This window comes from Ruegeria sp. AB9 (assembly GCF_056542585.1).
Map to the genome: position 1 here is coordinate 1 of NZ_JBQGAA010000007.1, position 56,914 is coordinate 56,914.

General features: G+C 56.6%; 54 protein-coding genes and 1 tRNA gene (1 of these 55 cut by a window edge). 27 read left to right on the top strand and 28 right to left on the bottom strand.

Translation table 11 applies throughout. The features are described 5' to 3' along the window. Positions 1-6 precede the first annotated feature (6 nt). The 3 genes from ACR0K5_RS14920 to ACR0K5_RS14930 all read left to right on the top strand — a co-directional run bounded on the left by ACR0K5_RS14920 (position 7) and on the right by ACR0K5_RS14930 (position 2,218). Positions 7-83: transfer RNA gene (locus tag ACR0K5_RS14920), tRNA-Met, on the top strand. Positions 84-425: 342 nt separating this feature from the next. Next, on the top strand, positions 426-1,115 hold the full coding sequence (locus tag ACR0K5_RS14925) for a hypothetical protein (protein ID WP_480630450.1): 690 nt from the start codon (positions 426-428) through the stop codon (positions 1,113-1,115). Continuing rightward, positions 1,112-2,218: a sensor histidine kinase gene (locus ACR0K5_RS14930; RefSeq protein ID WP_480630451.1), complete on the top strand. Its 1,107-nt coding sequence runs from the start codon at positions 1,112-1,114 to the stop codon at positions 2,216-2,218. Before ACR0K5_RS14925 ends, ACR0K5_RS14930 begins: the two co-directional genes overlap by 4 nt. Positions 2,219-2,338: 120 nt before the next feature. Here ACR0K5_RS14930 and ACR0K5_RS14935 read toward each other — a convergent pair whose 3' ends face one another. The 7 genes from ACR0K5_RS14935 to ACR0K5_RS14965 all read right to left on the bottom strand — a co-directional run bounded on the left by ACR0K5_RS14935 (position 2,339) and on the right by ACR0K5_RS14965 (position 9,763). Beyond that, on the bottom strand, positions 2,339-2,527 hold the full coding sequence (locus tag ACR0K5_RS14935) for a hypothetical protein (RefSeq protein WP_480630452.1): 189 nt from the start codon (positions 2,525-2,527) through the stop codon (positions 2,339-2,341). A gap of 74 nt (positions 2,528-2,601) precedes the next feature. Continuing rightward, entirely contained in the window at positions 2,602-3,492 is an 891-nt protein-coding gene (locus ACR0K5_RS14940; protein ID WP_480630453.1) for a tyrosine-type recombinase/integrase, read from the bottom strand. Positions 3,493-3,999: 507 nt separating this feature from the next. Beyond that, complete coding sequence (locus ACR0K5_RS14945; RefSeq protein WP_480630454.1) at positions 4,000-5,016, bottom strand: Ldh family oxidoreductase; 1,017 nt, start codon at positions 5,014-5,016, stop codon at positions 4,000-4,002. An 11-nt stretch (positions 5,017-5,027) separates the two neighbouring features. Then, on the bottom strand, positions 5,028-5,657 hold the full coding sequence (locus tag ACR0K5_RS14950) for a DUF3726 domain-containing protein (RefSeq protein ID WP_480630455.1): 630 nt from the start codon (positions 5,655-5,657) through the stop codon (positions 5,028-5,030). Next, the gene (locus tag ACR0K5_RS14955) at positions 5,654-7,342 is read right to left on the bottom strand and encodes a hypothetical protein (RefSeq protein ID WP_480630456.1); all 1,689 of its coding nucleotides are present in this window, start codon (positions 7,340-7,342) and stop codon (positions 5,654-5,656) included. Before ACR0K5_RS14955 ends, ACR0K5_RS14950 begins: the two co-directional genes overlap by 4 nt. Positions 7,343-7,346: 4 nt before the next feature. Continuing rightward, complete coding sequence (locus ACR0K5_RS14960; RefSeq protein WP_480630457.1) at positions 7,347-8,321, bottom strand: membrane dipeptidase; 975 nt, start codon at positions 8,319-8,321, stop codon at positions 7,347-7,349. After that, entirely contained in the window at positions 8,321-9,763 is a 1,443-nt protein-coding gene (locus tag ACR0K5_RS14965) for an aldehyde dehydrogenase family protein (RefSeq protein ID WP_480630458.1), read from the bottom strand. Before ACR0K5_RS14965 ends, ACR0K5_RS14960 begins: the two co-directional genes overlap by 1 nt. A gap of 109 nt (positions 9,764-9,872) precedes the next feature. On the opposite strand from ACR0K5_RS14965, the gene ACR0K5_RS14970 reads away from it, so the two are divergent. The 3 genes from ACR0K5_RS14970 (at position 9,873) to ACR0K5_RS14980 (ending at position 15,328) form a co-directional block, all read left to right on the top strand. Beyond that, positions 9,873-10,760, top strand: a complete 888-nt coding sequence (locus ACR0K5_RS14970; RefSeq protein WP_480630459.1) for a LysR family transcriptional regulator — start codon at positions 9,873-9,875, stop codon at positions 10,758-10,760. A gap of 108 nt (positions 10,761-10,868) precedes the next feature. Further along, on the top strand, positions 10,869-14,144 hold the full coding sequence (locus ACR0K5_RS14975; protein WP_480630460.1) for an adenylate/guanylate cyclase domain-containing protein: 3,276 nt from the start codon (positions 10,869-10,871) through the stop codon (positions 14,142-14,144). A 20-nt stretch (positions 14,145-14,164) separates the two neighbouring features. Next, on the top strand, positions 14,165-15,328 hold the full coding sequence (locus tag ACR0K5_RS14980) for a hypothetical protein (RefSeq protein WP_480630461.1): 1,164 nt from the start codon (positions 14,165-14,167) through the stop codon (positions 15,326-15,328). Here ACR0K5_RS14980 and ACR0K5_RS14985 read toward each other — a convergent pair. Together ACR0K5_RS14985 and ACR0K5_RS14990 are read right to left on the bottom strand one after the other, a co-directional pair. Continuing rightward, positions 15,325-18,924 carry a flavoprotein gene (locus ACR0K5_RS14985; RefSeq protein WP_480630462.1) on the bottom strand — a complete coding sequence of 1,200 codons (3,600 nt, stop codon included), beginning with the start codon at positions 18,922-18,924 and terminating at the stop codon, positions 15,325-15,327. The genes ACR0K5_RS14980 and ACR0K5_RS14985 overlap by 4 nt on opposite strands. Before the next feature lie 331 nt (positions 18,925-19,255). Then, positions 19,256-20,833, bottom strand: a complete 1,578-nt coding sequence (locus ACR0K5_RS14990; protein WP_480630463.1) for a DUF5928 domain-containing protein — start codon at positions 20,831-20,833, stop codon at positions 19,256-19,258. A gap of 143 nt (positions 20,834-20,976) precedes the next feature. Here ACR0K5_RS14990 and ACR0K5_RS14995 point away from each other — a divergent pair, with 143 nt between their 5' ends. Further along, positions 20,977-21,795: a sulfotransferase family protein gene (locus ACR0K5_RS14995; protein WP_480630464.1), complete on the top strand. Its 819-nt coding sequence runs from the start codon at positions 20,977-20,979 to the stop codon at positions 21,793-21,795. Positions 21,796-21,919: 124 nt separating this feature from the next. On the opposite strand, the gene ilvD is transcribed toward ACR0K5_RS14995, so the two are convergent. Continuing rightward, positions 21,920-23,752: a dihydroxy-acid dehydratase gene (gene ilvD / locus ACR0K5_RS15000; RefSeq protein ID WP_480630465.1), complete on the bottom strand. Its 1,833-nt coding sequence runs from the start codon at positions 23,750-23,752 to the stop codon at positions 21,920-21,922. A 107-nt stretch (positions 23,753-23,859) separates the two neighbouring features. Here ilvD and ACR0K5_RS15005 point away from each other — a divergent pair, with 107 nt between their 5' ends. The 4 genes from ACR0K5_RS15005 (at position 23,860) to ACR0K5_RS15020 (ending at position 26,821) form a co-directional block, all read left to right on the top strand. Further along, positions 23,860-24,423 (top strand): helix-turn-helix domain-containing protein, encoded by a 564-nt coding sequence (locus ACR0K5_RS15005; RefSeq protein ID WP_480630636.1) that lies wholly within the window; start codon positions 23,860-23,862, stop codon positions 24,421-24,423. Further along, positions 24,420-24,689, top strand: coding sequence for a CBU_0592 family membrane protein (locus ACR0K5_RS15010; protein ID WP_480630466.1), 270 nt, complete (start codon positions 24,420-24,422; stop codon positions 24,687-24,689). Before ACR0K5_RS15005 ends, ACR0K5_RS15010 begins: the two co-directional genes overlap by 4 nt. Before the next feature lie 93 nt (positions 24,690-24,782). Continuing rightward, complete coding sequence (gene sseA, locus ACR0K5_RS15015) at positions 24,783-25,637, top strand: 3-mercaptopyruvate sulfurtransferase (RefSeq protein WP_480630467.1); 855 nt, start codon at positions 24,783-24,785, stop codon at positions 25,635-25,637. Further along, a complete protein-coding gene (locus ACR0K5_RS15020; protein ID WP_480630468.1) occupies positions 25,637-26,821 on the top strand; it encodes an amino acid aminotransferase in 1,185 nt (394 codons plus the stop codon). Before sseA ends, ACR0K5_RS15020 begins: the two co-directional genes overlap by 1 nt. Before the next feature lie 113 nt (positions 26,822-26,934). Here the strand turns inward: ACR0K5_RS15020 and ACR0K5_RS15025 are convergent, their stop codons facing one another. Both ACR0K5_RS15025 and ACR0K5_RS15030 read right to left on the bottom strand, forming a co-directional pair. After that, positions 26,935-28,263 carry an ammonium transporter gene (locus ACR0K5_RS15025; RefSeq protein WP_480630469.1) on the bottom strand — a complete coding sequence of 443 codons (1,329 nt, stop codon included), beginning with the start codon at positions 28,261-28,263 and terminating at the stop codon, positions 26,935-26,937. Positions 28,264-28,296: 33 nt separating this feature from the next. Next, entirely contained in the window at positions 28,297-28,635 is a 339-nt protein-coding gene (locus ACR0K5_RS15030) for a P-II family nitrogen regulator (protein WP_117871083.1), read from the bottom strand. Positions 28,636-28,893: 258 nt separating this feature from the next. Here ACR0K5_RS15030 and ACR0K5_RS15035 point away from each other — a divergent pair, with 258 nt between their 5' ends. Next, a complete protein-coding gene (locus ACR0K5_RS15035; protein WP_480630470.1) occupies positions 28,894-31,068 on the top strand; it encodes a transglycosylase domain-containing protein in 2,175 nt (724 codons plus the stop codon). 74 nt (positions 31,069-31,142) lie between these two features. Here the strand turns inward: ACR0K5_RS15035 and leuB are convergent, their stop codons facing one another. Further along, positions 31,143-32,246, bottom strand: a complete 1,104-nt coding sequence (gene leuB / locus ACR0K5_RS15040; RefSeq protein ID WP_480630471.1) for a 3-isopropylmalate dehydrogenase — start codon at positions 32,244-32,246, stop codon at positions 31,143-31,145. Between the two features lie 91 nt (positions 32,247-32,337). On the opposite strand from leuB, the gene ACR0K5_RS15045 reads away from it, so the two are divergent. After that, positions 32,338-32,865: a redoxin domain-containing protein gene (locus tag ACR0K5_RS15045; protein ID WP_480630472.1), complete on the top strand. Its 528-nt coding sequence runs from the start codon at positions 32,338-32,340 to the stop codon at positions 32,863-32,865. A gap of 3 nt (positions 32,866-32,868) precedes the next feature. Here the strand turns inward: ACR0K5_RS15045 and ACR0K5_RS15050 are convergent, their stop codons facing one another. Then, positions 32,869-33,762: a LysR family transcriptional regulator gene (locus ACR0K5_RS15050; RefSeq protein WP_480630473.1), complete on the bottom strand. Its 894-nt coding sequence runs from the start codon at positions 33,760-33,762 to the stop codon at positions 32,869-32,871. 84 nt (positions 33,763-33,846) lie between these two features. Here ACR0K5_RS15050 and ACR0K5_RS15055 point away from each other — a divergent pair, with 84 nt between their 5' ends. Beyond that, on the top strand, positions 33,847-34,755 hold the full coding sequence (locus tag ACR0K5_RS15055) for a Rossmann-fold NAD(P)-binding domain-containing protein (RefSeq protein ID WP_480630474.1): 909 nt from the start codon (positions 33,847-33,849) through the stop codon (positions 34,753-34,755). Here the strand turns inward: ACR0K5_RS15055 and ACR0K5_RS15060 are convergent. Continuing rightward, entirely contained in the window at positions 34,747-35,775 is a 1,029-nt protein-coding gene (locus tag ACR0K5_RS15060; RefSeq protein WP_480630475.1) for an endonuclease/exonuclease/phosphatase family protein, read from the bottom strand. The genes ACR0K5_RS15055 and ACR0K5_RS15060 overlap by 9 nt on opposite strands. After that, positions 35,772-36,602, bottom strand: coding sequence for a hypothetical protein (locus ACR0K5_RS15065; protein WP_480630476.1), 831 nt, complete (start codon positions 36,600-36,602; stop codon positions 35,772-35,774). Before ACR0K5_RS15065 ends, ACR0K5_RS15060 begins: the two co-directional genes overlap by 4 nt. A 105-nt stretch (positions 36,603-36,707) precedes the next feature. On the opposite strand from ACR0K5_RS15065, the gene ACR0K5_RS15070 reads away from it, so the two are divergent. After that, the gene (locus tag ACR0K5_RS15070) at positions 36,708-36,905 is read left to right on the top strand and encodes a hypothetical protein (RefSeq protein ID WP_480630477.1); all 198 of its coding nucleotides are present in this window, start codon (positions 36,708-36,710) and stop codon (positions 36,903-36,905) included. A gap of 30 nt (positions 36,906-36,935) precedes the next feature. Here ACR0K5_RS15070 and leuD read toward each other — a convergent pair whose 3' ends face one another. The 4 genes from leuD to ACR0K5_RS15090 are packed head-to-tail and all read right to left on the bottom strand — an operon-like array spanning position 36,936 to position 39,718. Continuing rightward, positions 36,936-37,541 carry a 3-isopropylmalate dehydratase small subunit gene (gene leuD / locus ACR0K5_RS15075; protein ID WP_480630478.1) on the bottom strand — a complete coding sequence of 202 codons (606 nt, stop codon included), beginning with the start codon at positions 37,539-37,541 and terminating at the stop codon, positions 36,936-36,938. Between the two features lie 42 nt (positions 37,542-37,583). After that, on the bottom strand, positions 37,584-38,126 hold the full coding sequence (locus tag ACR0K5_RS15080; protein WP_480630479.1) for an HdeD family acid-resistance protein: 543 nt from the start codon (positions 38,124-38,126) through the stop codon (positions 37,584-37,586). Positions 38,127-38,163: 37 nt separating this feature from the next. Then, a complete protein-coding gene (gene leuC, locus ACR0K5_RS15085) occupies positions 38,164-39,567 on the bottom strand; it encodes a 3-isopropylmalate dehydratase large subunit (protein ID WP_480630480.1) in 1,404 nt (467 codons plus the stop codon). 43 nt (positions 39,568-39,610) lie between these two features. After that, positions 39,611-39,718, bottom strand: coding sequence for a hypothetical protein (locus tag ACR0K5_RS15090; RefSeq protein ID WP_010438763.1), 108 nt, complete (start codon positions 39,716-39,718; stop codon positions 39,611-39,613). Positions 39,719-39,821: 103 nt separating this feature from the next. Between ACR0K5_RS15090 and ACR0K5_RS15095 the strand changes: the two genes are divergently transcribed. The 4 genes from ACR0K5_RS15095 to ACR0K5_RS15110 all read left to right on the top strand — a co-directional run bounded on the left by ACR0K5_RS15095 (position 39,822) and on the right by ACR0K5_RS15110 (position 42,700). Further along, on the top strand, positions 39,822-41,174 hold the full coding sequence (locus ACR0K5_RS15095; protein ID WP_480630481.1) for a mechanosensitive ion channel family protein: 1,353 nt from the start codon (positions 39,822-39,824) through the stop codon (positions 41,172-41,174). Positions 41,175-41,335: 161 nt separating this feature from the next. Continuing rightward, the gene (gene rsfS, locus ACR0K5_RS15100) at positions 41,336-41,698 is read left to right on the top strand and encodes a ribosome silencing factor (protein ID WP_170345726.1); all 363 of its coding nucleotides are present in this window, start codon (positions 41,336-41,338) and stop codon (positions 41,696-41,698) included. 44 nt (positions 41,699-41,742) lie between these two features. Continuing rightward, entirely contained in the window at positions 41,743-42,213 is a 471-nt protein-coding gene (gene rlmH / locus ACR0K5_RS15105; RefSeq protein WP_480630482.1) for a 23S rRNA (pseudouridine(1915)-N(3))-methyltransferase RlmH, read from the top strand. A 1-nt stretch (position 42,214) separates the two neighbouring features. Then, entirely contained in the window at positions 42,215-42,700 is a 486-nt protein-coding gene (locus ACR0K5_RS15110) for a flavodoxin family protein (RefSeq protein WP_480630637.1), read from the top strand. A 3-nt stretch (positions 42,701-42,703) separates the two neighbouring features. On the opposite strand, the gene ACR0K5_RS15115 is transcribed toward ACR0K5_RS15110, so the two are convergent. Continuing rightward, positions 42,704-43,081: a hypothetical protein gene (locus ACR0K5_RS15115; RefSeq protein ID WP_480630483.1), complete on the bottom strand. Its 378-nt coding sequence runs from the start codon at positions 43,079-43,081 to the stop codon at positions 42,704-42,706. Positions 43,082-43,086: 5 nt separating this feature from the next. Beyond that, the gene (locus ACR0K5_RS15120; protein WP_480630638.1) at positions 43,087-43,797 is read right to left on the bottom strand and encodes a DUF599 domain-containing protein; all 711 of its coding nucleotides are present in this window, start codon (positions 43,795-43,797) and stop codon (positions 43,087-43,089) included. Positions 43,798-43,878: 81 nt separating this feature from the next. On the opposite strand from ACR0K5_RS15120, the gene ACR0K5_RS15125 reads away from it, so the two are divergent. The 7 genes from ACR0K5_RS15125 to ACR0K5_RS15155 all read left to right on the top strand — a co-directional run bounded on the left by ACR0K5_RS15125 (position 43,879) and on the right by ACR0K5_RS15155 (position 50,560). Next, positions 43,879-45,327, top strand: coding sequence for an FAD-linked oxidase C-terminal domain-containing protein (locus ACR0K5_RS15125; RefSeq protein ID WP_480630484.1), 1,449 nt, complete (start codon positions 43,879-43,881; stop codon positions 45,325-45,327). A gap of 24 nt (positions 45,328-45,351) precedes the next feature. Continuing rightward, a complete protein-coding gene (glcE, locus tag ACR0K5_RS15130) occupies positions 45,352-46,452 on the top strand; it encodes a glycolate oxidase subunit GlcE (protein WP_480630485.1) in 1,101 nt (366 codons plus the stop codon). Between the two features lie 4 nt (positions 46,453-46,456). After that, a complete protein-coding gene (glcF, locus tag ACR0K5_RS15135) occupies positions 46,457-47,770 on the top strand; it encodes a glycolate oxidase subunit GlcF (RefSeq protein WP_480630486.1) in 1,314 nt (437 codons plus the stop codon). A gap of 119 nt (positions 47,771-47,889) precedes the next feature. Beyond that, entirely contained in the window at positions 47,890-48,681 is a 792-nt protein-coding gene (locus tag ACR0K5_RS15140) for a trypsin-like serine peptidase (protein ID WP_480630487.1), read from the top strand. Next, entirely contained in the window at positions 48,678-49,493 is an 816-nt protein-coding gene (locus tag ACR0K5_RS15145; protein ID WP_480630488.1) for a trypsin-like serine peptidase, read from the top strand. The genes ACR0K5_RS15140 and ACR0K5_RS15145 overlap by 4 nt, the downstream gene beginning before the upstream one ends. A 123-nt stretch (positions 49,494-49,616) precedes the next feature. Then, a complete protein-coding gene (locus tag ACR0K5_RS15150) occupies positions 49,617-50,084 on the top strand; it encodes an Hsp20 family protein (protein ID WP_480630489.1) in 468 nt (155 codons plus the stop codon). Between the two features lie 251 nt (positions 50,085-50,335). Further along, the gene (locus ACR0K5_RS15155) at positions 50,336-50,560 is read left to right on the top strand and encodes a hypothetical protein (protein ID WP_480630490.1); all 225 of its coding nucleotides are present in this window, start codon (positions 50,336-50,338) and stop codon (positions 50,558-50,560) included. 29 nt (positions 50,561-50,589) lie between these two features. Here the strand turns inward: ACR0K5_RS15155 and ACR0K5_RS15160 are convergent, their stop codons facing one another. From ACR0K5_RS15160 to ACR0K5_RS15180, 5 genes are read right to left on the bottom strand one after another with little or no spacing between them, the layout of a single operon-like run. Then, a complete protein-coding gene (locus ACR0K5_RS15160) occupies positions 50,590-51,132 on the bottom strand; it encodes a DUF3833 family protein (protein WP_480630491.1) in 543 nt (180 codons plus the stop codon). Further along, positions 51,129-51,746 (bottom strand): DUF3833 domain-containing protein, encoded by a 618-nt coding sequence (locus ACR0K5_RS15165; RefSeq protein ID WP_480630492.1) that lies wholly within the window; start codon positions 51,744-51,746, stop codon positions 51,129-51,131. The genes ACR0K5_RS15160 and ACR0K5_RS15165 overlap by 4 nt, the downstream gene beginning before the upstream one ends. Then, entirely contained in the window at positions 51,743-52,966 is a 1,224-nt protein-coding gene (locus ACR0K5_RS15170) for an MFS transporter (protein ID WP_480630639.1), read from the bottom strand. Before ACR0K5_RS15170 ends, ACR0K5_RS15165 begins: the two co-directional genes overlap by 4 nt. Continuing rightward, a complete protein-coding gene (locus ACR0K5_RS15175) occupies positions 52,966-53,442 on the bottom strand; it encodes a hypothetical protein (protein ID WP_480630493.1) in 477 nt (158 codons plus the stop codon). The genes ACR0K5_RS15170 and ACR0K5_RS15175 overlap by 1 nt, the downstream gene beginning before the upstream one ends. 22 nt (positions 53,443-53,464) lie before the next feature. After that, entirely contained in the window at positions 53,465-54,796 is a 1,332-nt protein-coding gene (locus ACR0K5_RS15180; RefSeq protein ID WP_480630494.1) for an NAD(P)/FAD-dependent oxidoreductase, read from the bottom strand. 193 nt (positions 54,797-54,989) lie between these two features. On the opposite strand from ACR0K5_RS15180, the gene ACR0K5_RS15185 reads away from it, so the two are divergent. Continuing rightward, a complete protein-coding gene (locus tag ACR0K5_RS15185) occupies positions 54,990-55,715 on the top strand; it encodes an SDR family NAD(P)-dependent oxidoreductase (protein ID WP_480630495.1) in 726 nt (241 codons plus the stop codon). A gap of 3 nt (positions 55,716-55,718) precedes the next feature. Here the strand turns inward: ACR0K5_RS15185 and ACR0K5_RS15190 are convergent, their stop codons facing one another. Then, positions 55,719-56,914: the 3' portion of a DUF6504 family protein gene (locus ACR0K5_RS15190; protein WP_480630496.1), read on the bottom strand. 457 nt of this gene lie beyond the right edge of the window; only the last 1,196 of its 1,653 coding nucleotides appear in the window; its start codon lies beyond the right edge, outside the window; the stop codon is at positions 55,719-55,721.

Genomic DNA, 56,914 nt, shown 5'->3' on the forward strand with positions numbered 1-56,914 from the left:
AAGTGTCGCGGGGTGGAGCAGTCCGGTAGCTCGTCAGGCTCATAACCTGAAGGTCAGAGGTTCAAATCCTCTCCCCGCAACCAAAAATACCACACAAAAACAACACGTTACGCGCCGACCCGCGGCGGTGTTGCTATTTACGACACCCCCACCGGAAGCACTCTGGAAACAAGCGGAGCGAATTCACCCTGTGGTGAACGCGCAACAGAGGCTGCTCGAGTAAATCCAGTAAAAGGTAGCTATGAGCCTTCTTTGAACATTGCGGTTTGCTTAGAAGTTGTTTTCGCTTCAGGTGTTTCTCAGCTTTGCGCGACATTTTCAGATTGTTCATCAGGCTCAAGAACTGGTCATTTTGGCGTCCATGTGCCATTTTCGCCCCAACTCACAAACGTTAGTTTCGGACGACTACTATGTTACAACGATGGATGCCCAAGACGCTGAATTCATACTCTTCCGTTCTTGAGTTGAGGGACTACTCAAAGAACCAAAAAACGTCTTTGACAAAGAAGGCCATCAGATCGTCTGTGAAAATTGCGATTATTGATGATGAAAAGTTCAAGGCGCACGGAAACTTGACTACTTACGGGTACGAAATCCGAGAAATTCCAGACATACGCAACTTGGATGAAATCCATGAATTTGATGTTGTTCTCTGTGACTTGATGGGTGTTGGCAATAACTTCGACCATTCAATCGGCGGGGCTAGCATTATTCGGGAGATTAAGGAGAACTACCCTACAAAATACGTAATCGCTTATACAGGTGCACGCGCCAACTCAGCGGAGGCAAATGCTGCGAAAGAATATGCCGATGACTTCCTGAAAAAAGATGCCGAAATCACTAAGTGGGTGGAGAGGCTAGATGACGCAATCGATATTGCGTCCAATCCATACGAAAGGTGGTTGCTGACAAGGCAGGGTCTGATTGATGAAGAAGTGGATATTCGGCGAATAATTGAACTTGAGGACGCTTATGTAGCGTCGATAAAAAGTAGAGACACTAGCTTTGCCAATCTTAATAGTGTTCTTGAAAATGTGGACCTGAGCGGTAACGCTAAGGGTATTGTGCAAAGTTTGATTGCGTCTGGGATTTGGGCGCTAGTATTTGCCGCATGATGCTGGCGTTTCCTTCAATAATTGTGACTCCTCTTGGAGATCACAAAGTCCTTGATGGCGCATTGTTTTCGCTGCCACCTGAGCTTTGCGACAACTTTCGTATTCAAAAATACCTAGAAATAGACGAGCTAGGTTGGTCGCGCTCTGAGTTTGGGTACATGGCCTTGGTCAAAACTGACAGTTTCGGGAACCGGATAATTCTACCGGGGCTGTACCTAGAAGATGCGCCGCGGCCTCACAAAAAGATACACGGCTATTCGCCTCAGTTTTCGAAGAAACAAGTAGAGCAATACCTTGAACGTCACATCTCTTGGCAAGAGGATGTTAGGGAAGAAACGGAGGGTGAACTGACTGCTTTAGTTCATGACCTAAGGCATCTCTCGACGTCAATCTACCATAGCGCGCTGGAGGCGGATCAAGCAGCGAGATCCAAAAACTTGTCTGGCACTGCTGAGAAAATAAAGACGATCGTTGCTTCTCAAACAATGCTGAGAGTTAGGATTGATTACTTGGACTATTCAAACTCGGTAGATCGGTTCGACGAGATTGAACAAATCCCAGTATATAGTCGGGTCGACAAGGTTATCAGATGCTTCAAATCTGATGCCAGACATAAAGCCATAGACATATTCCTAGAGGGTGGGTCATACAGACTAGCTGAAGGGCCTAATATTCTTGATATTGTTCCTTATACGTTAATTGAGAACGCCATAAAGTATGCGCCAAAAGGCACAAATATTACTGTAAACGTTACTGACAGCGATACTGAAACGGAAGTTAGAGTTATTTCGCTGGGGCCAGAACTTCTCGAAGGTGAAATTGATGCCATCTTCAACAGAGGGTTTCGGGGAGCCAATGCGAGAAGGATTCGCTCGACTGGTACCGGCTTAGGACTACAGGTTGCGCGCAAGGTCATTGAAACCTTCCAAGGTGAATTGTCAGTCAGCCAAAGTGGTGCGATTGACGTTCGAGATGGTGTCTCATACGTGAAAACAACATTTCGTTTCCATTTGCCGACCTCGGGTGAAGACACCACACGAAAGAAAATGGTTGAGGCAAGGCGAAAACGAGCTACCAAGCGCTCTAGGATTGCGACAAATTAACGTGGATTTGTCAAACTAGATGAGAGTTTTCGGTCAAGCCGTGCATTGCCGGTGCGATTCTAGCTAACATTTAGTTGACGGTCCAAATAACGTAGTTTGCGAAATATTTACCATAATCATTCAATTTAAGCGGTACCTTTTACTTGAATTATCAAGTCTTTCTTCGAGCGGCTTGGTGTGCTCTTCCACCAACCGAACCAGCACATCAGAATGGTTTTCAATAAAACTGGAGAAACCTTCTGATGACACGCCGGATATTGCAGCGCGTGTTACGAACAACCCGGCTAGCTGCGTATCCAATTCGCGCATCTTTACTTCGCGATTAGCGTGAACTACATCGCTTGGCAGGACACCCGCGCAGTTCTGAAGAAGGTCACTGCCAACTACGGCTTCAAACTGCCGCCAAAGCTCGTGCGTGGGCCAGCGGGCGCGGTTTCCGTCTGCGGTGGGCATACAGTAGCGAATGCGCCCCGACACGGTGCCAAATTCAAGGACGCAAGCTCCATTCCGTCGTCTGTGATGAAGGACCATTGCAGGGTTTGGACTTCACCAAGACGGCATCCGGTCAGGATCAGCAACCGAAAGGCGGCAACGACAAAAGGCGATTCTGATCCATCCCGCTCCGCGTCTGCCAAAACCTGCCCGAGACGTTGCAACTCATCTTGGCTCAGAAACCGTTCCCGCTTTTCTTCGCGGTATTTCGGGACATGGCGACAGGGGTTTGAACCGTCAGGCCGCAAGCCCCATATTTCCGCCAGATTGAACATCTTGGACAGAACGCCCAATGTCCGGTTCGCCTGATAGGGCTTGTCCCGAAACTTATGGTGCAGTTCGGCAATGTCTTTCCGCTCCACATCCACCACTTTGAAGTTGCCAATGGCCGGAACGATAAACAGGTCAATTGCCCTGCGGTATTCTCCTTGGGTGGACGGCTTACAGTGTTCCTTTACATGGGTGTCAAAGAACCGCTCGCACAAGGCCGCGACTGTGGGTGCCCGCCGATGCTGGGCAATCTCTTCGGCAGGGTTCTCACCCTTTGCCACTTGGCCCATGACTTCCTTTGCCAGTTTCCGTGCCTCGTCAACTGTGATCTTGCCATGTCGGCCGATGGAAACGCGCCGGGTTCTTCCGCCTTTGCGGTACTGTGCCTGATAGGTCTTGGCACCGGAGGGCATGACGCGGACACCAAACCCGGCAATCTGGCTGTCCCAGACAAAGTAGTCTTTCTCCTCAACCGATAAGGCTTCTACGGCTCGTTTGGTCAGTTTGGGCATCCCTCATCCTTTCTCTACCGTCGCCCCGTGGAAGCATTGTGGAAGCAACTGGAAGCGGTTCATGGCGTAAGAGGTAGGAACGGAGCGTGCCAGTCGTCAATATTAAAACAACGATTCCAATAAGATAGGGTAAGTCAGCGTTTTCCGGCGTAGTTGGTGCAGGTGAGCGTAAGCTATCTCATAACCTGAAGGTCAGAGGTTCAAATCCTCTCCCCGCAACCAAACTCCAACAGATTGTTCGATCTACAAACAGTTCACTGGACCGTTTGCTTAACAATCTCACCTCGCCAGGATCACAATACGAAGATCAGAGGTTCAAATTCTAATCAGGAAATCAGCGTCGCTTTCCAGCAGTCCGGGCAGACTGCTGGTCACACAATAGATTAATCCATCAACGGTGCGGTTTCGATGCGATAGACACTGCTACTGAGCGCGATCCGAATCTGAATGACAGGAGAGACAGATTTGAGAGTGCCGACTGGCGGTTACTTAATCATCTCTTAAATTTCAGACTGAATTCAGAATTCCTTCGATCTTCGACAAAGTCAAAGAACTGACGGCAACACCTTCTTCGCTTGACGAAAGGCGGCTCGTGCGGCGGCCGTCGCCAGGCAGATGCGCTCCTTCTTGCGATCTGATCGATTCAATCAGATCCGTCATGGCATTTGAAAACAGACCGTCAGATGACACTGTAGGGTCTATAGCGATAAAAAACTGCCCTGTCTTCGGGGGCCCGCCTGCGGTTCCTGAAAACGGTGATGCGTTCAACCCAAGTGTAGAACCTGTCAGGGCGGCGGCCATGACTTCGGTCAGCAAAGCGACACCGACGCCTTTGTACCCTCCTGATGGGGCCATGCTGCCTTTTAAACCTATGTTAGGATCTGTTGTTGGGTTCCCGTCAGCATCCAGCGCCCAGCCGACAGGAATGGATTTGCCTTCCCTTGCGTGTTTCATCACTTCGCTTTTGGCGATGGTGCTGGCGCTCTGGTCGATCAGCAGGGCTGGTTGCCCATCCGTACCCGGTGCCGCGATGGAGAAGGGATTGGTACCCACGACAGGTTTCGATCCGCCCGAAGGTGCAATCGATGCCGGGGCGTTGGTGAAACCCAGTCCGACCAACCCTGCTTGCGCCAAACGAAAGGTGTGATAGCCAAGAACACCGCAATTGTAGCTGTTGGTAATCGCCAATGCAGCGATGCCCTGTTCTCGTGCTGCGGGGATCAATGCTTCAAATCCCAGATCAATGGCCGAATGCGCAAACCCGGTTTTGGCGTCTACGCGGGTGAGACCCGGACGCGGGGTTTCAAGCGTTGGTTTTGCCTGACCATCGACCTTACCGCATTGTACATGTTCACAATAGATAGGGATGTAAGCCAGACCGTGGCTTGCAACACCGTCTGCCTCCGTCGCAGCTGTGGCCACGGCCAGAGGGCGCGCGTTTTCTTCACTTGTACCAGCAGCAACCAGCGCGTTGAATGAAAGGTCTTCGATTTCAGCAAGCGAGAGTGTTTTGGTCTCAGTCATCGGATGGTCCTTCAATCGTTGTCTGACAAGCCTGAACCAGCGCCAAGCAGTCGGGATTCTTCAGTTGCAGGGGCATAGGTGCGATGGGCCACGGTATTAAGAAACTGCCACGCCTCGACATTTGGAGCAGCCCGACTGTGCATGGACCGGGCGGTTTGAATGGAGCCGCTTACGGTTATCCCGACGCGGTCAGCCCGGTCTACCTTGCAGTCTTCACAGCTTAGATGAATGCCATCGGTTATCGCGGAAAACCCGTCGAGAGTGATTTCCACAGTTGTATTTCGCTTTTTTGCCATGGCGGCGACAAAAGGCAGCAACAGAAGCGGCGCGGCAACATTGGAAATCGAAACAGTACCTTGCGACAGGGCGGTCGGAGAGTCCGATAACGCCGCTCCGGTCATCAGGGGGCATAGGTCCTGTTCACCCACCAGTATACCGTTCTGGACTGTTGGAACGTGACGTACCAAATCAGGTGCAAATTCACGTTGAAGCAATTGGGCCAAGATCGCGGGCCCGTCGAACCCCCGGGCGCACAACCAGCGCGTTGCTTTTGCAGCCTCTTCCGCCACGCCCCAGGCATATCCAGCCCCACGGGTTGCGCGTTTGGCGGTCGCTTCTACTTCGTTCAATGAAAAGGTCATTGCTCAACCTCCGGATAAACCCAAAGATCCGCGTTCCCGGTGTTCAGCTCATCCGGATAGGGCGCGCCGGCATACATACAGATGCGGACCCAGCGATCCGATCGTGGGTCGAAATGTGTCGCGCCGAAGAAGGATAGTTTTGCCCGCAGCATGTCGATAGGCATCACATTGGCACTGATCGTGTTGTCATGGATTTCACCATAAGGCGCTACGCGGCTGATTTGTGCACGGCGCACGGTGTGGCGATGCTCGGGGTGGCGCAAAAGGAAATCTGCCACCAAGGCGTCATCCGCCCATTCCTGCAGAGTCTTAAATGCCACAGCCGCATCACGCGCAGGCGCAAGTGGTTGTTCATAGTCGGCAATTGGTTCCTCAAACCGTTCACCCAGGCGCGGTTCCAGTTTCTCTTCGGAAACATACCAAGCCCGCCCGCAGTTTTCGGCCGCGCCCCAATCCAGATCCAACGCCCAGTCAAAGCTTTGCCGGATCAGGGTACGAACATCCGAGATCGGCATTTCTCCATCTATCAACTGTGCTGTCGCGTTTGCGTCGGACATGCAGCAGGCAAGCCCGTCTACCATCTCGCCATAAGGCTCCAGGATCAGCGAGGCCAGTAGTTCCTGCCCTTCTTCCGAGAGCGCGGTTTCAGACCACCGGATCAGACGATCCCAGGGGTGATCCTGCATCAGGTCGTCCCTGGCCAGGTGTTCTTCGATCTTTTTCAGGTCCGCGTTCAGCGCTGCAAGCTTCTCAACCTGCAAAGGGTGTTCAGACCGCCACCAAGCGGTTGACAGTTTGCTGCGCGCAAATACATCGCGGAAGGCATGTGTTTCCTCCAGCGAAGCCGCCTCAACGGACCGGACGCGAGAGATAGCCTCTTCCCGTGCCATGATCCAATTGTTGAAAAGAACCGGATGGTTAACGATGAACGGAGCCATCCCTAGCCCGGTGGAGTTTCCGATGCCCAGCCAGCGCGCGATTTGAGGATCGAGATCCGCTGTCTGATCTCCTCCTTTGGACCGCGCCATGTACTGCACCAGATCGCGCACAAATACCCGGGTCAGATAAACCGATAGCATCTCGATCTGAAACGGACCGCTGACTTCTGCCCGATCCGCTGTTTTCTCACGGTCCGCAGCGCCGAATTTGCCGGAGCCATAGACAGCCGTGGTCCGCATCAGATAGCCAACCTGATAGATTTGTTCCAGGTCCGGTTGCTGGCCCGCAGCGAGACGATCCACCACATGAGCCCAAAGCCGCACCGAGCGATTGGCGCGCGACAGGGATAGTTCAGATTCACTGACACGCCCGGCCTCTTGCAGCGGTACATTCTGCGACAGGCGGTCGATGTCTTCAGACGTCGGGATGCCATCGAACAGTGCGAAGGTGGCGTCCCATGCCTCGGCGATAACCCGGTCTGACCGTTGGTCGGCAGGCAGGTCATGGGCAAAGGCGACCAGAGAATAGGCGCGATCAGGTCCGTGCGCGGTATAGACCGCATAGCCGACGCCGTTGTCATCAACGTCAAACGCGGGGCGGGAAAAGCTCCAGTTTTCTTCGGCCATGCGGCGGGTCAGCTGCCGCATAAAGCTGAGTCGACATTGGTGCAGCGATCCCAACCGTGACAGCCGCATGACCGTAGCAGGGTCACGTCTGGCGATCTCTGTCTGCGCGTGTGGTTCCATTTGGTTACCTTTGTGGGACGAAGTTCTCGGCAAAGAACCGATACCAGTTCCTGCCCATGATCCCGGCCACTTCGTCATCGTTCAGGCCGGTCGCGCGTAACCCTTGTTCGATATTGCCAAAGTCTCGATTGTCCTGAAACCAACCCGGCATTGGTGGGAACCCCGGAGCCGAGGCCGACCCTTCGCCATAGTCGATTTCTTTTGTCCAGCGTCCAACGCGCATCCATTCCACGACGCTGTCGGGCTGATCCTGACACAAGTCGGTACCGATCCCCAGATGTTCGGCCCCGTATTTGTCCGCAGTGCGGGCGATCATTTCGCAGAAGCTCTCCAACGTGCAATCGGACTTGTCTTTCAGGTGGTGAGGGTAGACCGAAAAGCCCAGCATCCCACCTTTTTCCGTCACTGCACGGATGACTTCATCACGCTTGTTGCGCAGGGCCGGAGACCATTCATGCGGATTGGCATGTGAAATTACGATGGGCCGGTCCGAGAATTCAGCCGCCTCGATGGTGGAACGATCTGCCGAATGGCTCATATCCACGACAAGGCCCACGCGGTTCATCTCTTTGATCACCTGCTTGCCCATACGGGTGATGCCAGTGTCTTCGGCCTCGTAACAACCGGTCGCCAGCAGGGATTGGTTGTTATAGGTCAGTTGCATGAACCGCGCGCCCAGGTCGTGCAGGATTTCGACCAGCCCGATGTCGTCTTCAATGGGCGAGGGGTTTTGAAATCCGAAAAACACGGCAGTCCGGCCCGTTTCACGGGCTGTGTCGATATCGCTGGCCCACCGGCCTTTCATGATCAGATTCGGGTATTGCTCGAACCAGCGGTTCCATTTCTCGAAGTTCAGAACCGTTTCGCGGAAGTTCTCATGATAGGAGATGGTGACGTGGATCGCGTCCACGCCGCCTTCGCGCAGTTGGCGAAAGATTTTTTCCGACCAGTTTGCATATTGCAGGCCGTCGATCCGCATCAGACAGGGCCTGCGCTGATATAGGCGGTTTTGACGGTTGTATAAAACTCGGCCGCAGCCTTGCCCTGTTCACGTGGCCCGTACGAGCTGTCGCCGCGTCCTCCGAAGGGCACGTGATAGTCTGTTCCGGCGGTAGGCAAGTTAACGGTGACAACGCCGGTGCGTGCATTGCGACGGAAATGAGTGGCACGAGCCAGCGACTTGGTCACGATGCCAGAGGTCAGGCCGAAATTGGTGTCGTTGACGACGCTCAGTGCTTCGTCATAGCTGCCGACCTTAATAACGGATGTCAGCGGAGCAAACATCTCTTCGCGGTTGATGCGCATATCGTTGTTGGTGTTCAGGAACACGCCCGGTGACATGTAAAAGCCGTCATGCGGCATTTCGAGACGCTGACCGCCACAGGCCAGTTCAGCCCCTTCGGACTTTCCAAGATCGACATAAGCGAGGTTTTCATTCAATTGCTGTTGACTGACGACGGGACCCATCTGAACCCCTTCCTCCAAAGCGTGGCCGACTTTCATTGCCTGTGCACCGGCTACTAATTTCTCGACAAAGGCGTCATGAATGCCCGCGTGAACAACCAGCCGCGACGAAGCGGTGCATTTCTGGCCGGTGCCACCAAAGGCCCCGCCCAAAGCCAGAGCCACCGCCAGATCCAGATCGGCATCGTCCATGACAGCCAGCGCGTTTTTGGACCCCATTTCCATCTGCACCTTAGTCAGGTTCTGGATCGCCGCAGCGGCGATGCCTTTGCCCACGGGCACCGATCCGGTGAAGGAAATCGCATTGACCTTGGGGCTTTCAACCAGACGCTGGCCGATCGAACGGCCCGAGCCCATCGCCAGGCTGAACAGACCCTTCGGGATGTCCTGCCGCTCGATGATTTCGGTCAGGGCTACGGCCGAAGCAGGGGTGATGTTGGCGGGTTTCCACACAACCGCGTTGCCATAGCAAAGAGCCGGAGCAATCTTCCAAGAGGCCGTCGCGGTGGGGAAGTTCCACGGGCTGATGATCGCAACGACGCCAACAGCCTCGCGGCGCACATCCACTTCGATATCGGGGCGCACGGAATCTGCATTCTCACCAATCTGGCGCAGACATTCTGCGGCGTAATAGGTGAAAAACTGACCAGCACGATAGACCTCGCCCTTGCCTTCGGCCAGCGGTTTACCTTCTTCACGGGCTAGAAGCGTACCCAGCTCCTCAGCGCGGGCCATCAATTCGTTACCGATGGCATTTAGAACGGCCTGTTTACGCTCCAGCCCGTAAGCGACCCATTCGGTCTGAGCAATGCGCGCCTGGTCCAGTGTTGCCTCAAGCTGATCGGTGCTGGCCTGAGCAAACATGCCGACCAGATCGCTCAGGTCCGAAGGGTTACGGTTTTCAATTTCGCTTTCGCCCGCCAGCCATTCGCCAGCAATCAGGTTCAGTTTGGTCACGTCAGGCCCCAAATTCGCAAATTTCGATTTGGGTAAAGATTGGGGTTGAAGCTAACATCAGTCAAACTAAAATAACTTTAAAAAACTTCAGGAAAATTGAAGTATGGCCATGAAAGTAGAAATGCTGCGGTGCTTTTGTACCGTGGCCCAGACCGGAAACCTTGCCGAGGCAGCCAGCCGTCTCGGCCGGACACAATCTGCCGTCTCAATGACGCTGAAACAGTTCGAAGAGCATCTCGGCAAGAAACTGTTTGAAGGGGAACGGAAAAACCACCTGTCACCGTTGGGTCAGCAAGTTCTGGACCTTGCGCTTAAACAGGTGCGGGACTTTGATCAGGCCGTTCAGAACATAGAATTGGCGGCACAGGCCGAACATGGGTTGATCCGTATCGTTTCCGTGCCATCCGTGGGAGCGTTGGTCTTTCCCAACCTGCTAGACCATATGACATCACGCTTTCCCGGGCTGAAGATCGAGCTGCGCGATGGAGATTCGCAGCAGGTTCTTGATGCCGTTGCCGGGGATAAGTCCGATATCGGCATTGCGTCAGGCTATTATCCACTAAACGGAGTCAGTGCAGAGCCGCTGTTACAGGATCGCTTCGGGTTGGTTGCGGCGTCCAATCACCCGCTGATGACACGGCCAGAGCCGCCAAACATTTCGGATCTGGTGGCCGAGCCTTTCGTGAGAAACGCCCTGTGTGAATTTATCGAATCCGCGCCATTCAGAGGGATTCTGGATAGGGCCGAGGTCACCATTCACAACACGCATTCCCTGATCACGACGGTCAGAGCAGGCCAATGGATCACGGTCTTGCCGCAGACCGTCGCGCAATTCATCCCGGACGCAGTCGCCTTTCGCCCAATTTCGGATTTGCCGGACAGGCGCGAGGTATATCTTTACGTGCGGGAAAGAGCTCGATTCCGGGAAATCACTGAGGCCTGCCGTTCGTTTGTTCTGTCGAGTGGATTTGGAAATGCAGGCTTGGTGAACGAGTAAGAACCGGATTAACCCTGCTCAAAATCACAAATTAATTTGGTTTTTGCAGACTCCGGCCCGCTCGCATGCTAGGTTCTCATCTGAAGTGGGGGACTTCAGAGGGGCGATATGTCTCAAGACCTGAGGGGCTGGTTGAGCGCAAATGGATTAAACGAGTATGCGCAGGCCTTCATAGACAACAAGATCGATTTTTCCATTCTGCCTGATTTGACGGCCGAGGATCTGATCGAAATCGGTGTAACCGCTGTCGGCGATCGCAGGCGGGTGTTGCGTGCCATCGAACAACTCGACTCCACCCAGACAGCTGCAGAACCTGAACCTGCGGCACCGCTTGAACCCGCACGGCGGCAGGTCACAGTGATGTTTGCTGACCTGACCGGATTTACAAAAATTTCCAGCGAGCTGGATGCAGAAGATCTGCACGCGCTGCTCAATCAGTTCTTCAGCAAGGTGGATAATGTCGTCGAAAAATACGGCGGTCGCATCGACAAACATATTGGTGACGCGGTCATGGCCGTTTTCGGAGCGCCAATCTCACATACCAACGACACGGAAAGGGCGGCGCGGGCTGCGACTGAGATTCACGCCGTTCTTCCGACTTTATCGCCGCCGCTTTCCTGCCATATCGGTATCTCTTCGGGGCAGGTCATCGCCAGTTCGACCGGCAGCCAGTCGCATACGGAATATACGGTGACAGGGGATGGGGTGAATTTAGCGTCCCGGTTGACCGATATCTCAGGGGGCGGCGAGACTCTGGTCTCACATGACATTCAACGCGCGCTGGGCCCGTTGTTCGTGGGCGAATCCATCGGGGTCAAGGCGATCAAGGGGTTGAACGAGCCGGTTGAGGTCTGGCGTCTGGACCGGCTGGCTAGGAACATTCGGACGAGACGGCACAAATTCATCGGGCGCGAGCGCGAGATGTCGATTTTCTCGGCTACATTCGACCGATGCCAACGCCATGGAAAAGGTGAAGTGCATATCGTTCTGGGCGAACCCGGAATTGGTAAAACCCATCTGTCCGAGCAGGTGGCGGAGCTGGCCTCAAGTTTGTCCTACACAATCCACAATGGCGTTGTGATGGATTTTGGTGCGCGCGAAGGCCATTCAGCCATTCAGACCGTCGCCCGCAGCATTCTGGGGCTTGAAGCATCCGATGGGGCGGAAACAGGGGCGGCTGTCGCAAAAGACGCGATCGACAGGGGATGGGTCAGCCCGTCAAATGCCGCGCACCTCAACGCTTTGCTCGAGCTTGAACAAGACCCGGGTTTGGCCGAGGTATATGCCGTGATGGACAACAAGACTCGTCTGCGGGGGCGGCGTCAGGTTCTGGAGGAACTGCTCTCGGCCCGCAGTCAGCAAGCACCCCTGCTCATTCAGATCGAAGACATCCACTGGGCGACACCCGACATCCTGACCGCGTGTTCGCATATTGCCGCAGCGACGCGGAATATTCCTTGTGTGCTGATGATGACCAGCCGGGCGGAGGGCGATCCGATCGACAGAGACTGGCAGATGGCAACAGATGGAGCTCTGGTGTCAAAGCTGGAACTGGCGCCCATGGGTGAGGAGCACGTCAGACAACTGGTCGACGAGTTCCGGGCCATTGATCCGGATTTGCTGGAAACCTGTGTCCAACGTGCAGGTGGCAACCCCTTGTTTCTGGAGCAGCTGCTGCGCAACACGGATGTGCTCAAGCAGGAAAGTGTGCCTGGTAGCATTCAGGGTATCGTTCAGTCGCGTCTGGACGCGCTGGATCGCAGCAGCCGAACTGCCATTCAGGCCGCGTCGGTTCTGGGCCAGAGATTCTCGCCCGAGGTTCTGAATTTCATTCTGGGTGAAGGGCATCTGGATACAACCAACCTGATCCGTTCGGCGCTGATCCGAGAGGCCGGACCCGATCTCATGTTTGCCCACGCACTGATCCGGGACGGGTCCTATGCAACTCTGGTCAAGTCCGAACGTGCCCGTCTGCACCGACAGGCGGCTCAGTGGTTCGAAGATCGAGATGCAACTTTACGCGCCCAGCATCTGGATCGGGCCGGAGCGAATAACGCCGCGCATGCCTATCTGGACGCAGCCGACAAATTGATCCGGGCGTTTCGGTTCGATGATGCAAGCCCATTGATCGAGCGTGCTCTGGAACTGCCGTCACCGGCAGGTGTCCGATTTGACCTGCTGTGCGCCCGAGGCGAGACGCACCGGTTGCAGGGATTGTCAAACGAGGCATTGCAGGAATTTCAAGAAGCAGCCAGTTTGGCCGAAACCGATGAACAAACGGCCCGGGCCCATATCGGGCTGGCGCAGGCAGCGCGACAAGCAAGCCTGTATCAGGACGCGCTGGACGCGCTCGACACCGCTGAGGCAGCGGCAGAACGCTGCGGGTCTGAGAAAGATGTGGCTCAGATTAACTACGTGCGCGGCAACGTTTACTTCCCGCTGGGTCGGGACAAAGAAGCGCTGAAGGCCAATGAACGTGCCCTCTTACTTGCTCGCAAGCTCGAGTCCGCTCGCCTGGAAGTCGGCGCGTTAAGTGGATTTGGCGACGCCAATTTCATGAATGCCACCATGAAGACGGCGACTGGATTCTACACCCAAGCCGTTGAACGTGCGCGTGAAAAAGGGCTGGTTCGGGACCTGGCGGCCAATCTGCACAATCTCAGTGTCGCGCGCAGTTACACCGGGGATGTCGGGCAGGGCAAAGCGGACGCCAGCGAGGCGATTGAAATCTCGCAGAAGTACTTTGCCTTCGTTCCGGAATGCGTTGCGCAAACATGCCTGGGTGTGGCCGAAACCTTTCTGGGCAGTCTCGACCGTGCGCTAGAAGCTTTCAGTGTCTCTGCGGAAATCGCCGAGCGCGTGGGGGCAAAACGCCTTGAAGCGCAGGCGTTGGAACATCTCGCCCGCACGCAGGTTTATGCCGGTCAGGTGGAACGTGCGCGGGAAACCGGCCTGCGGGCGGTTGACATTGCGCTTGAGCACGGGCGGAACTTTGTCGGGCCCAAGGCTCTGTCAGCTCTGGCGATGACTGAAACGGATCCGGATGAGCAAACGCGCCTGTTGAAATTGGGTTCCGAGATCATCGCCGAAGGCTGTGTCGGCCACAGCCATTTGCATTTTTATCCCGATGCCAGCGCCGTCATGCTGGCGCGTGGTGATTGGGATGCCGCGATAGGCTATGCGGATGGGCTTGCCGCGTTCACCGAGAACGAACCTTTGCCGATGGTGGACCTTTCTATTCGTCAAACACGACTATTGGCCGAAAGCGGGAAGCAGAACACCCCACTGTCACAACACAGCGAATTTGCCGATCTGAAAGAGCAGTTTGCCGAGATGGGCATCACGCAGTCCTTGTTGGGCCGTGCGGATTTTCTGGCAAAATAGGTGGCAAAACAGGAGGCTGAATGAGCGTCGAAAGAAAGGTGTGGTTTATCTCTGGCTTGCTGACCCTCGGTCTGGCCGCTCTGTTACTCAAGCTTTGGATTGAACTGAACCATTTCGAGGGCGACCCGACGCAGCTGCCCGATCAGGCTTCGGTCGATGCATATCTGGGCAAGGTGGACGTAGCGCCGGACTACCGTGTGAGTACGGGGATCTTCCTAAAGTCTTTCAGCTTTCTTGGCGCCAGCGATGTCCAGGTCACTGGTTATATCTGGCAGCACTATAACACGGGTGAGCATGACGCGATCATTCCAGCCGAGGGTGAGGTCGGTTTCCTTCTGCCCGAAGCGGTCGATACCGCAAACGGCCTTATTGCCGAGGCCTATCGATTGCCGCAACCTGACGGTGTGCTGATTGGTTGGTATTTCGAACAAACCTTGCGGCAGAGCTTCGATTACACCAGTTACCCCTTCGACCACAAAACGGTTTGGGTGCGGATATGGCCCGCCTCTTTTGAGGTCAATGTCGCGCTGGTCCCAGACTTTGAGGCGTATCCGGCGACTGGACCGGATGACATCTTTGGGATCGACAACCAGATCGTGATGGGCACATGGGAGCGTGAGAACACCTATTTCGATTACAAGCTTTCAAATCTGGATACGACGCTGGGTATTCGGCAGAACGCGTACCAGACAAACGCGCCCGAGCTGCATTACAATTTCGTCATCAAACGCAATTTCGCAAACGCGTTCATCGTACACATGATCCCATTGCTTGTTGTGGTGATGCTGCTGTTCGGCGCGGTCATGACCGTTACGCGTCGCGAGGGTCTGGTGGAACGGCATGACTTCAGCACGTCCAGTGTGATCGGCACTTGTTCGGTACTGTTCTTCGTGATCCTGCTGGCCCATGTGCAATTGCGCGAAGGGTTTGCAGGCTCGCCCGTGATCTACATGGAGTCGTTCTTTTTCCTGATGTACTTTATGCTGCTGGCGGTTTCGGTCAACACCTACCTTTTCGCCTCCGAGGCGGTGCCGTCGTTACGTATCATCCACTATCGGGACAACCTTATCCCAAAAGCCAGTTTCTGGCCGTTTGTGCTGCTGTGCATGGTGGCGATCACGGCCTATAACCTCTGCATCAAGGATAGTTCCGAGCCGCCACCGATCAGCACACAAGAAGGCTAAGCCACGGGTTCGAAATCCGGTTTGGGTTCGCCCTGCGCCATATCCAGTGTGTAGTCGCTTACCACTTCGGATGTCCCGTCGCGCCAGTTCTTCAGGTACTTTGCGGGATCAGCGATTACATAGGCATAGGCGGGCTTCATCACGCCTTCGATGACAACGTTGATCTTCTTCCGCAGATAGACATTGTCGGGTGAACCGGGGCCGTGATACCCTTCCAGCTTGTCCAGTTCGCGGAGGCCGGATTGTGTCACCCGATAGACCTCGCCACTCACCTGTTTGCCCATTCCCTGCTGGTCCACAAGTGTGGCCATACGGTGCAAATACCCACAGTTCGGGTTGTCGCAGAACGGTTCTTTCGGGACAATCAGGGGCATCGGTTGCCGGGTGCGTGCTGTTCCTACCAAGTCGCTGAGAACTGCGCTATGCGCATCATGATTGGGAAACCCCTGCTTCAGTGACCCGTAGGTGAAATACAGGTAAGAGGGTTCGTTGACGGCGACAAAGCTCTCGTCGCGCCCTTGGTCGGCGTCTGCCATCTTCAGGTTGTGATCATGTGCCCAGGTATCCAGCATGGTTCGGATCTCGGGTTCGATCTTCATGCCCTGAACAAACTCGATACAGGAGGTCGCATCCATGTCTTCTGCCCCCAGAAGGATTTCCACCATTTTGGGGGCTTTGTTCATCACCGCCACATGCAGTGCCGTGAACCCGTGGTCGTTGACAATATTGACGTCGATATCCCGGTCGATCAGATCCTGAGCGGCTTCATAATCCGGCTTGCCCAGATCATGGCCGCTTTCGTTCAGTTCACCTTCACCACCGGCTGCGTAGTGCAGCAATGAGTCGCCGTGAGCTTCGTCCACGATATTGACGCCCACGACTCCCTCGTCGATGGCGCGGAACACCCGTTTCCATTCGTTGATGTCATCGGCGGCAGCGGCCTCGCGCGCCCATTTGCAGACGCGGTACTTCTGGTCGTCCAGTTCTTCGAACGCGTCTTCCAGAGCCTCCATGATCTGGTCGGGTTTGGCCATCATTCCGATGCCCATCCGGCCATTGGACAGGCGTCCTTCCAGGGGACCGATGAAATCGGCACCAAGCGTCTTGAGTTTTGCTACATTGTTCTGGGTCGTGATGTTGTTCCACATATTCGTGTTGCAGGCGGGGCAGAGGATCACCGGTTTCTTTTGGTACTGCCACGCCACAAAGACCGAGGTCAGAAGGTTGTCGGCGATACCATTGGCTACCTTTCCCATCGTGTTGCAGGTGATGGGGGCCACGATGACGCAATCGGCCCAGTCACACAGCGCCAGATGCGAGGCGCGGACCGGCATGTCGAATTTCATGTAGCGGAAATTCCACTCATCATCGTCGCGGTAATAGTCATGATGGGTGATTTTGGCGTCGATCCGCGCGGCCCCGAAATCCCGGAAGAACTTCTCGGCCGAGACGGAGGGTATCAGTTTCACGTTATGCCCTGCATCGACAATGCGTTCGACGAGCTCGGGGATTTTATCTGCTGCCGACGACCCGCAGGCGCACAACAATACGTTTCGCTTGCCGGCGTTGACCTGATTCATAACTCCTTTGGGATAACCGAAGGGGTTCTTTTCAAGGCTTGGAGTCTCATTCAGGTCCGAAACAGGCAGTCCTGCTTCGCGCATCTTGGCCTGCAGTTCACCGGCCCTGATCATGTCCACAATGTCTTCCAGCTCATCGCTTTTGCTGATGCAATCTCCTTCGAAAAACAGATACGGCACGTCCGGTCTTTCTCCGAGCGTCACCAATTGCCGCCGCATCCGGATCATATTTGGATCGCGCCCACCTACGTCGATCTGCTTGACGGTTGTTGCCCCGATATTCGAAAGAACGCTGCGCAGCATGTAGGACCAAGGGTCCTCATCCTCATAGAACAAAACCATCTTATTGTGCTTGATGATACTGGCGACATCGCTTGGATCTTCGGGCGGTTCGATCTCTTCGATCATCACCAGCGCGGGGTCTCCAAGATCGCGCAACCCGCGGAAAATGTTTGCGCGCGGTGCTTGCCAGACCTGAGATGTCGCGGGGCTCATGTCGACAATGGTGACAACGTCCTCCTCCTCATAATAGTCAATGCAAAGACACCAGAACTCCTCCAGCAAAGCGGTTTCCCGATATACGTTTTCCGGCGAGCTGATCGCTTCGATCCCGGTGACGCGATTGAAGTCGATGTTGATCATCAGGTGGCGATCTTTGTTGGTTTTCAAGCTTTTCAACTGGGCCTTGAACCAGTCTTGCGGAGTTTGGATCGATCTGTCTTCGCGGGTCGCAAAACTGTGGAACGAACTTCTAACATGTACGTGGTCGGACTGGCCTAGGTATTTCTCCGCCATGTCGTGCATGTCTTCGGCGGTGGCGACCCGGCTGACAGCATCCGTGAACGACGCCTCGGTCGCCCTCAGCAGCTCGTCTTCGTCCACCCTGGTGTCGCCGTGAATGGCCAGGCTTTCCGCCAGTACTCCCAGTGAATTCATGTTAGGCGTAGCCCGGCGGAACAGGTTGCGCCGTTTCTTCGGGTCTTTCGCCAGGTAAAGGGTGCTGTCGACATAATTGCATCGTTGCTTGAACGTTTGCAGATGTGTTTTGACAGCAGCGCGTGCCGAGAACCGGAGAATGCCGCGAGATCGCATCGAGGTTCCGTCGCGATCTGACATGGCTTTCCACAATCGCTCTATGGTTGTCACCCAAAGCTTGCCGTATTTTTCGGGATGCACATCCATCATATGCACCAATCCGGTGCTGGGGTTGCATTTGGCGATGACGGCAAAATGCCCACCCGGCATGTTCTCTTTGCCATGGGCGACGCCGACCTGGAAGTTCGCCACCAGAATATCGTTTTCGCCGCCCAGTCGATTGGATTCGTCTATTGCTTCGAGCAGCAGCGGAACGTCGGTCGTGTCTTCATCCATGAAATAAGCCTGAACCTGAACCCGGTCCCTGAGACCTTGCGAGTGAATGTAGGTACAAGCGACGTCGAACAGTTCACCCAGCGAGATTCCGTCATTCACCACAAAGGACGAGGGCAAGGCGCATTCACGGAAAATGTCATTCACTTCGCAGCTGAACCCAAGCGCCGACATGCTGAGTGCAGCCGCAGTGACGCTGCAACAATTGATGGGCTGTTGGAAGCTCTGCAACTGAACGCTGACCAGATCCCCGAACATAGTAGCCAAACAGGGTTTCCGGATGTCATCGGGAATCTTTTTCCAGTTCTCGCTGGACAGGTAGGCCAGCCGTGTACCGTCCAGCGCAAGCGCTTCGAGGCTGACTGGGATATCCGATATCTCCATGTGTTCTTCATAAAAGTAGTCGCCAACGTCAGCGCTGGCCAACGGGTTCCCGTCCTGGCGCAGCTGAACCACGCCGCGCAGCACGACATACATGCCATCGGCTGGCAGGACCGCATTCCCGGTCACCTCAATGCATTGAAAATGTGGGTTTATGACGGCCGGGTCCGCAACTTGCGCTTCGCCCGGAAGGACATTGTAAATCAACGTCCAGTCAGTTTCATTTGGGATGTAGGGTCTGGATTCGGCAATTTGATCTATAGGCACAACTGTGTCCCCCCGGAGTTGCGTTTCAATAATTCAATCTTCGATTAACCAGCGCTGCTGTTTTTTTCCGAAGCTCAGATACCGGTCATTCAGAATTAAAGACCTGTCTGTTTCTGTGCTTTTCACTGGCAGGGCCGCGTTGCAGATGGAAAAAGCTTGAACAAAATGGCCCAATTGGCTGCACAGTATCTGATTTTGGAACAAAAATCACGAATGCAGTTGCATGGGCTTAAGACGCTGACTGCTGCAGCGGGTCACTTGCCTGCCCGAGACATGGATTGTGCGGGCTAAAAATGCCCGCAGGCAGCCAGGCTTTGAATGGCTTTTTGGTCTAGTCGAGAAAAAGGTAATCCAAGCGCATTATGGATTGGGCTTTTTCTTCGCCTACCCCAAGAAATTTGGCGATAACTGCTTCATTCTCGGCGCGCTGGGCTGTTTCCCGCAGGCGCAGGTAATTGTCCAGCCTGGCAGCGCGGATCTGTTCGGATTCGTGGCTCAGATCGTTGCGAAGTGTTGGCAGAAGAGATGCGACAGTTTCCGACGGGCTGCTGTCACCGGCAAGCCCGACGCGGCGCGCGTGGCCGATCAGGTATTCGTCCGAGTACTCGCATTCGATCTCAAGCACATGGGTTTTGGCCTGATCGCCGCAAAAATCTTCAAGAGCGTCAAGATTGGCAGGGTCTAGGCACAGAACCAGCTGATCCGACGCGAAACTGTCGAACAGCATGCGCACAACTGCGCGCCGGTGACGGGAGCGCTTGGTCAAGGTCGTTTCAATTCCACCCAAATCCGGGAGTACCGTATTTTCTTCGTTAAACAGGTATTCAACGCAGGGGATATCTGTCTCCGATGCGATCTGATCGACAAGACGTTTGGCCACGTGCCATTTCTTGCAGACGATCACGAACAGTTCACGTTCCGGGCCAAGTACGCTCCCGGCCTCCCAGAACCGTTGTCCGAACCGGCGTCCGATGCGACCCCGCCCGGTGAGAAACGCGTACAGGTTGCGCCCCTCATTCGAGACAGGGAAATCAACACCCTCACTTGAATAGAGCGAGCCGAGACGGTCTTTCAATTCATGCGCGTCTGCGCTGATTTTGCGTGCAAACAGATAGTCCTGCCCCAGCAGCATGTCATAATGGTCGTTGTAGAACGTGACCGGCATTCCATAGTCCGAGAACATCAGGAACGTAGGCGTTCGGTTTTCAATCTCGCTTTTCGGAATAAGGTGGCGCACCAGTGTTTGAAAGAAGGTTTCATCGGGTATCCAGGTCGTAGAGAAAAACCGGTTCACATCCCGGCGCTGGCGCAGGAAATCCAAAATCATCTCGACAGTTCTGCGACGCAGACACCACCATTGGCTGCCGATCATGATCTGAATGTCTTCCGGGATATCCCGTGTCAGGCCAAAGCGTTTCTGCAAGTCGTAGGCTGTATAAAACAGTTTGGATTGTGTTCGTTCGTTGAAATAGTGGCGATAGATCAGTCGGTCTTCCTTCATGCCGGTCTTGATCCAGTTGCTGGCAAAAAAGTCGTGGCTTTCGATGAAATCCCTGTCGCGATCATCCAGGAAACGGTGCGTGTACTCTGCCGTTTTGATGGCCATGCAATCACCGGACAGCATGTAGAAATGGGTGGCGCGCGGGAAAGTTTCGACTGCGGCCTGCAGGGCGTTCAGCGTGGCCCGGACCAGAGACCATTCTCCCCAGCCGCACTTAACGCGCTTTTTTGCAAAGGTCACATTCGGGTTCTGATCCAGCGCGGAACGAATGCGATCATAGGCTTCGGCGCTGGCCCGGGCGTCAAAATGGATCGCCATGCAATCGCCAGCCGCGGTCAGTTGTTCGGCCTGTGCAATGATGGCCTCAGGGTCCTTATGACACAGCAATATATAGGCGATCTTTGCCATAGAGATAACGCGATTTCCGTTTCTGCCCGGTTTCAACCGTGATACTGAGGATGAGCGATTGAATAAACAGAATAATTTTGGTTCTTTGTTACCAAAAGCTGGCGTATCGGATCGACACCTGACCAGCGAAGGAGGCGCAGCAGATGGGTTTTCCCGGTACCTGGATGACCGAGAGCGAAAGCATGGTGTACCGCGTGGTGCCCAAATGTGCCTGCTCGACCATTGGTCAGATCATGTATTATTCAGATCATGGTCAGTTCTTTGACGGTGACATCCACGACGCCAAGGACGGCATGCATAAATGGGCGTTTGATCACAGCCAGGGTCTGATCTCGAACAACGTGCGCAATCACGCGTCCTATTCGTTTACCTGTGTGCGCAATCCCTATACCCGCATCCTCAGTTCGTTCTTTGACAAGATCTGCGGCATACAGCGCAATGGTAAGCGATATCGGGGCAATCTGGTTCCGACGCTGATCTACAATTACGGGATCGAAGTGGGCGGTGACGACGGCAAAGGAGAGTTTGACCAGATAGCCAGCTTCCGCAGGTTCCTGCTGTTTGCGCGAGATACGATCCGATGGCGGCGTCCGATGGATCCGGACATTCACTGGTCTGCGATGTCGGGTCATGTATCGACCTTCATTGTGAACGGTGGGCGCTATGACCGGATTTTCTGGACCGAAGCGTTCAACGATGGGATGCAGGATGTTCTGGACCACGTCGACTTGAAAAATCCTGTGACATTGGCAGATATTCCACGGTTCAATGAATCCGAAGGCCACGGACCAAAGCGTGCCCATCCGGTCGAGGATTACTTTGACGATCTGTCAATGCATCTGGTCTATGAGATCTACAAACAGGATTTCGAGCTGTTCAAATACGATTTCGAAAACCCGGCCAACAAATTGCCGATCGGCGAAATCGATCTGGACGAAATTCACGCCAAACTTGGTGACTGACTGCGGCGCCGGGCCCAAGGCCAAACGTGGCATCAGCGAAGCTGATGGTGCGATTTGGGTGCGGGAGTACCTCTGGTTGGTCGATTTACCGGTCCGCTGTGCTGCAGACCGGTGCTGAATTGGGTCAGACCTGGCGTACAGCTCCTTTTGCCGCGCTGGTGGTCAGCTTGGCATAGGCTTTGAGCGCTGTGGATACCTTGCGTTTACGCGGTGCAGCCGGTTCCCAGCCTTTTTCGTCCTGTGCTTCGCGCCGGGCGGCAAGCTCTTCATCTGAGACGGCCAGATGTATGGTGCGGCTCGGGATATCGATCTCAATTTTATCGCCGTTCTGTACCAGACCGATCTCACCACCTTCGGCTGCTTCGGGTGAAACGTGACCGATCGACAGGCCGGATGTGCCGCCCGAAAAGCGACCATCGGTCAGCAGGGCGCAGGCTTTGCCAAGCCCTTTCGACTTCAGGTAAGACGTCGGGTACAGCATCTCCTGCATCCCCGGACCGCCACGCGGGCCTTCATAGCGGATCACCACGACGTCGCCTTCTTTCACCTTGCCGGTGAGAATGTCGCTGACCGCCTGATCCTGGCTTTCGCAGACGTAGGCCGAGCCGGTGAATTGCAGGATGTTTGCATCCACACCAGCGGTTTTCACGATACAGCCGTCGCGGGCGATGTTGCCGAACAGAACTGCCAGACCGCCATCCTGACTAAAGGCGTGCTCTTTCGAACGGATCACGCCGCCTTCGCGATCTGTATCCAGCTCTTTGAACCGGTTCGATTGGCTGAACGCTTGTGTGGTACGCACACCACCGGGGGCAGCTTTGAACAGCTCTTGAGCCTTGGGGTTGTTGGCAACCTTGATGTCCCAATTGGCAATCGCTTCGCCCATTGTGCCCGAGTGCACCGTGCTGCATTCCTCGTGCAGCAGGCCTGCGCGGCTCAACTCGCCGAGAATCGAGAAGATGCCACCGGCACGATGGACGTCTTCCATATGCACGTTTTCGGTGTTTGGCGCGACTTTGCATAGGCAAGGAACCTTGCGACTAAGGCGGTCCATGTCGGTCATCGTGAAATGCACTTCACCTTCGTGCGCGATTGCCAGCAGGTGAAGCACCGTGTTCGTTGAACCGCCCATAGCGATGTCGAGGCTCATGGCGTTCTCGAACGCATCAAAGGTGGCGATTTCACGGGGCAGGAAACCCTTTTCGTCCAGATCGTAATGGCGCTTGGTGATCTCGACGATCCGGCGACCGGCCTCAAGGAACAGTTCTTTGCGGTCCGCGTGCGTTGCCAGTGTCGAGCCGTTACCCGGCAATGCCAGTCCCAACGCCTCGGCGAGACAGTTCATCGAGTTTGCGGTGAACATGCCCGAGCAAGACCCACAGGTCGGGCAGGCGTTTTCCTCGATGTGCTGAACCTGTTCGTCAGTGAATTTGTCGTCTGCAGCGGCCACCATTGCATCGACAAGGTCGATTTTCTTTGCGTCCAGATCGGCGATGTCGATCTTGCCCGCTTCCATCGGCCCACCCGAGACAAAGATGGCCGGAATGTTCAGGCGCATGGCGGCCATCAGCATGCCGGGAGTGATCTTGTCGCAATTCGAGATGCAGACCATCGCATCCGCGCAATGCGCGTTGACCATGTATTCAACCGAATCCGCGATCACTTCGCGCGAAGGCAGCGAATAGAGCATTCCGTCATGACCCATGGCGATGCCGTCATCGACGGCGATAGTGTTGAACTCTTTCGCAACACCACCTGCGGCCTCGACCTCGCGTGCCACCATCTGTCCCAGATCTTTCAGGTGCACGTGACCGGGAACGAACTGAGTGAACGAGTTGACGATAGCGATGATGGGTTTGCCGAAATCGTCGTCGCCCATGCCGGTGGCGCGCCACAATCCGCGGGCACCGGCCATGTTGCGGCCATGAGTAGAGGTTCTGGATCGGTACAATGGCATGATGCTGTTTCCCTATTGCCTCGGGTTGCATGTCTTGGGGTTCGTACGTTATAGCGCACGTATCACATGTGCGCTATAACGCACAAGAGGATTCGGAAGACGACAACATGGCAATGGATGACATTACGCTGAAGCTTAGGGACGTCAGGGCAGCCTCGGGGCTGAGTTTGTCCAAGGTGGCCGAAATGACGGGCGTCAGCAAAGCCATGCTGGGCCAGATCGAACGGGGCGAATCAAGCCCAACCATCGCCACCTTGTGGAAAATTGCCAAAGGCTTTCAGCTACCGCTCAGCGCGCTGATTGACACGGCGCTGGAAGATCCATCGGTCTTTCAAACAGTAACTTTCCCCGGCAGTATCGAGGTCAAGATCGTCTTTCCCTTCGATCCCGCACTGGGAGCTGAAACATTCCACGTGAACCTGACGTCGAACCAAAGCCACGAATCTCCGGCTCATGCTGCTGGGGTGACCGAGGAAGTGTTTGTCCTTAGCGGCACATTGGAAATTCTTCGTGGTGCGGATTGGGTTTCCTTACAGGCAGGGCAAGGATTGCGGTTTGCTGCGGACGTGCCCCATGGGTATCGCGCTGGTTCGGGGGGCGCCGCGTTTCTGAACATGCACCATTACGCGCAGCACACTGAGCTTTTTGAGAACGGTAAGGCCACATCATGACCGCATTTTATAACAGTCTGACCATCGTGGACGCCGTCGGCTCGTTCGGAGCGCTGATCGTGGTGGGCGCATATTTCGCAACGCAAATGCGGATGATGAACTCAGACGATCTGGCCTTTCCGGTGGTCAACCTGTTGGGGTCTGTCCTGATCGTCTATTCATTGCTGCAGAATTTCAATCTGGCCTCGATGCTGATCGAGGGGTTCTGGATTTTGATCAGCATCATCGGCATTTTTCAGTATTTCCGCCTGCGCCGGGCGCGATAAATCCAGCGATTAACTGGCGCTAGCGCTATCCAGTCTTGAACCCCTAAGCTGCCGGGTATAGGGAAAATCCAAGCTCGCTTAGGGGAGGCATTGATGCAGGACGATCCAAAAACCCTCGTATCGACCGAATGGCTGGCCGCGCATATGAAAGACCCGGACCTGCGGGTTCTGGATGGGTCTTGGTATTTGCCCGCGCAAAACCGTGACGCCAAGGCCGAATACAACGCTGGCCACATCCCCGGAGCACGGTTCTTCGATATTGACGAGATCTCGGATCACCGTTCAGACCTGCCGCACATGGCGCCGCCGGTCGAGAAATTTATGTCTCGCCTGCGGGCGATGGGCGTAGGCGACGGTCATCAGGTCGTCGTTTATGACGGTGCCGGGCTGATGTCAGCAGCACGCGTTTGGTGGCTGTTCCGCCTGATGGGGCAAGAGAATATCGCAGTTCTGGATGGTGGTCTTCCCAAATGGCAGGCGGAAGGGCGCGAGATCGAGGATCTGCCGCCGGTCATCCGTGACCGCCACATGACCGTTCGGGTGCAAAACCAGCTTGTCCGCGATGTCACGCAGGTGTCCGCTGCTGCCAAGCTGGGTGATCATGAGATCATCGACGCGCGCGCGGCAGGCCGTTTCGCAGGCACGGACCCCGAGCCGCGCAAAGGGTTGCGGTCCGGGCGCATCCCCGGATCGCGCAACGTGCCCTTTGGAACATTGCTGAACAAGAACCACACTATGAAATCGCCCGAGGAGTGCCGCGCCATATTCGAGGCAGCGGGAGTCGATCTGTCGAAACCGGTGATCACCAGTTGCGGGTCGGGCGTGACCGCCGCGATCCTCAGCCTTGCGCTGGAACGCCTCGGCAAGAAAGACCACTCGCTTTATGACGGCTCCTGGGCTGAATGGGGTGCCTTCCCGACCCTGCCCGTCGCAACCGGAGAGACCTGATGTTCGAACATCTCAAACCGCAACCTGCCGACAAGATTCTGGCGCTGATGCAGATGTACCGCGAAGACCCGCGCGATCAGAAGATCGACCTGGGTGTTGGCGTTTACAAAAACGCGGAAGGCATCACCCCGGTCATGCGCGCAGTCAAAGCCGCCGAACAGCGCATCTGGGAAGAGCAGGAAACCAAAGCCTATACCGGGCTGGCCGGTGACCCGGCCTATGCGGATGCGATGATCGGACTGATTCTCGGCACCTCTGTTCCACGCGGCAGTATCGCCGCCGTGGCGACACCGGGCGGCACCGGCGCCTGCCGGCAGGCGTTCGAGATGATCCGCATGGCCAACCCGTCGGCCCGCGTCTTTGTGTCGAACCCAACCTGGCCGAACCACCTGTCGATCCTGAACTATCTGGGAATGGAGACTGTCCAATACCGTTACTTCGATGGTGAAACCCGTGGTGTTGATTTCGACGGCATGATCGAAGACCTCAAGACGGCCAAAGCGGGCGACGTGGTTCTGCTGCATGGTTGCTGCCACAACCCGACCGGTGCCAACCTGAATTTGGTGCAGTGGCAGGAAGTCGTGAACCTGATCAATGCACTTGGCCTCGTTGCGATGATCGACATTGCCTATCAGGGTTTCGGCGACGGTCTGGAAGAGGATGCGCAGGCGGCACGTCTGGTCGCGTCATCAGTCAAGGAATGCCTGATTGCTGCGTCATGCTCGAAGAATTTCGGCGTCTATCGCGAACGCACAGGATTGCTGATGGCCATCAGTGCCGATGCTGGGCAGACGGCTCTGAACCAGGGTACATTGGCGTTTCTCAACCGTCAAAACTACTCATTCCCACCGGATCACGGTGCGCGCGTGGTGACGACCATTCTGATGGATGAGGCGTTGCGCGAAGACTGGGCCACTGAGCTGGAAGAGGTTCGCCTGTCCATGCTGGGCCTGCGTCAGCAATTGGCCGACGAACTGCAGCGTCTGAGCGGTTCGGACCGCTTTGGTTTCATCGCCCAGCACCGTGGTATGTTCTCACGCCTCGGGGCGGCACCGGAACTGGTCGAGAAACTGCGTGTCGATCACGGCATCTACATGGTCGGCGACAGCCGCCTGAACATCGCCGGTCTGAACGCGGCCACGGTGCCGATTCTGGCTAAGGCCATTGTCGACGTCGGCGTTTGAACCGCCTTTACCAAGTGACAAAAGCCGCGAAATCCAGCGCGGCTTTTTTTAGGCTCTGACCAAAAGAAAAAGCCGGGCGCGAGCGCCCGGCTTTCAAGTCGGACGCTCAGGTCTTAGCCCTTGGAGAACTCTGGGTATGCCTCCATACCCAGCTCACCCATGTCGAGGCCGTTGATCTCTTCTTCCTCACCGACCCGCAGGCCTACAGTTGCCTTGAGGACCGAGAAGAGGATGAAGCTGACCACGAAGACGAAGATACCGATGGCTGCGAAGCCGATGATCTGGGTCACAAAGGATGCATCACTGTTGGTCCAAGCCACGATGAAAGTCCCCCAGAAGCCTGCGATCAGGTGAACCGGGATTGCACCGACGACGTCGTCGATCTTCATGCGATCCAGCATCGGAACGGTCAGGACAACGATCACACCACCGATTGCACCAATGATCAGCGCCTGGAACAGCGACGGGGCAAGTGGTTCAGCAGTGATCGAAACCAGACCGGCCAGCGCACCGTTCAGCACCATGGTCAGGTCGACCTTTCCATACATCACCTGCGTCAGGACCAGGGCGGCAACGGCACCTGCCGCAGCGGCCATGTTGGTGTTGGCGAAGATGCGGCTGATGTCGGCCATATCACCGATAGTGCCCATCGCCAGCTGCGACCCGCCGTTGAAGCCGAACCAACCCAGCCACAGAATGAACGTCCCCAAGGTTGCCAGCGCCAGATTTGAACCGGGGATCGGAACAACCTTGCCTTCTTTATTGTACTTGCCGATACGCGGGCCAAGTACGATGGCACCTGCCAGCGCTGCGAAACCACCAGCGGCGTGCACCAGAGTTGAGCCTGCGAAGTCGCTAAAGCCCATCTCGAACAACCAGCCGCCACCCCACTGCCAGGACGCTTCGATCGGGTAGATGATGCCGGTCAGGACGATCACGAAGAAGAAGAAGGGCCACAGTTTGACACGCTCGGCCATTGTGCCCGATACGATGGACGCGGTGGTGGCACAGAACATCAGTTGGAAAAAGAAGTCGGAACCTACGGACGCATAATCAAGCGCGGTTTCGGTGTCGGCCAAACCAACCGGCTCGAGCGACGTCGGCGAGAACGCACCCAGAATGCCTGTGATAGTCCAGCCATCACCCGGGTACATCAGGTTAAAGCCCACCAGCCAGTACATGATGGCCGCAAACGAAAACAGGCCCATGTTCTTGACCAATTGCATGGCCACGTTTTTTGAACGCACCAGACCAGCCTCGAGCATGGCAAAGCCCGCGGCCATCCAGAACACCAGAAAACCGCCGACCAGAAACAGCAGTGAGGTCAAGATATATTGCGTGTGCTGCGCGGTCTCGCCAGTTACAGCGGCCTCTTGCGCAAGACCCATCTGCGGCAACGCGGCAATCGCGGCGGCAGGGATGAGAGATTTCATCAGGTTCATTGTCAATCCTCGAATGAGTGTGAGTGGGCGCGCCTACAGCGCGTCCTCATTGGTTTCCCCGGTCCGCACGCGCAGCGCCTGCTCGACATCGAGGACAAAAATCTTGCCGTCGCCGATCTTGCCGGTCTTGGCTGTTTTGGTGATGGTCTCGACGATCTGGTCGGCCATAGTTGCAGGCACCACGATCTCTAGCTTGATCTTGGGAACGAAGTTCACCGCGTATTCGGCCCCCCGATAGATTTCGGTGTGACCGGATTGCGAGCCGAAGCCCTTGATCTCGGTTACCATCATGCCGCGCACACCGGCTTCGGTCAGTGCTTCGCGCACCTCCTCCAGCTTGAACGGCTTGATTGTCGCAATGATCAGTTTCACGTCTTTCCCCTCTGGTTCTCCGGTGGGACCGGTTTGTTTGCACCTGCAGAAAAATGCGCAACTGAGCGTGGTAAGAAACGGCTCTGGGGCGCTAATGTGCCGCCAAATGGCGCAAAGTTGCACATTTTTCGCACAAATTGGTTGTGTTGATTAATTTACGGGCAGTGTTGTGAGGGGAATTTACGAAAATTCGGACCTCTACATACTCAGGCCATCGGGGTATGGTGGCGAAAAAGTAAAACCGGGCAGAGTTTGAGCATGACTGAGTCCAAGCGACGCAAGCCAAAATTGGTTGCGGATAAAAGGTACCCGCCAAAGGGCCGTAAACCGTCGGCGTCCAAGCGCCTGGCGGGCAACAAGGCGACGGCGCGCAAGACGACCACGCGCAAAACTGCGCGCAAGAAGACGCGCAAGAAATCGGGCGGCAAGGGCGGCGGTATCTTACGGCGCTTTTTCCGCTGGATCTGGCATATGGTCTGGGGTCTGACCTGGCGGGTTGGCGCAATTGTGGCCATGCTGATCGCGCTGGCGGTGGGTATCGTTTATACCTCCTTGCCTGACCTGGACGCCTTGCTGGACGGGCGTGCTCGTGGATCGGTCACGTTGCTGGATCGCGACGGCAAAGTATTTGCGTGGCGTGGCGACCAGTTTGGGGGTGTGATCACCGCTGATACAGTTTCACCGCATTTGAAAAACGCCGTGATCGCGACCGAGGATAAACGGTTTTATCGTCATTTCGGTGTCAGCCCGCGTGGCGTGGCCAGTGCCGTCCGCATCAATCTGAGCGAAGGACGAGGGCCGTTGTCGGGCCATGGCGGGTCCACCATCACGCAGCAGACGGCGAAATTGTTGTGCCTGGGTGTGCCGTATGACCCCAGCGAGTGGGAGTCGGAAGCCGCTTATGAGGCCGATTGCCGTCAGGGTTCATTGTGGCGCAAAGCCAAAGAGGCCATCTATGCGATCGCGATGGAAGTGAAATACTCCAAGGACGAGGTTCTGACGATTTACCTCAACCGCGCCTTCCTTGGTGCGGGCGCACGTGGATTCGAAGCGGCAAGCCAGCGGTACTTCGGCAAATCAGCTGCCGAGGTTTCTCCGGCAGAGGCAGCAATGCTGGCTGGATTGTTGGTTGCGCCTACGCGATACGCGCCGACAAACAGCCTGCAACGGTCTCAGGATCGGGCGCGGCTTGTGATCGGCCTGATGGAAGATCAGGGATATCTGTCCGCCGCACAGGCCAGTGAGGCGCGAGCGCGGCCTGCACAATTGTCCGAGGCAGCGGCTGCGCGGGCGGGCGGTTATTTTGCAGATTGGGTTATGGCCAGCGGGCCCGAGTTTTTTACCCGCAACACAACCGAGGATGTAGTCATCCGCACCACGCTGGATCAACGCATTCAAACCTCTGCCGAAGAGGCATTGCAATTCATCTTTCAGGAAAAGGTCCGCGAAGGGTCAAAAGCGCAGGCCGCCATCGTCGTGATGTCTGCTGACGGAGCGGTGCGTGCCATGGTTGGCGGCCGTAAGACCCGTGTGTCAGGTGCATTCAATCGCGCCACTCAGGCGCTGCGGCAAACGGGGTCTTCTTTCAAGCCGTTCGTTTATGCAACGGCTTTGGAACTGGGATATTCGCCTTACGATACGGTGATGGACGAACCCTACTGCGTGAACATCCCGGGATCAGGACAGTGGTGCCCCAAGAACTACACCAACAAGTACTATGGGCGGGTGACGCTGGCGGATGCGCTGAAAAACTCGTTGAATATTCCCGCTGTCAAAGTGGCCGAGATTTCCGGTCTGGACAATGTTCGGACGATTGCCAGTGGCTTTGGGATTGCCAGCGATCTTGCACAGGGACCCGCTCTGGCGCTTGGTGCATCTGAAAGCACGTTGATCGAGATGACTGGTGCCTATGCTGGCATCCTGAATGGTGGGTCACAGGTTGAACCGTATGGTTTGACCGAACTGAAGCTGCTGGGCGACGAAACGCCCGTCATGGTCACGACGACCGGTATTGGTGAGCGTGTGATCAACGAATCGGCTGCCAAGCAATTGACCTGGATGATGGAGCGTGTGGTGTCTGAAGGCACGGGCGGGCGTGCCAAGCTGCCGGGCTGGCAGGTGGCGGGCAAGACCGGCACAACTCAGGCGGCGAGGGACGCATGGTTCATCGGTTTTACCGCTGACTACGTGACGGGCGTCTGGATGGGATATGATGACAATACGCCCCTGTCCGGCGTGACCGGTGGTGGCTTACCGGCTGAGATCTGGAAAGAAGCCATGCTGCGTGTGACAGAAGGAATGACACCTACACCCTTGCCGATGATGGCGCCGGAACCGCCGGTTCAGGTCGCCCAGCCGCAGCCCCGCCGCAAGCGCGGAGGTTTTGCAGACGACATCAATAATCTGCTGAAGAACATTTTCGGCGGCAACTAAAGCAAACCCGAAAAGCTGAAACAAAAAAGGCGGTGCGCTGGGCACCGCCTTTTGTCATTCGTCTTTCGCGCGCTTTAGACGCTTGCGTCCAATGCTGCGAGGATCGCGTCGCCCATTTCGCTGGTCGAGACGGGCTGAACGCCCTCATCCGCCAGCAGATCGCCGGTGCGAACGCCATCGGCCAGAACTTTCTCGATTGCAGCTTCCAGGCGATCTGCTTCTTCGCCCTGATCAAAGCTGTAGCGCAGCGCCATCGCAAAGCTCAGGATACAAGCGATTGGGTTGGCTTTGCCGTGACCCGCAATATCCGGGGCAGACCCGTGTACAGGCTCGTACATTGCCTTGGGGCGTCCATTGGCCATCGGAGCGCCCAGTGAGGCCGAGGGCAGCATACCCAGAGATCCCGTCAGCATTGCGGCGCAGTCAGACAGGATATCGCCAAACAGGTTGTCGGTCAGGATCACGTCGAATTGTTTCGGAGCACGGACCAACTGCATGGCGCCGTTGTCAGCGTACATATGGCTCAGCTCGACTTCGGGGTAATCGGCAGCAACGCGATTAACCACCTCGCGCCACAGGATGCCTGATTCCATCACATTGGCTTTTTCCATCGAGCACAGCTTTTTGTTCCGGCGCATCGCCAGTTCAAAGGCCGAGCGCGCGGCGCGTTCGATCTCGGATTCAGTGTAACGCTGGGTGTTGATGCCAACGCGTTCATTGCCTTCTTCGAAGATGCCACGTGGCTCGCCGAAATAAACGCCCGAGGTCAGTTCGCGCACGATCATGATATCCAGACCGGCAACGATGTCTTTTTTCAGCGACGAGAAGTCGGCCAGCGCGTCAAAGCACTGGGCCGGGCGCAGGTTCGAATAAAGGTCCATTTCCTTGCGCAGGCGCAGCAGGCCGCGCTCGGGCTTCAGGCTAAAATCCAGATCGTCGTATTTGGGGCCACCAACAGCGCCCAACAGAACCGCGTCCACCTCTTGCGCCTTGGCCATCGTGTCATCAGACAGCGGCTTGCCGTGGGCGTCATAGGCCGCGCCGCCCACCAGGTCCTCGCTCACGTCAAATTGAAGACCGCGATTGGTGCCGAACCAATCGATGATTCTGCGCACTTCGGCCATAACTTCCGGGCCAATTCCGTCTCCGGGCAGGATGAGGAGCGAGGGGTTGGACATGAATGGTCTCCTTGCGTTTTGTTGCACAGGGCCTAGCGTCTGCGTTGCATCGGGTCAATGAGACGAACCCGTCAAAACATGAGGAAAACACATGCTGACACCTGGAAATCCGGTTCCCGCGCTGAAAATCGAAACCGTAGCCCATGGCAGCTTCGATCTTGAGACCGACAAGGGCGAAAACGGAACGCTGGCGATTCAATATCGCGGGTTGCATTGTCCGATCTGCATCAAGCAGATGACCGAGGTCGAGGCAGCGCTGGATGACTTTGCGGCGCTGGGCGTTGAAGTCATCATGATCACCACAGACACCGCTGAGCGCGCGGCTGAAACAGCCGAGAAAGCAGGGGTGTCGCGTCTGCGCGTGGGTCACAGTCTACCGCTGTCCGAGGCGCGGGAGGACTGGGGGCTGAACATCTCGACCAAGCGCGACGGCAGTGCTGAACCGGACCTATTCGCTGAGCCCGGGCATTTCTATATCGCGCCCGACCGGACGCTGTATTACGCGTGGCAACAGACCACGCCTTTCGGGCGTCCGTCCATGTTGGATATTGTGGGAGGCTTGAAGTTCACGTTGGGAAATAACTATCCCGCGCGTGGAACTTATACCGGCCCTCTTTGACCGTCAGAGACTGGCCTTGAGCCCTTCAGCCAGCAAATCCCAGACCCTGCGGATGCGCGGGGTCTGGCGCATGGCCTGCGGTGCTGCCAGCCACACGGGTAAAATGGGGATTTCAACATCCAGTGGCAGGATTTCCACATCGGGATCAGCTTCGGCCACCTGTACCTGACTGAAGCCAATGCCACAGCCCGCCCGGATCAGTTCCCAATAGGCGCTCTGCAGATCGCAGCGGGTGGCAAAGCTGTCGCGGCTGGCGGGCCAACCCTTTTCGCGCATGGCTTTGATGATTTCCTGGTTTGCGTCAAAACCTACCAGGTCATGTGCAAATATCTCTTCCGGAGTTTTAGGGCGCCCCTTCCTGTCCAAATAGGTTTTGGCTGCACAAAAACACAGAGGCACATCCCCGAGGTACCGGGAAATGAGGTCCATTTGCGCGGGGCGATACATACGCACAGCGATATCTGCCTCGCGATAGAGCAGATTCTCGGTGGTGTCGGTGGCGACCAGTTCAAGCTGAATGGTGGGTTCCTGCCTGCGGATATGCGCCAGTATCGGCGGCAGAAGGTGGTGCGAGGCAAAGACGGATGCTGTGATACGCACCGAGCCCTCAAGCTGTTGCGATTGCCCCGCAGCGGCAAGACTGAATGCGGTCATGGCGCTGTGCATCTGCTGCGCCATCGGCAAAAGCTGTGTGCCTGCCTCGCTGAGTTTCAGCCCGCGCGCATGCCGGTCGAACAGGGAAACGCCCAGTTCGTCCTCAAGGCTCTGGACCTGTCGACCCAACGTGGGTTGGCTACGATCCAAATGGCGAGCAGCAGAGGATAGTGAACCTGTTTCGGCCACAGCCAGAAAGCTTTGAATCAGAGACCAATCTGCATGTGTCAGTGCTTTGTCCATTCAAATATGAATACACGTTCTGCGATTTACGGCAATTCCTTGCGCGCAGTGAATGGGTAGATTGCCCTCAGACAGGAGGTAGTCATGGCACAGACAGCACTGGTACTGGGCGCATCGGGCCGCTTTGGGCGCAACGTAGCGCTGGCTTTTAGGCACGCGGGCTGGGATGTGACAGAGTTCGACCGTAAGTCCGATACGCTTGCGCGGGCAGCGCGCGGAGTGGATGTCATCGTGAACGGATGGAACCCGCCCTATCCCGATTGGGCGTGCGATGTTCCTGTGCTGACCAAGCGGGTGATAGATGTGGCGTCAGTCACGGGTGCGACCGTGATTGTGCCGGGTAATGTTTACGTATTCGGCGAGGACGCGCCGGGTCCATGGTCGGGCGGGACACCGCATCAGGCCACCAATCCACTGGGCCGGATCCGGATCGAGATGGAAGAGGCCTATCGCGCGTCGACAGTGCGTACCATCATCCTGCGGGCAGGAGATTTCATTGACACCAAGGCGTCGGGTAACTGGTTCGATCAGGTTATGATCAAACGCCTGTCGCGCAATCAATTGACTTATCCCGGAAACCCGGAAGCGCTGCATGCCTGGGCCTATCTGCCGGATTTAGCCCGTACGGCGGTTGCCTTGGCTGAGATACGCCAAGACTTGCCCCGCTTCTGCGATGTCCCATTCGAAGGGTATACTTTGACCGGGGTGCAGATTGCACAAACCCTGTCGCAGGTCACTGGCCGGACGGTTTCTGTACGGCGCATGACATGGTGGCCTTTGCACGTGGCGCGTCCATTTTGGCGCATGGCGCCTCACCTGCTTGAGATGCGGTACCTCTGGCAAGTGCCCCATCAACTGGATGGCGGCTATATGCGCGAATTGCTGGGCTCGGTTTCCAAAACGAAATTGGAGGATGCCTTAGGTTCGGCAATTCCGTCCAAACTTATTGCCGAGGCGACAGCCGCAGAACAAATGAATGAAGCTTTAGGGTAGGGCTACGTCAACCCAGACCAGACGGTGCCTGCTGGCGCGCTTGGCGCTGTCGTATAGTTCGTCGCCTTCCTCGGGCCAAATAACACCGGTTTCGGAGACGTGCAGATCCCTGGACGGCAATACATAGTCGACACGCATCTCTCCGGTGGCTTTCCAGTCGACTGTTGCGGATGAGCCCGACGGGTCCGCCGGCACCGGATCTAGCACATGGGAGCTGGCCAAAAGGGTGCGAATGGCCTGTTTGTGGCCTTCCCCGTGTGTCGGGTCGAGATTGGCGTCTCCGGCGATCACGAAGGGACCATTGGGAACCGGCCCCAGATCACCGCTCAACAAAACCGACCACAAGCGAATCTCATCCCTGTTGCGCAGTCCATTTCGATCCTCTGGCCCGTCGAAAACGGGTGGCGCGGCGTGGAAGGTCATCAGGTTGAGCCGTCCCTGAGGGGTATTGATTGGGATGATCCAATGCACAGTTGAGGACAGACGTTGTACTTTTTGCGCGGCATCTGAGGGGAAGGGGCGACCATCAACGCTGGGCAACGTGGCCCCCGGTAGATCTTTCCACAGCAGATCGGAATAATCCTGAATGTCTTCAGTTATGATCTTGAAACGGGACAGAACCGCGGCTCCACCGTGGCCGGTGAACTTTCCCCAGCCTTGCGCGTCGCCGGGGCCTTGCGTTTGTCCATCACCGTCCAAGTCCAGCGGTGTCTCCAGCCCCGCATTCGGTTGTGCAGAAAAATGATAGGCGTAATCCAGACCCGCACCGCGCAGTTTCTTGGACAGGGCATTTACGGCCCCCCCCTCCAGATCCCAGTCGATGCCTTGAAGGGCGATGATGTCCGGTTGGGCCGCTGCAATGACATCGACGACGGCGCGAACCTGCGCATCATCCCGCTGAATGTCGCGCAGTAACAGGCCTGGGCCATTTCTGCTGAGTTCAGTGTTGTAGGTGGCGATGCGCACGACTTCTGCCTGCGCTGCAAAGGGCAGCAATAGCAGAACAAGGGCACGGATCATGCGGCTTGTGTCGTCTCGCTTGTTGAATAGGCGCGGCGCTTTTCGACGATTAATCCCGCAATCCGGAGGGTCGCCACGCCACGCATGATCATGCTGGCGGGCAGGAAGGCCCAGGCACTCATGGTCCAGATCAGCGTCTGCGGGTTACTGAGTGAGATTGGGGTGACGAAACTGCTCATGAGCTTGATGACAGCTGGAATAAGGAAAGGCAGCAGAACACCAATGCAGATATTCAGGCGACCATCGCGTTGCAGGCGGGTCACAACATCGCCGCCCTTGGTTGGATCAAAGAGCGGCAGATTGGTCCACACATTGAAAGCGCCATTTCCCGTGGGCCAGCCGCGCACTTTGACCGCATATGCAAAGCTGGCAATGGTGACCAACGCGGCGACATAGGCCACGCTGGCTGTAATCCGAACCAGTTCAATAAACGGTTGGCCAGCATCCGCAGGCAGCATCAGCACGATCAGCCGAACCGGGGAATAGGGGAAGTCTACGACCTGTGCGACAGCCAGACCCACCGCGTAGGAAAGCCCGGTCAGTTCAGTCGGCTCATAGGCATTTTTGCATACCAGCGTCAGAAAAGTGACCATCGACATCAGGCCGACAAATCGCAGGCGGTTTACCGGAGGAGCATCGCGAAATTCGATAAAGCTGGGAAAGGCAGAGTTATATTCGGCGAATGTCAGGATGAACGCGAGGATCGCGAGAAAGACCAGTATCTCGGTCCCGTTCGTCGATGATACAGGCAGGTACAACGCGGGTGTCAGCACCATCAGTGCCACAAGTATTCCGCGTATCGCCGCCCCTGTTGTGCGCGCAATCACTATCCGAACCCTTTTTCAAACCGGATAAGCCGATCTTCGCCGACTTACATTCCAACTTGTGCCCGTCGTCTTGTGTTTTTTGACGGATGCCTCTTTAGCGCCAACATGGACGATAAGCGGCATTTCGCTCAAGACAGGGTGCAGAAAACACGTGATTTCGGGCAAAATGATGGCGCAACTGGTGCGGGATTGCATCATTTTCGACGCAAATCCGACGTGTATCTCAATGTGAGATCTACATGTTGTGGTTTTGCAAAAATCAACCCCAAGAACGAGAACGGGGCCGCTGTAGCGACCCCGTAAGGTTGAGTTCTTACAGATTCGTTTCCAGAATCAGACCCAGGGACGGGCCTGACCGGCGTGGTCTTCGAACTTGTCAATGTGGTGGTCTTTTTCCATCGTCAGGCCAATATCATCCAGACCGTTCAGCAAGCAGTGCTTGCGGTGTGGGTCGATGTCGAATTCGATGACCACACCGTCCGACGTGGTGATCTGCTGATCTTCCAGATGCACGGTCATGCGGGCGTTTTCGCCCTTATGCGCGTCTTCCATCAGGATCGTGTGATGTTCTTCTTCGACTACGATTGGCAGGATGCCGTTCTTGAAGCAGTTGTTGAAGAAGATGTCGGCAAAGCTGGTCGAGATCACCACTTTGATGCCGAAATCCTTGATCGCCCAAGGCGCGTGTTCGCGCGACGAACCGCAGCCGAAATTGTCGCCCGCGACCAGAATCTCGGTCTCGCGATACGCGGGCTTATTCAGGACAAATTCTGCATTCTCCTGCCCGTCATCGTGATAGCGCATCTCGTCAAACAGCACGACGCCAAGGCCGGACCGCTTGATGGTTTTCAGGTGAACCTTCGGAATGATCATATCGGTGTCAATATTGATCAGTGGCATTGGGGCGGCCACCCCGTGGACTTTTTCGAACTTTTCCATGTCTACACTCCTGCGAGAGAGGGCCGCGCCCATGCCTCGCGTTTAAGTCTCTTTCGTTACGTCTGGTGCGTTTTTCACGAAGAACGCCATGAAGACCAATCCGAACCCGTTAAACAGCATCTCGATGCCCAACAGGATACCCAGAAGGCTCAGCAAAGCGGCGGGTTCGCTGCTTGCATAAGACCAGATGATACCTGCAAGGATGATCGACAAGATGCCCGAGATCATCGTGGGCCAGAAAAACTGCGTTCCTTTCATCTGGAACGACAGAATGACCCGTGCAATGCCACCTGCCATGAACAGGATCAGCATCACGGTCGCCAGCGTCAGCGTTCCCTGTAACGGGTGATCCAGAAAGGACCAGCCCAGGAACAGCATGACCACACCCATGATGAGCGACAGAATCTTGTTACCGGTGCCTTCGACGGTGAATCCGCCGACCACCTGCATCGCGCCTGCAATCAGCAGCAACGCGCCGGTCACGACCGTCACGGCAACCGAAGCCGCAATGGCATTGCCCAGCGCAAAGACACCGAACGCTATGGATAGAAGCCCCAAAAGGAGCCATTTGATCCAGTCACTCATATTTTCAATCCCTCAAATATCTAGATATGAGGGTAGCTTACATCAATTCACGGACGTCTGTCAGCCGTCCCGTGATTGCCGCTGCGGCAGCCATTGCCGGGCTCAGCAGGTGGGTCCGTCCTCCACGGCCCTGACGGCCTTCGAAGTTGCGGTTCGATGTTGCGGCACAGCGCTCACCCGGTTGCAACTGGTCGGGATTCATCGCCAGGCACATCGAACATCCTGCCAGACGCCATTCGAATCCGGCCTCTTTGAAGATGTCGGCCAGACCTTCTTCCTCGGCCTGCGCACGAACCAGACCCGATCCGGGAACGACCATGGCCCGCATCCCGTCCTTGATCTTCTTGCCTTTCAGGATTTCAGCCGCAGCGCGCAGGTCTTCGATCCGGCCGTTGGTGCATGAGCCGATAAAGACGGTGTCGATTTCCACATCGCTCAGCTTTTGCCCCGCTTCCAGACCCATGTATTCAATGGAACGGCGGGCCGCGTCGACCTTGCCGCCTTCGAAATCCTCGGGGTTCGGCACGGTTGCGGTGATCGGCAGCACGTCTTCGGGGCTGGTGCCCCAGGTCACGACAGGCGCGATGTCTTCGCCGCGCAGGGTAATGACCTTGTCGAAATGTGCGTCGTCGTCTGTGTAAAGCGTTTTCCACCAGTTCAGGGCGGCTTCCCACTGCGCGCCCTTGGGGGCGTGCGGGCGGCCTTTGACATATTCATAGGTGGTCTCGTCCGGCGCGATCAGGCCAGCGCGTGCGCCGCCTTCGATCGCCATGTTGCAGACGGTCATGCGGCCTTCCATCGACAAATCACGGATCGCCTCGCCGCAATATTCTATGACGTAACCGGTGCCGCCGGCAGTGCCAGTCTCACCGATCACGGCCAGAGTGATATCCTTGGCGGTCACGCCCGGCTGCAGTTTTCCGGTAATCTCCACCTTCATGTTCTTGGACTTCTTCTGGATCAGTGTCTGAGTGGCCAGAACGTGCTCGACCTCGGACGTACCAATGCCGTGGGCCAATGCACCAAACGCGCCGTGGGTCGCGGTGTGGCTGTCCCCACAGACAACGGTCATACCAGGCAGGGTCCAGCCTTGCTCGGGGCCGACGATATGCACGATACCCTGGCGGACGTCATGCACAGGGTAATAGTGAATGCCGAAATCCTTGGCGTTCTTGTCCAGTGCTTCGACCTGAATGCGCGATTCGGGGTTTTCAATCCCGTTCACGCGGTCCGGCGTAGTGGGCACGTTGTGGTCTGGCACGGCGATGGTTTTTTCCGGCGCGCGCACCTTGCGACCCGCCATGCGAAGACCTTCAAAGGCTTGCGGGCTGGTAACCTCGTGCACCAGATGGCGGTCGATATAAAGCAGGCAGGTGCCATCATCGGCTTCGTGCGCGACATGGGCATCCCAGATCTTGTCATAGAGTGTTTTGGGGGACATCGGTCCTCTCCCGTATGTAATGAGAAATAGCTGGCGAGTTGGCTCAGGCGACGGGTAGGCGTGCCAGGACCGTGCGGGCAGCCCCAAAGAACCGTTCGCGCAAACGTGCACGATCTTCCAGATTCTGTTCTTGGGCCACATTGAGTCTCATGAGGTTCAGATATACCGCGTCTTTGCTGCAATCAAGGTTCAATACCGGTGTCAGGCTTGCATCGCCCGGCGTTGCTGTCCAAGCTGACGAGCAGGAGACGTGTATGAACCAAGACCTGATCCCCAGCTCGCTGTCTGACCTTTACAACAACATGGTCGCGGGTTTCTCCTTGCAATTTCAAGAACTGATCGAATTGGTCGTTACGCCGGGCTGGCGGCAATATCAGTTAATCATCATCCTTTTCCTTTGGGCGCTGGCTTTCGTTCTGAAAGTTCTGACGCAGCCGCGGTGGAACGCGTGGACACGTGCCCGCACCGGATGGCCGAAATGGCGGCTTCGCATCATGGTGCAGCTGATGCAGCGGCTGACACTGGTCTATTTTGTGCTGCTGTCCTGGCTCCTGTATCAGATCATGCAGCATGTCACCTGGCCTTCGCGCAGCTATCTCATTGGGATTATTGCCACTCTGGCAACTGCATGGCTGGCGATTGCGCTGGTCGCAAGACTTGTCCGCAATCGGACGCTGCGGCGAATATTCAAGTGGGCAATGTGGATCTACGCAACGCTTATTGCCCTGAACCTGACGGATGACGTGGCCGATTTCCTTGATGGTGTCGCAATTTCCATCGGAGACCTGCACATTTCTGTGCTGGGCATTCTCAAGGCCATTCTGCTGATCGGCATCCTGTTGACGCTGGCCCGCATAGGTACCCGCGCAGCTGAGCGTGGATTGCAAGGCAATGATGACATCACCCCGTCCATGCAGGTGTTGTTAGCCAAGGGCATACAGGTTTTGCTTTATGGTGCGGTTTTTCTGGCCGCGATCCGCACGCTGGGCTTCGATCTGACTGGCATCGCGCTGTTGTCCGGTGCAATTGGTGTGGGCATCGGGTTTGGTCTGCAAAAAGTAGTGTCAAACCTGATTTCCGGCATCATCATCCTGATGGACCGCTCAATCAAACCGGGCGATGTGATCTCGTTGGGCGACACTTTCGGTTGGATCAATGCTCTAGGCGCCCGCTATGTCTCGGTTGTCACACGGGACGGACGGGAGTACCTGATCCCGAACGAGGACCTGATTACCAATCAGGTGGTGAACTGGTCGCATTCAGACAAATTCGTTCGGTTGGATCTGGATTTCGGCACCAGTTATGAGGACGACCCTCACAAAGTGCGCGCAACGGCGATCCGGGCCGTGAAGGCCGTGCCCCGAGTTCTCAGTGGCGGCAAGCATGAACCGGTTTGCCATATCACTGGGTTCGGCGACAGCAGCGTGGATTACGTTTTGCGGTTCTGGATCAGCGATCCGACCAAAGGGCTGACCAACATCAGGGGTAATGTCTATCTTGCGCTATGGGATGCGTTTCAGGAAGAAAGCATTTCAATCCCCTTCCCGCAGCGTGAGGTCCGGCTTTTGCCTGAAAACGCAATCGTGCAACAGATCGCCGAAGAGTGATCGCCCTTGTGCGGGGTCAGATGCGCTTTCATTGAAATGTTGCAATCCCCTTGTTACCTTATTAGTACCCCGGCGCCGGGGTTTCACGGCGCGCAGCAAAGGAGGACTATGTCCTGTCTCTACATACCCAGGCGGGTTTGCCCGCCGATGACCGGGCCAACATGATGGCCCACTCTCAGTCAATCAGCGACAAGCTGCTTGAGCGTATCCTTTCCTCACTATCCGATGACAAGGCCGAAGACGTCGTGCAGATCAATCTGCAGGGCAAGTCGTCTGTCGCGGATCACATGGTCATTGCATCCGGGCGTTCAACACGTCAGGTCTCGGCCATGGCGGAAAAGTTGACGGACCGCATCAAGCAGGAATTCGGTTTCACCTCGAAGGTTGAAGGCAAGGATGCCGGCGACTGGGTGCTGATCGATACGGGCGATGTGATCGTCCATATCTTCCGCCCCGAAGTGCGTGAATTCTACCAGCTGGAAAAGATGTGGCAGCCTGCGGGCGGCAGCGCCTCGGCCAACTGAGGCGCCATCCCGGCCTGCATTGAGGGGCCGGAGGCGAGAGAGATATGCGTATCAGCATAGTTGCGGTCGGGCGATTGCGCGCCGGACCGGAGAAGTCCCTGCTTGACGACTACCTGACCCGATTCGACCGGACCGGCCGCGCGCTGGGCCTTGGTCCTGCGAAAGTGATCGAGGTTGAAGACAAGAAAAACGCAGGCATGAGTGCCGAAGCCGCGCTACTGCGCAAGGCGCTGCCCAAGGGCGCTGTGATCTGTGCGTTAGATGAGCGTGGGCGAGTCATGTCTTCACCCGATTTTGCCAAAAAGCTGGGCGGTTGGCGCGATGCGGGGCGGCAGGATCTGGCGTTGATCATCGGCGGAGCGGACGGAATAGACCCTGGTCTGCGGGCCGAGGCTGATTTTTCCATCTCGTTCGGATCGATGGTCTGGCCTCATATGCTGGTCCGTGTGATGTTGGCCGAGCAACTCTATCGGGCTGCGACCATTCTGTCTGGTGGTCCCTATCACCGGGTCTGACATGGCGCAGCTTCTGATCGTTTACCACTCGCGCACAGGCGGTGCCCGGCAGATGGCCGAGGCGGCGGCTGAAGCAGCGCGAGGAGAGGCAGACACGAAACTCCTGCCCGCGGATCAGGCCGGGCCGCAAGATGTACTGTCCGCCGATGGCTACATCTTCTGCGCGCCAGAGAATCTGGCGGCGATTTCGGGTCTGATGAAAGAATTCTTTGACCGCTGCTATTACCCGGTACTGGGAAAGATCGGGGGCCGACCTTACGCACAGATGATTTGCGCCGGATCAGACGGAGAGAACGCCGCCCGCCAGATTGCCCGGATTGCCACCGGCTGGCGGCTGAAAGAAGTCCAGTCGCCGCTGATCATCTGCACCCATGCACAAACGCCCGAGGCAATATTGGCCGAAAAGACCATCCCGCAAGATCAGCTGGACCAGTGCCGTGAGATCGGAGCTGCGCTGGGTGCTGGTCTGTCTATGGGCATTTTCTGAAGGTTAGTTCAATTTAACCAATGCGGTGACTTCGTTCCAGCCATCCACATTGCACCGCGCCTGAATCTGCACCTGTGAAACGCTTTCAGGTATCACCACGCCACCAAGCGAGCGGGTAAATGGTTGCTCGGTCTCATGCGGATGGTGCAGCACACGCATTCCCAGCTCATTGCCGTCCATGTCCAGAACGCGCCAGCCGTCAGCATAGTGGTCCCAGCCTGTATCCGGATGTCGGATCGTCACATCGAACCGCCAAGTTTCACCATTGGCACTGGCGCGGACCTGTTCGATTGTCGGAGGGTCGGCAAGGGCAGGGACGGCCAAAAAGGCACTGAGAATCACATATCGCATGGTTTGAACGTAAGGTTTAAGGCCGCGCATGGGGATCACGTCTCTGTGTTCGGGGTTTGGGCCATGAGGACCGCACGGGAATGCGATGCAAACTCACGACGATACAAGACACCGAATGTAATCATAGTGCCCAACATCAATGCGATCGGTCCAAGAAACCACGCCAGCGATGCAAGTGCGAAATAGGTGGCGCGGAGACCACGGTTGAAGCTGCGGGCGGCGGTGACGCAGATTTCGGCTGCCTGACCGGCCCGGGGCAAGGCTTGAGGATCTTCAGGGTCGTTCGGAACCGAGGCCATCAACACCGCGCAATAGCCAAAGAGACGATGCGCCCAGACATATTTCAGAAACGCGTTGGCCAGTAGCAGGACGACGACAAGTATCTTGATTTCCCAAACCATCGCCGGGGCGCTGCCTATTGCAAGGTCTGTAGCCACCCCAGCCAAACGCTCGGTATTGCCCAACAAAGCCAAACCACCCCCGATGGCTATCATCGTGGTCGAGGCAAAAAAGGTGCTGCCCTGCCGCATGGCGGCCACGACCTGTGCGTCGAACACGCGCGGTTGGCGTGTTACCATCTCGTGCATCCAGTCGCGGCGGTAATCATCCATCATAAGGGCGACGGATCGTTTCTGTGGCGAGGGATGTTCGATCTTCCACCCAATCCAAAGCCAGGCAACCAGCAGCAACGCCAGTGAGGCGTAGTCCAAAGGGGCAAACAGAGCGGCACGTTCGATCCAGGTCATGAGCGCGACAGTAAGACCGGAGGTCAAAACTTGCCATACCATGAAATTGGTAATATTATTTTACCAAAAGGAGGCGCCGCCATGGAGATGCCAAAGCCAAACCCGGATGTACTGAGCCGTAAGAACGCGGTCGTCGCGCGGCTGTCGCGGGTCCTGCCAAAGGATGCAATCATCCATGATCCGGCTGAAACGCGAGCCTATGAGTGCGATGCGCTGACGGCGTATAAATGCCCTCCGATGTTGGCCGTGCTGCCGTCTAGCACGCAGGAAGTCTCGGACGTTTTGCAAATTTGCCACGAGGAAGGAGTACCGGTCGTTCCGCGCGGTGCGGGCACTTCGCTGGCCGGTGGGGCTTTGCCGACAGCCGATTGCGTAATCCTCGGCGTTGCGCGGATGAATGACGTGCTGGAAGTCGACTATGACAACCGCTTCATCAGGGTTCAGACCGGACGCACCAATCTGAGTGTCACCGGTGCGGTCGAGGAAGAAGATTTCTTTTATGCGCCCGATCCTTCCTCCCAACTGGCCTGCGCCATTGCTGGCAATATCGCAATGAATTCCGGCGGCGCCCATTGCCTGAAATACGGCGTGACAACGAACAACCTCATGGGTGTGACCATGGTGATGATGGACGGCAGTGTTGTCGAGATAGGCGGCGCGTATTTGGATGCGCCCGGTCTGGACCTGCTGGGCGTCATCTGTGGATCGGAGGGTCAACTGGGCGTGGTGACCGAAGCCACCTTACGCATTCTGCGCAAGCCTGAGGGCGCACGGCCAGTCCTGATGGGGTTCGATGACAACGAAGTTGCGGGCCAATGTGTCTCTGACATTATCAAATCCGGCATATTACCGGTTGCGATTGAGTTCATGGATACGTTGTGTATCAAGGCCTGTGAGAACTTCGCCCATGCCGGGTATCCCGATTGCCACGCGTTGCTGATTGTCGAAGTGGAAGGCTCAGAAGCCGAAATCGACTATCAATTGGCGAAAATCATCGAGATCGCCAAACGCCACAACCCGGTCGAACTGCGAGAAAGCCAGTCAGCTGAAGAAAGCGCAAAAATATGGCTTGGTCGGAAATCTGCATTCGGCGCCATGGGGCAGTTGAACGACTACATGTGCCTTGACGGTACGATCCCGGTGTCGGCCTTGCCAACGGTGCTGCGCCGTATCGGCGAATTGAGTGAAGAATTCGGTCTGCCTGTCGGGAACGTTTTTCACGCAGGGGATGGGAACATGCATCCGCTGATCCTTTTCGATGCCAACAAACCGGGTGATCTGGAAAAATGCGAGGCATTCGGGGCCGAAATTCTGAAACTATGCGTGGACGAAGGCGGTTGTCTGACCGGTGAGCACGGCGTGGGTATCGAGAAGAGGGATCTCATGTCGCATCAATATGCGCCTGCCGATCTTGAAGCGCAGATGGCGGTCAAGGACGTTTTTGACCCCAAATGGCTGCTGAACCCTGCCAAGGTGTTTCCACTGAACGTTTCGGAAACCCGTCGCCACGCGCAGATTGCTGCCGAGTAAAAGGCTCTAATAACGGATTTTGCCATGAAACCTGAATCAGAATCTGAACTGGCCGACTTGGTGGCCGGGTTGAAAGACCCTGTTTGTATCGTCGGTGGCGGCACGCGTGGCATCACAGGCGGCGCGACGAAGATCGAATCCGGAGCACTGCGTGGCATTTCGCTTTATGAACCCGGGGCGCTAACCCTGGTCGCCAAGGCAGGGACGCCATTGGCAGAGGTTGAAGCTGCGCTGGAGGCAGAAGGCCAGCAACTGGCTTTCGAGCCGATGGATCACCGGAGTTTGCTTGAAACTCAGGGTGACCCAACAATTGGGGGTGTTGTGGCTGCCAACATCTCAGGCCCGAGGCGGATTCAGGTCGGTGCATGCCGGGATTTCCTCCTAGGTGTGCGTTTCGTCGACGGACGCGGGCAGGTGATCAAGAATGGCGGTCGCGTGATGAAAAACGTTACCGGCTATGATCTGGTCAAACTGATGGGCGGGTCCTGGGGCACATTGGGTATCCTCACCGAGGTGTCGCTGAAGGTACTACCCAAGCCAGAAAGCATGGCGACCCTGTCGGTTGCCGTTCGGGACGCAGCGAGCGCCGTAAAGGTTCTTTCTACCGCGTTGAAGTCACCCTTCGAAGTGACCGGCGCCGCCTATGACCCGGCGGATGGAAAAACCCTGCTTAGAGTCGAGGGATTCGAGGATTCAGTTGCGTATCGGATCAGCCGGTTGACTGCCGAACTGTCAGGTTTCGGAGAGGTCACGGACGAAGGAGAGGCCCCGGCTCTTTGGGCCAGAATCCGTGACGTTCATCCGTTCCGGGGGCAAGGTGGGGACGTCTGGCGGCTGTCAGTCAAACCCGGTGACGCGGCTGAAGTGTCCGCGCGTGTCGAGGCCGATCAAACGTTGTTTGATTGGGGCGGCGGGCTGATTTGGCTGCGGGTCCCAGATGGCACGGATGTGCGGGCTCGACTTGGCGATTTCTCAGGTCACGCTACCTTGGTACGTTCCGACGACGCAATTGTCAGAAAACTGGGGCGGTTTCAGCCAGAATCTGCGACGATATCGGCTCTAACAAGAGGTTTACGTGCGAATTTTGACCCCCGAGGTTTGTTCAACCCGGGACTGATGGGATAGGGCAATGCAGACGACATTCACGGAAAAGCAACTGCAGGACCCGGCAATCCGGCGCTCGAACGAGATTCTGCGCAACTGCGTCCATTGCGGGTTTTGTACGGCCACTTGCCCCACATATCAGGTACTGGGAGATGAGCTCGACAGCCCGCGTGGGCGTATCTATCTGATCAAGGACATGCTGGAAAACGAGCGTGTGCCGGACGAAAAGACGGTCAAGCACATTGACCGATGCCTGTCCTGCCTGGCGTGCATGACCACCTGTCCGTCAGGCGTGCATTACATGCATCTGGTGGATCATGCCCGAGAGTATATCGAGGCCAATTGCAAGCGCCCCCTGACAGATCGTTTGTTGCGTTGGGTGTTGGCGCGAATTCTCCCCTATCCGATGCGGTTTCGGTGGGCGCTGCTCGGGGCAAAACTGGGTCGTCCGTTCCGGTTCCTGATGCCGGATGCCCGGCTGCGCGCGATGCTGGACATGGCGCCCAAGCAAATCCCTGCGGTCAGTCGTAACGATGATCCGCAAAGCTTTGCAGCCAAGGGAGAACAGAAAAAACGGGTGGCTCTGATGACGGGATGCGCGCAAAAGGCGCTGAACACCGATATCAACGATGCCACGATCCGCTTGCTGACCCGATTGGGATGTGAAGTTGTCGTTGCAGAAGGCACCGGGTGTTGCGGAGCTTTGACCCATCACATGGGCAAAACCGATGAAAGCCATTCAGCCGCAGCGGCCAATATCGGGGCGTGGGTGAATGAAATGGACGGCGATGGGTTGGATGCCATTGTCATCAACACCTCCGGCTGCGGCACCACGGTGAAGGATTACGGACATATGTTTCGCAACGATCCCCTTGCCGAAGATGCGGCGCGTGTGTCTGCAATCGCCATGGATATCAGCGAACTCCTGATCAAATTGGACCTGCCAGAGGGGGGCAACCAAAACCTGACCGTCGCCTACCATGCGGCCTGCTCGTTGCAGCATGGGCAGAAGATCAAAACCTACCCCAAAGACTTGCTGAAACACGCGGGTTTCACGGTTGTCGAACCCGCAGACAGTCATTTGTGCTGCGGCAGCGCAGGTACCTATAACTTGATGCAGCCACAAATATCGGGCCAGTTGAAACAGCGAAAAGTCAGAGCTCTGGAGGCGAAATATCCAGACATCGTCGCTGCCGGAAATATCGGGTGCATGATGCAGATCGGTTCTGGTACGGAACTACCGGTCGTTCACACGGTAGAGTTGCTGGACTGGGCGACGGGCGGGCCAAAGCCGCCAGCCTTACATAGAACAGGTAACCTGGTTCCCGTATTGCGGTGAGTCATGCTGATGCCAACGCGCATCATTTGCTCGGGAAATTCCCTCATGGCTTGATCGCCCTATTTTCGCCCAACGCGGCACGTAGGACAAAAACTTCAGAGTGAGTCCCGGAGAACCGCGTGCGCAACTGGATCAAGGCAATCGCGTTCTGTGTGCTGCCGATGGCGGCCACAGCGCAGGATACTGGGCTGGAAAGCCTTGAGACTTCAGATTCCGGGCGCGAATGGATGGCCGTTGGACGTCTGGACATCGCAGGCAAAGGATTTTGCACCGGGACACTGGTGTCGCCGACCCTGGTGCTGACGGCTGCGCATTGTCTGTTCGACAAAGTATCCGGACAACGTATCAATCCGTCGGATATCGAGTTTCTGGCCGGGTGGCGTCTGGGACGTGCTTTGGCTTACAGATCGGCTCGGCAAGCCGTGATCCATCCTGACTACCAGTTCAGCTCTGATTCAACGACCGACCGGGTAAGCGCGGATGTTGCCTTGATTGAGCTCTGGCAGCCGATCCGCAATACCGCGGTCATTCCATTTGAGTCGGGAGATCAGCCCAAACGCGGCGCGGAAGTGGGCGTTGTGTCTTATGCGCATGACCGGTCAGAAGCTCCGTCGCTACAACAGGTCTGTTCGGTCATGAACAGGCAGGCCGGGATCATGATCATGTCCTGCGACGTCGATTTCGGATCCTCGGGGGCCCCGGTTTTTTCTTTCGCGGGGACACGCCCGCAGATCGTTTCGGTGGTTGCGGCCAAGGCCAGTATGGACGGCCAGAGCGTTGCCATTGGGACCGCTGTTGAGCATTCGCTGCAATTGCTGCGAGACGAGCTTTCTGCGGGGCGTGGATTTGGGCTTTCTACGTCCGGATCGGGATCGAACAAGAACATAGGCGCAAGGTTCATTCGGCCATGATTAGAGTCTTCTGGAGCCTGCTTTTGGGCCTGAGCATTCTGGCGACAGCGTCCCATGCGCAAGCCAACAAGCGCAAGCTGACGGACCGGGATGACCTTTATGGTTGGGAGGCGATCGGACGGTTGGATGTCCGCGACGCCTCGTATTGCACCGGCACGTTGATCGCGCAGGACATGGTACTGACCGCTGCCCATTGCGCCGTGGACCGCCGTACCGGAAAAACATATGCGCCCGAAGACATCACGTTTCGCGCAGGCCTCAGCAACGGTAACGCATTGGCTGAACGTCAGGTGACGCAAATTGCCGTTCATCCCAGCTATGGGTCCCAAAACCCGCTTTCGCACGAAGGTGTCCAGATGGATGTGGCTCTGATGCGACTGAATCAGCCAATCCCTTATTCAATTGCCGACCCCTTCGCGCTGCACAGCGGCCGTGTTCCGGGCAATGAGATCAGCATTGCCTCATATGGGCGAGGACGGTCCGAGGCAATCACGCGGGAACGGTCGTGCCGTATCATCGACCGCAGGCAGGGTTTGATCACCTTTGACTGCGATATCACTTTCGGGTCCTCCGGCTCTGCTATTCTGGCCAGAAACGGCTCGCGCTGGCAGATCTTGTCGGTGGTTTCGGCGGTGGGCACGAATGGACGCAGAAAGGTGGGGTTCGGCATGGAGCTTGACGGGATTGTCGCCGAGCTCAAGACCATCATGCGGCGCGACGCACCTCAACCCAAGGCTTCGATCCGCCGATTGCAGGTCGGTTCCGGCAAGTCAGGATCGGGGGCGAAATTCATCAACTCTGGCGGGGGTTGAACTCGGCTAAATTGCTACCCATGTGATGTGTATCGGATCGCCACAACGGGGTCCGGTACCTGTAATCGCCCGTCCAGTCGGAGGGCACTTATCGTAAATCGCTCAAGGATGAGGATACGACACATGCGTACATTTGATTTTGCACCGCTGCACCGCGCCACCATTGGTTTTGACCAGATCGCCGACATGATGGATCGCGTTCTGACCAATGATGGGGCTCAGCCAAGCTATCCACCCTACAACATCGAAAAAACCGATGTCGACACCTACCGAATTTCGGTGGCAGTTGCCGGTTTTTCTGAAAACGACCTGACCGTAGAGGTGAAAGAGAATTCTCTGGTCGTGGCTGGTAAGAAAGCAGCCGAGGACAAGGAACGCAGCTATCTGCACCGTGGCATTGCAACCCGTGCATTCGAGCGTCGGTTTGCACTGGCGGACCATGTCCGCGTCACCGGCGCGAGCCACGAAAACGGTATGCTGAACATCGAACTGAAGCGCGAGGTTCCCGAGGCCCTGAAACCGCGCCGGATCGAGATCACCTCGGCCAAGGCCATCGAGAAGGATGTGGTTGACGCTAAAGCCGTGAACTGAGGCTTCTGATTATCCTTGCGGCAGTCTTCTCCTCCCGGACTGTCGCGTCATACGCCCCGCGTTCCTCCAGACGCGGGGCGTTGTACGTACTGGGCAGGTGGCACCGACCGCTAGCGCTGCGGGAGCTGTGAGTGGGCACTATCAACGGATGGTTGAAAATCTTGTTTTGTCCATAAAAAATTGTCTTTTTAAGGAAAAACCATTAGGTTTTCCGAAAATGGTGGAAAACACCGGAGGCAGTAAGAGAGCAGATGCCACAGGCAAACACACGTGCTTTGCGGACAAGGGTTCCTTCGCAACTCATGGGAAAACGGGATGGTCTGTTTTTCCTGTGGGGACAGATAGAGCGCGCGCGTTTGAAAATCGAAGGCGGTGACCGTCCTGAGGCAGCGGCCTCGGAAGGTGCAAAGGGGAACATGGCCGGTGAGGCCAAAGGATCGACGCAAATATCGATCGACGAATTTATCTTCTACTGATTTTCGTAACGAAGTTGGGCTTGGCGAATCTATTTCTTCTCGAAAAACAGGATAACTTCACCGAGACGTAGGCCATAGCGTGAGACATACGCGCGGTTCAGAAGTCGGTCGTCATCCAGCAGCCACATCCAGTCGTCGAACGTGACGCGCAATGTTCCTTCCTTAGTCGGCAGGTCGATCTTGTATTTCCAGTTGAACGTATCCCCGCGTTCGATCCCGCTTGCGGCGCCCAGCACGCCCGGCGCAGAACCGGTCCATGTATCTTCTCCGGTCTTGGTCAGTGTCCAGATGCGTTGCTCGGTGACGCCATCATCATATAGGAAGTCTTCGACCAGCGTCAGGGTTTCGCCGTCCCAGGTCCCGTCGATATCGACTGTGAATCTGCGGGGGATGTTCCCCAGAACATCCTGAAACTGACCATAGGCCACGGTTTTACCTTCGAAAAATCCCTCGAGGTTCAACTGCCGATCGGATAGAAAGGTTTCCGGTACCTTCGGTTTGCTGGAGCAGGCCGCCAGAAGCGCAAAGCTGGCGATAGCAATGCAGGCGATCAGGGAGCGAACGGCGATCATTGCAGTGGTTTTCCTACTGAAGCTGCGTCATACCCGTTTGAGCTACTTACATTGATCGGTTTTGTTTTCGGGGTTGGGCGCATCGTGGCGACAAGTTCAGCGACCTTGACGCCGAATTTGCGCATCTCGGATCGGTTCATGATGACGCCATGTTCGGTCAGATACATCCAGTCGGTTACATCCAGCGTATGTCCCCCAGCGTCTTCAGGCAGGATGATCCGATAGGTCAGTTTGACGGTTGATCCTGACATGATCCCCCGACCCTCGCCGACGATATCATCCGCAATCGCAGTGAACGTATTGCCGGTTCCCAGTGTCAGATACCACTTGCGGGTCATCTGCTTGCCGTTGGAATAAGTGAAATCTTCGGACAGCGTGCCCGAGTTGCCGTTCCACTTTCCAACCATGCGCGCGACAAAGCTGTTCGACATCTTGCCGTTTGGGCCATAGATCAAGCCCTCGGACAGGATTTCCCCGTTCAATTGCTCTTTCAGTGAAAAGGTCGGTCCGGTTCCGCTGTAGTCGGACGGAGATTGCGCGCGAAAGCTCAGCAGTCGGGCGCGGACGAATACTGCGATCAGTAGGACCAGCAGGATGATGGCGACAACGTTCATTTGTTCGTGGCCTCGGTAGGCAGGGTCAAAACCATTCCAAACGCGCCGAGTTTCAGAATGCAGGGCAGCACCGCATAAGCAAGGTTGAGTGTACCCAGCGCTTGTGCGGAATTGGTTTGACCAGGGGTGAAGCCACTGCGTTCCAGCAGCGGCAGGGTGAAGAAAGCTGCCAGGGCGAGGCCCAGCTTGCCTGCAAAGGACCAGATGCCAAACGCGGTGGACGCATTCAGCCCGGCCCGTGTCAGGACGACCGAAAACATGGCGGGCAAAACAACCATATCCGCACCCAGAGCAGCGCCCGAGGCGAGGCAGATTACAGCAAACCCGGTAAGGTTTCCTGCACTCAGTGTCGCCGCGCCAATAAAGCCTGCGATCGAGAGCGGCATGGCGATTATCAGAGTCTGTTTCGGACCAATCCGGTTGCTGAGCTTCGCCCAGAGCGGCACGCTTGCACCTGCGCTCAGGAAGAAGAGGATCAACAAAGGGCCTGCTTTGCCCGGCAATTGCAGCCGATCTTCGACAAAGAACAGAAACAAGGTTGAGGTGATGGCTACAGGCAGGCTGTTGACCAAGGCCAGTGCGAGAAGGTGCACGCCTCCGGCCCGGCCGAGGCCCGAAAAAGATAAACCCGTTCCAGTAATCGGTATGCGCCGCCAAATCGGGACGGTCAGCACCAGGGTCAGAACGGATAGCAGCCCCAAGAAGACCCCAAACGCGGGATAGCCTTGGGCCTGCGCTCCGAAGGCCACCAGAAGGGCCGGGGCGCTGGCCGCGATAACGACTCCGGTCAGTTGCCCACCCTCACGATAGGCAGCCAGTGTCATCAGCTCATTCGGATCGGTACGTTTCGCCAAAGTTGCGCTACGGCCATACAGAAGAATGGTCCCGAGGCTGTATGCAGAGAACAGCAAGATCAGAACAGCGACCAGCGTCAGAATACTCGCGCCCTGCGGCAAGCTGAAAAGCACAGGGAAACCAACGGCAAGACCGAGTGCGGCCATGGCTGCAAAAGCAAGCTGGCCGCCGGGCCATCTGTCAATCGCCCAACCGATCAGCGGGTCTTGCACCAGATCCACCATACGGATCACCAGCAACCCGGTACCAATGACCCCCAGTCCGATGCCCAGATTCACCGCCGCAAAGCGCGGCAGGTGGATATAAAGCGGAATACCCGCCGCAGCGAGCATCAGCGCATAGAGGCTGACCCGGGGATAGAGCATCACCGACCCTGTAGTTTTTGAGTGAAAGACGCGGACCGCGTATTGTCCCCCAGAAATACGGACATGAAGCTGCGTTTGATACCCGGATAGGACATGGTGCAGGTCTTTCGCCCGTTCAGCCAGAAACTGACCTCGTCGGGACCGTCAGAAACCGCCAGATAGCTGTCGCCTTTGGTGACGGCTTTGAAGCATACGTTCAATTGGTTGCGAACGGGCGCTGAACGTCCGATGCGATCCATCTCATCGAGCGTCGAGTTGACCAGCGCCCTCTTCTTGATGTTTTTGCGATAGGTCAGTTGCAGGCCGATATCTTCACTCCAACTGAATGGCGCACCTTTGGTTGTGTAAAGTTTGGCGTCATAGATCGGCAGACCCAGATACCGGAAAGTCGCGGTTCCGCGCAGTTGCGCATCGTTCAGCTTTTCGGTCACTGGCGAAGCCGCCAACCCCGTGGGGGCCAGCAAAGACAGTGTCATCAATGCCGTGCGCCAAATCCCATTATTCGGCCGCAACAGGGATGGCCGGGTCTTTCCCAAGAATGCCATTGTCAGCTCCGATGGTTTGCGGGGCGCCATTGATCTGCGCGACGACATGCACTGCGCTGGCTATCCCGTCTTCGTGAAATCCGTGCCGGTTGTAAGCACCGGCAAACCAGGTTCGGTTCTGGCCCTGCATCTCGCGGATTTGCCCTTGCGCTTTCAGGGCGGATTTGTCGAATACCGGGTGGGCAAATTCGACCTGATCATAGATTTTATCCGCGGGAATTTCTGATGAGGCGTTCAGCGTTACGAACAGCGGGTCGCTGTCCGGGATGTTCTGAAGCCGGTTCATCCAATAGGTCACGCCCACATCTCCGGCTTGCGAGCGATAGGTCCAGCTGGACCAGCACGCGCGCCGTTTCGGCATTTGGCGTGGGTCACAGTGCAGTATTGCCGTGTTGGGCTGATAACGGATTGCGCCCAGCGCCGCGGTTTCTGCGGGGGTCGCGCCCCCACCCAAAATGGAAAGAGACTGATCCGAGTGGGTGGCCAGGATGATTTCGTCAAACTGATCTACCATACCCTGGCTGTGGATGGTCACACCCATCTCGTTTCGGGATACGTTCAGAACGGGGCTGGCCAGTCGAATTTCAGCACCGCGCGCGCGCAGGGCGGCGTCGATCCGGCGAACATATTCGATGCTGCCGCCTTTGACCGTGTACCATTGATGCTGATTTGCGCGGCCACTGGCCAACAGGGCATGGTTACGGAAGAACTGTACCAGCGAACGGGCCGGGAACTGATCCACGAACTCGACCGGAGTGGACCAGATGGCACCGCACATGGGCATCAGATAGTTGTACCGGAACCAATGACCCAGACGCAGCTGGTCTACCAACTCACCAATCGTGGTGTCGTCGTTTTTCGCGGCTTCAGGGGCTTCTTTGCCGAAGCGCAGGATGTCGGCAATCATCTTATAATATGCCGGCCGCGCCAGATTTCGCTTTTGAGCGGTCAGTGTGCGTAGGTTGTTAAGACCGTATTCGATGCGGCCGTTGTCGATTGTCGCGCCAAAGCTCATTTCGCTTTCGACCACAGGTACACCCAACTCATCAAAAAGCCGGGTCAGGTAAGGATAGGTTACGTAATTGAAGACGATGAACCCGGTATCGACAGGTTGATCCCCATCCTTTCCAGCTATCACCGTGCGGGCGTGGCCACCTAGTCGTGGTTCCGCCTCATAGACCGTCACATCGTTGGTTTCTGAAAGATAGTAAGCGGCAGAAAGACCCGAAATGCCTGCACCTACAATCGCGATTTTCTTACGTACACCCCGGGTTTCGTCGAACATTCCAGCCTCGTTAAGCGACATTCTACAATGGGATACGCAGGGTAGGCGCAGGTGGATCAATCCGATTAGAGATTTTTAACAGATGCACTACCTTGTGACTTCTGGTTACAGCTCCCGTGAATTGCGCTACCGTTTTGATCCGACGCGGATGCGAGGCCGTATTATTGTGAAACACAAGTGAAACGGCCCTTTTATGAGCAGCTTTGACGGAAGAACTTTTTGGATCATCGGCGCAAGCGAAGGTTTGGGTCGCGCCTTGGCGCAGGCGCTCAGCCGACAGGGGGCTCACCTGATCCTGTCCGCGCGCAATATGGAGCGGTTGTCCGAGATTTGTTCCGAATTGCCGAATGCGTATGCGATCCGGTGTGATGTAACCAATTTAGACTCTGTTCGTGGTGCTGTTGCTGAGGTGGGTCAGGTCGATGGGCTGGTCTACAATGCCGGCGCGTACGACCCGATACGCTCGGCCGAGTGGGATACGGAGGCGTCGCTCAGGATAAGCGATGTGAACTATCTGGGCGCCTTGCGGGTTCTGGGTGAAACCGTTCCTGACTTCGTCCTGGCGGGTCAGGGAGAGATTACGCTGATCGGGTCGCTGGCCGGATATCACGGGCTGCCTGGAGCCATCGGGTATGGAGCCAGCAAGGCGGCCTTGATTTCATTGGCCGAGACGATGCGGCACGATCTGGCGGGTACGGGCGTGACAGTGCGTATCGTCAATCCCGGTTTCATCAAGACTCGACTGACCGAAAAGAACAGTTTCAAGATGCCGATGCTGATGACGCCCGAGGATGCGGCGGATCGCGTGGTCAGGGCGATGTCGCGTCGCCGTTTCCGCACTGATTTCCCTGCGCCGTTTTCGTGGTTTATCCGTCTGATTGACTATCTGCCGGATCTGCTGGTGTATCGTGGAAAATAGACTCTAACAAAACTGTCCCTGACAGAACCAGCCTGCGGACATGGACCCTCCATGCCCGTAGAACAGCCACAGACGTTCCCCCTGTTGCGTCACCACCACCCAGTAATCACGCACGCCGCTGCGCCAGTTGGGATCGTCCAGCCACCATTCCGGCGCGATGCGTTCCGGGCCGGTGGCCTGCGCCAGTTGCCAGTCCCGTCCGCGCCAGCGAAAGGCGCCGGGCACATCCGGGGTTTCCGGGGCCATCACCGGCTCGGGCTGCCACATCTGCAAAGGGCGGGGGCGCGGCGGGGCCGGCCAGTGGCGCGCGGGTTCCGACCATGCGGCTGCCAGCGTTTGCGCCGTTTTCTCGGGGATATGAGAGGCCGCCGGATGATGCCGTGTGATCGCCTCCAGCCCCACCCGCGCGCCCAGCTTGCCGATCAAATCCTCGACGCCAGTATTGCCGTTCAGCCTCTCGCGGGCCACGCGGCGCGCCTCGGCATGGCCGGCGATGGTGCGGGCATGGATGGGTTCGGTCTGGATCGCCTCAAGCCGGAGCATGTCGATGCCGTAACCCGCGTCGATCTTGTCGATTTTCATCTCTAACAAGGGGCGAATGCGGTGTTTGTCATGAGTCGGACGGGCCAGGCCGACCTCGATAACCTCAGCAGCCTGATCGGCGCGATGGGCTTCTAGGCGCAGTGTGCGGACCCCGCGCGCCTTTTCTTCCAGCTTGGTGCAAAGTGTCGGTAGAACCCGATCGATCGCGGCCATCACGTCCTCGATCAGACCAATCGGATTGGGCAAAGTCATCCGCACCGCAAAGTGATGTGGCGGGCGGGCGGGCGAGACAGGCTCGGGCGCGCTGCCCATGGCCTGATCCAGACGCAACACCAGCCCGCGCCCGAACCGCCGCGCCAAACTGGCACGCGGCTGGCCCAGCAGATCGCCGATCCGGCGCAGGCCCAGGCGGTTCAGCTGCACGACAACCTGATCTTCCAACCGCAGCGCCGCAATGGGCAGGGGGCTGAGCGCGCCGTAAGACTGACCCGGCGCGGCAATCCGCGCGCCACCGCCCACCGCCATCACCTGCGGCGCGGCACCGCCCTTGGTCCAGTGTTGTCGCTTGCCCGCCCGGGCGCGGGTGGCGCGGGCCTCTTGGCTGATGGCGTCGCCATTGCGGTCCGAGGTGGCCTCTTGCCCCGCATAGCGGGCCA

Coding starts and splice junctions, on each gene's coding strand:
- ACR0K5_RS14925 (WP_480630450.1), top strand. CDS start 426: ATGCCCAAGACGCTGAATTCATACTCTTCCGTTCTTGAGTTGAGGGAC.
- ACR0K5_RS14930 (WP_480630451.1), top strand. CDS start 1,112: ATGATGCTGGCGTTTCCTTCAATAATTGTGACTCCTCTTGGAGATCAC.
- ACR0K5_RS14935 (WP_480630452.1), bottom strand. CDS start 2,527: ATGCGCGAATTGGATACGCAGCTAGCCGGGTTGTTCGTAACACGCGCT.
- ACR0K5_RS14940 (WP_480630453.1), bottom strand. CDS start 3,492: ATGCCCAAACTGACCAAACGAGCCGTAGAAGCCTTATCGGTTGAGGAG.
- ACR0K5_RS14945 (WP_480630454.1), bottom strand. CDS start 5,016: ATGACTGAGACCAAAACACTCTCGCTTGCTGAAATCGAAGACCTTTCA.
- ACR0K5_RS14950 (WP_480630455.1), bottom strand. CDS start 5,657: ATGACCTTTTCATTGAACGAAGTAGAAGCGACCGCCAAACGCGCAACC.
- ACR0K5_RS14955 (WP_480630456.1), bottom strand. CDS start 7,342: ATGGAACCACACGCGCAGACAGAGATCGCCAGACGTGACCCTGCTACG.
- ACR0K5_RS14960 (WP_480630457.1), bottom strand. CDS start 8,321: ATGCGGATCGACGGCCTGCAATATGCAAACTGGTCGGAAAAAATCTTT.
- ACR0K5_RS14970 (WP_480630459.1), top strand. CDS start 9,873: ATGAAAGTAGAAATGCTGCGGTGCTTTTGTACCGTGGCCCAGACCGGA.
- ACR0K5_RS14975 (WP_480630460.1), top strand. CDS start 10,869: ATGTCTCAAGACCTGAGGGGCTGGTTGAGCGCAAATGGATTAAACGAG.
- ACR0K5_RS14980 (WP_480630461.1), top strand. CDS start 14,165: ATGAGCGTCGAAAGAAAGGTGTGGTTTATCTCTGGCTTGCTGACCCTC.
- ACR0K5_RS14990 (WP_480630463.1), bottom strand. CDS start 20,833: ATGGCAAAGATCGCCTATATATTGCTGTGTCATAAGGACCCTGAGGCC.
- ACR0K5_RS14995 (WP_480630464.1), top strand. CDS start 20,977: ATGGGTTTTCCCGGTACCTGGATGACCGAGAGCGAAAGCATGGTGTAC.
- ilvD (WP_480630465.1), bottom strand. CDS start 23,752: ATGCCATTGTACCGATCCAGAACCTCTACTCATGGCCGCAACATGGCC.
- ACR0K5_RS15005 (WP_480630636.1), top strand. CDS start 23,860: ATGGCAATGGATGACATTACGCTGAAGCTTAGGGACGTCAGGGCAGCC.
- ACR0K5_RS15010 (WP_480630466.1), top strand. CDS start 24,420: ATGACCGCATTTTATAACAGTCTGACCATCGTGGACGCCGTCGGCTCG.
- sseA (WP_480630467.1), top strand. CDS start 24,783: ATGCAGGACGATCCAAAAACCCTCGTATCGACCGAATGGCTGGCCGCG.
- ACR0K5_RS15020 (WP_480630468.1), top strand. CDS start 25,637: ATGTTCGAACATCTCAAACCGCAACCTGCCGACAAGATTCTGGCGCTG.
- ACR0K5_RS15025 (WP_480630469.1), bottom strand. CDS start 28,263: ATGAACCTGATGAAATCTCTCATCCCTGCCGCCGCGATTGCCGCGTTG.
- ACR0K5_RS15035 (WP_480630470.1), top strand. CDS start 28,894: ATGACTGAGTCCAAGCGACGCAAGCCAAAATTGGTTGCGGATAAAAGG.
- leuB (WP_480630471.1), bottom strand. CDS start 32,246: ATGTCCAACCCCTCGCTCCTCATCCTGCCCGGAGACGGAATTGGCCCG.
- ACR0K5_RS15045 (WP_480630472.1), top strand. CDS start 32,338: ATGCTGACACCTGGAAATCCGGTTCCCGCGCTGAAAATCGAAACCGTA.
- ACR0K5_RS15050 (WP_480630473.1), bottom strand. CDS start 33,762: ATGGACAAAGCACTGACACATGCAGATTGGTCTCTGATTCAAAGCTTT.
- ACR0K5_RS15055 (WP_480630474.1), top strand. CDS start 33,847: ATGGCACAGACAGCACTGGTACTGGGCGCATCGGGCCGCTTTGGGCGC.
- ACR0K5_RS15060 (WP_480630475.1), bottom strand. CDS start 35,775: ATGATCCGTGCCCTTGTTCTGCTATTGCTGCCCTTTGCAGCGCAGGCA.
- ACR0K5_RS15070 (WP_480630477.1), top strand. CDS start 36,708: ATGGACGATAAGCGGCATTTCGCTCAAGACAGGGTGCAGAAAACACGT.
- leuD (WP_480630478.1), bottom strand. CDS start 37,541: ATGGAAAAGTTCGAAAAAGTCCACGGGGTGGCCGCCCCAATGCCACTG.
- ACR0K5_RS15080 (WP_480630479.1), bottom strand. CDS start 38,126: ATGAGTGACTGGATCAAATGGCTCCTTTTGGGGCTTCTATCCATAGCG.
- leuC (WP_480630480.1), bottom strand. CDS start 39,567: ATGTCCCCCAAAACACTCTATGACAAGATCTGGGATGCCCATGTCGCG.
- ACR0K5_RS15090 (WP_010438763.1), bottom strand. CDS start 39,718: ATGAGACTCAATGTGGCCCAAGAACAGAATCTGGAAGATCGTGCACGT.
- ACR0K5_RS15095 (WP_480630481.1), top strand. CDS start 39,822: ATGAACCAAGACCTGATCCCCAGCTCGCTGTCTGACCTTTACAACAAC.
- rsfS (WP_170345726.1), top strand. CDS start 41,336: ATGATGGCCCACTCTCAGTCAATCAGCGACAAGCTGCTTGAGCGTATC.
- rlmH (WP_480630482.1), top strand. CDS start 41,743: ATGCGTATCAGCATAGTTGCGGTCGGGCGATTGCGCGCCGGACCGGAG.
- ACR0K5_RS15110 (WP_480630637.1), top strand. CDS start 42,215: ATGGCGCAGCTTCTGATCGTTTACCACTCGCGCACAGGCGGTGCCCGG.
- ACR0K5_RS15115 (WP_480630483.1), bottom strand. CDS start 43,081: ATGCGCGGCCTTAAACCTTACGTTCAAACCATGCGATATGTGATTCTC.
- ACR0K5_RS15120 (WP_480630638.1), bottom strand. CDS start 43,797: ATGACCTGGATCGAACGTGCCGCTCTGTTTGCCCCTTTGGACTACGCC.
- ACR0K5_RS15125 (WP_480630484.1), top strand. CDS start 43,879: ATGGAGATGCCAAAGCCAAACCCGGATGTACTGAGCCGTAAGAACGCG.
- glcE (WP_480630485.1), top strand. CDS start 45,352: ATGAAACCTGAATCAGAATCTGAACTGGCCGACTTGGTGGCCGGGTTG.
- glcF (WP_480630486.1), top strand. CDS start 46,457: ATGCAGACGACATTCACGGAAAAGCAACTGCAGGACCCGGCAATCCGG.
- ACR0K5_RS15145 (WP_480630488.1), top strand. CDS start 48,678: ATGATTAGAGTCTTCTGGAGCCTGCTTTTGGGCCTGAGCATTCTGGCG.
- ACR0K5_RS15150 (WP_480630489.1), top strand. CDS start 49,617: ATGCGTACATTTGATTTTGCACCGCTGCACCGCGCCACCATTGGTTTT.
- ACR0K5_RS15155 (WP_480630490.1), top strand. CDS start 50,336: ATGCCACAGGCAAACACACGTGCTTTGCGGACAAGGGTTCCTTCGCAA.
- ACR0K5_RS15160 (WP_480630491.1), bottom strand. CDS start 51,132: ATGATCGCCGTTCGCTCCCTGATCGCCTGCATTGCTATCGCCAGCTTT.
- ACR0K5_RS15165 (WP_480630492.1), bottom strand. CDS start 51,746: ATGAACGTTGTCGCCATCATCCTGCTGGTCCTACTGATCGCAGTATTC.
- ACR0K5_RS15170 (WP_480630639.1), bottom strand. CDS start 52,966: ATGCTCTATCCCCGGGTCAGCCTCTATGCGCTGATGCTCGCTGCGGCG.
- ACR0K5_RS15175 (WP_480630493.1), bottom strand. CDS start 53,442: ATGACACTGTCTTTGCTGGCCCCCACGGGGTTGGCGGCTTCGCCAGTG.
- ACR0K5_RS15180 (WP_480630494.1), bottom strand. CDS start 54,796: ATGTTCGACGAAACCCGGGGTGTACGTAAGAAAATCGCGATTGTAGGT.
- ACR0K5_RS15185 (WP_480630495.1), top strand. CDS start 54,990: ATGAGCAGCTTTGACGGAAGAACTTTTTGGATCATCGGCGCAAGCGAA.